The 54971-nt window shown below is 68.2% G+C and carries 58 protein-coding genes (2 of these 58 only partly in view); 31 read left to right on the top strand and 27 right to left on the bottom strand.

All coding sequences use genetic code 11. The features are described from left to right. The 6 genes in view from cobW to cobO are tightly spaced (each overlapping or abutting the next) and all read left to right on the top strand, a layout consistent with a single transcriptional unit that may run on beyond the window. Positions 1 to 967, top strand: the 3' portion of a protein-coding gene (gene cobW, locus H0I76_RS00540; protein ID WP_200605658.1) for a cobalamin biosynthesis protein CobW. 104 nt of this gene lie to the left of the window's left edge; 967 of the gene's 1071 nt are visible here — the last part of the coding sequence; the start codon falls outside the window, past its left edge; its stop codon occupies positions 965 to 967. Next, complete coding sequence (locus tag H0I76_RS00535) at positions 964 to 1425, top strand: GNAT family N-acetyltransferase (RefSeq protein ID WP_200605656.1); 462 nt, start codon at positions 964 to 966, stop codon at positions 1423 to 1425. Before cobW ends, H0I76_RS00535 begins: the two co-directional genes overlap by 4 nt. Further along, positions 1425 to 5201, top strand: coding sequence for a cobaltochelatase subunit CobN (gene cobN, locus H0I76_RS00530; RefSeq protein WP_200605654.1), 3777 nt, complete (start codon positions 1425 to 1427; stop codon positions 5199 to 5201). The genes H0I76_RS00535 and cobN overlap by 1 nt, the downstream gene beginning before the upstream one ends. Beyond that, positions 5198 to 5809, top strand: a complete 612-nt coding sequence (locus H0I76_RS00525; RefSeq protein WP_200605653.1) for a dimethylsulfonioproprionate lyase family protein — start codon at positions 5198 to 5200, stop codon at positions 5807 to 5809. Before cobN ends, H0I76_RS00525 begins: the two co-directional genes overlap by 4 nt. Then, positions 5806 to 6315, top strand: coding sequence for a GNAT family N-acetyltransferase (locus H0I76_RS00520; RefSeq protein WP_200605652.1), 510 nt, complete (start codon positions 5806 to 5808; stop codon positions 6313 to 6315). The genes H0I76_RS00525 and H0I76_RS00520 overlap by 4 nt, the downstream gene beginning before the upstream one ends. After that, positions 6312 to 6941 carry a cob(I)yrinic acid a,c-diamide adenosyltransferase gene (cobO, locus tag H0I76_RS00515; protein WP_200605651.1) on the top strand — a complete coding sequence of 210 codons (630 nt, stop codon included), beginning with the start codon at positions 6312 to 6314 and terminating at the stop codon, positions 6939 to 6941. Before H0I76_RS00520 ends, cobO begins: the two co-directional genes overlap by 4 nt. A gap of 10 nt (positions 6942 to 6951) precedes the next feature. Here the strand turns inward: cobO and cbiB are convergent, their stop codons facing one another. Beyond that, a complete protein-coding gene (gene cbiB, locus H0I76_RS00510; RefSeq protein WP_200605650.1) occupies positions 6952 to 7866 on the bottom strand; it encodes an adenosylcobinamide-phosphate synthase CbiB in 915 nt (304 codons plus the stop codon). After that, on the bottom strand, positions 7863 to 8828 hold the full coding sequence (cobD, locus tag H0I76_RS00505) for a threonine-phosphate decarboxylase CobD (protein WP_200605649.1): 966 nt from the start codon (positions 8826 to 8828) through the stop codon (positions 7863 to 7865). Before cobD ends, cbiB begins: the two co-directional genes overlap by 4 nt. 48 nt (positions 8829 to 8876) lie before the next feature. Between cobD and H0I76_RS00500 the strand changes: the two genes are divergently transcribed. Next, a complete protein-coding gene (locus H0I76_RS00500) occupies positions 8877 to 9728 on the top strand; it encodes a GHMP family kinase ATP-binding protein (protein ID WP_200605639.1) in 852 nt (283 codons plus the stop codon). Positions 9729 to 9739: 11 nt separating this feature from the next. Here H0I76_RS00500 and H0I76_RS19550 read toward each other — a convergent pair whose 3' ends face one another. The 9 genes from H0I76_RS19550 to H0I76_RS00460 all read right to left on the bottom strand — a co-directional run bounded on the left by H0I76_RS19550 (position 9740) and on the right by H0I76_RS00460 (position 18704). Then, positions 9740 to 9862 (bottom strand): hypothetical protein, encoded by a 123-nt coding sequence (locus H0I76_RS19550; protein WP_267913214.1) that lies wholly within the window; start codon positions 9860 to 9862, stop codon positions 9740 to 9742. After that, complete coding sequence (locus H0I76_RS00495; protein ID WP_200605637.1) at positions 9859 to 11187, bottom strand: c-type cytochrome; 1329 nt, start codon at positions 11185 to 11187, stop codon at positions 9859 to 9861. Before H0I76_RS00495 ends, H0I76_RS19550 begins: the two co-directional genes overlap by 4 nt. A gap of 118 nt (positions 11188 to 11305) precedes the next feature. Continuing rightward, on the bottom strand, positions 11306 to 12601 hold the full coding sequence (locus H0I76_RS00490) for a formate dehydrogenase subunit gamma (protein ID WP_200605635.1): 1296 nt from the start codon (positions 12599 to 12601) through the stop codon (positions 11306 to 11308). Between the two features lie 157 nt (positions 12602 to 12758). Further along, positions 12759 to 13352 (bottom strand): formate dehydrogenase FDH3 subunit beta, encoded by a 594-nt coding sequence (fdh3B, locus tag H0I76_RS00485; RefSeq protein ID WP_200605633.1) that lies wholly within the window; start codon positions 13350 to 13352, stop codon positions 12759 to 12761. A 15-nt stretch (positions 13353 to 13367) separates the two neighbouring features. Continuing rightward, positions 13368 to 16280, bottom strand: coding sequence for a formate dehydrogenase subunit alpha (locus tag H0I76_RS00480; RefSeq protein ID WP_200605631.1), 2913 nt, complete (start codon positions 16278 to 16280; stop codon positions 13368 to 13370). 94 nt (positions 16281 to 16374) lie between these two features. Then, on the bottom strand, positions 16375 to 16557 hold the full coding sequence (locus tag H0I76_RS00475; RefSeq protein ID WP_200605629.1) for a twin-arginine translocation signal domain-containing protein: 183 nt from the start codon (positions 16555 to 16557) through the stop codon (positions 16375 to 16377). A gap of 89 nt (positions 16558 to 16646) precedes the next feature. Beyond that, the gene (locus H0I76_RS00470; RefSeq protein WP_200605627.1) at positions 16647 to 17252 is read right to left on the bottom strand and encodes a TorD/DmsD family molecular chaperone; all 606 of its coding nucleotides are present in this window, start codon (positions 17250 to 17252) and stop codon (positions 16647 to 16649) included. Between the two features lie 157 nt (positions 17253 to 17409). Then, complete coding sequence (locus H0I76_RS00465; protein ID WP_234455034.1) at positions 17410 to 18141, bottom strand: DUF3306 domain-containing protein; 732 nt, start codon at positions 18139 to 18141, stop codon at positions 17410 to 17412. After that, positions 18138 to 18704, bottom strand: a complete 567-nt coding sequence (locus tag H0I76_RS00460) for a DUF3305 domain-containing protein (protein WP_325166020.1) — start codon at positions 18702 to 18704, stop codon at positions 18138 to 18140. Before H0I76_RS00460 ends, H0I76_RS00465 begins: the two co-directional genes overlap by 4 nt. Positions 18705 to 18896: 192 nt before the next feature. On the opposite strand from H0I76_RS00460, the gene H0I76_RS00455 reads away from it, so the two are divergent. From H0I76_RS00455 to H0I76_RS00420, 8 genes are all read left to right on the top strand, one after another. After that, complete coding sequence (locus H0I76_RS00455; protein ID WP_200605625.1) at positions 18897 to 20909, top strand: 4Fe-4S binding protein; 2013 nt, start codon at positions 18897 to 18899, stop codon at positions 20907 to 20909. Continuing rightward, complete coding sequence (locus tag H0I76_RS00450; protein WP_200605623.1) at positions 20906 to 21103, top strand: DUF6494 family protein; 198 nt, start codon at positions 20906 to 20908, stop codon at positions 21101 to 21103. The genes H0I76_RS00455 and H0I76_RS00450 overlap by 4 nt, the downstream gene beginning before the upstream one ends. After that, the gene (locus H0I76_RS00445) at positions 21100 to 22197 is read left to right on the top strand and encodes an Mrp/NBP35 family ATP-binding protein (RefSeq protein WP_200605621.1); all 1098 of its coding nucleotides are present in this window, start codon (positions 21100 to 21102) and stop codon (positions 22195 to 22197) included. The genes H0I76_RS00450 and H0I76_RS00445 overlap by 4 nt, the downstream gene beginning before the upstream one ends. Further along, complete coding sequence (locus H0I76_RS00440) at positions 22197 to 22913, top strand: biotin/lipoate--protein ligase family protein (RefSeq protein WP_200605619.1); 717 nt, start codon at positions 22197 to 22199, stop codon at positions 22911 to 22913. Before H0I76_RS00445 ends, H0I76_RS00440 begins: the two co-directional genes overlap by 1 nt. Further along, positions 22910 to 23389, top strand: a complete 480-nt coding sequence (locus H0I76_RS00435) for a DUF6505 family protein (protein ID WP_200605617.1) — start codon at positions 22910 to 22912, stop codon at positions 23387 to 23389. Before H0I76_RS00440 ends, H0I76_RS00435 begins: the two co-directional genes overlap by 4 nt. Positions 23390 to 23400: 11 nt before the next feature. Continuing rightward, positions 23401 to 24120 carry an SDR family oxidoreductase gene (locus H0I76_RS00430; RefSeq protein WP_200605615.1) on the top strand — a complete coding sequence of 240 codons (720 nt, stop codon included), beginning with the start codon at positions 23401 to 23403 and terminating at the stop codon, positions 24118 to 24120. Between the two features lie 25 nt (positions 24121 to 24145). Further along, on the top strand, positions 24146 to 24991 hold the full coding sequence (locus tag H0I76_RS00425; protein ID WP_200605613.1) for a fumarylacetoacetate hydrolase family protein: 846 nt from the start codon (positions 24146 to 24148) through the stop codon (positions 24989 to 24991). Between the two features lie 72 nt (positions 24992 to 25063). After that, positions 25064 to 25939: an NAD(P)-dependent oxidoreductase gene (locus tag H0I76_RS00420; RefSeq protein WP_234455032.1), complete on the top strand. Its 876-nt coding sequence runs from the start codon at positions 25064 to 25066 to the stop codon at positions 25937 to 25939. Between the two features lie 38 nt (positions 25940 to 25977). On the opposite strand, the gene H0I76_RS00415 is transcribed toward H0I76_RS00420, so the two are convergent. Next, positions 25978 to 27519, bottom strand: coding sequence for a CYTH and CHAD domain-containing protein (locus H0I76_RS00415; protein ID WP_200605611.1), 1542 nt, complete (start codon positions 27517 to 27519; stop codon positions 25978 to 25980). 106 nt (positions 27520 to 27625) lie between these two features. On the opposite strand from H0I76_RS00415, the gene cbbR reads away from it, so the two are divergent. Then, positions 27626 to 28555: a LysR family regulator CbbR gene (cbbR, locus tag H0I76_RS00410; protein WP_200605609.1), complete on the top strand. Its 930-nt coding sequence runs from the start codon at positions 27626 to 27628 to the stop codon at positions 28553 to 28555. A 223-nt stretch (positions 28556 to 28778) separates the two neighbouring features. Here cbbR and H0I76_RS00405 read toward each other — a convergent pair whose 3' ends face one another. The 4 genes from H0I76_RS00405 to dksA all read right to left on the bottom strand — a co-directional run bounded on the left by H0I76_RS00405 (position 28779) and on the right by dksA (position 33061). Beyond that, the gene (locus H0I76_RS00405) at positions 28779 to 29516 is read right to left on the bottom strand and encodes a DUF3047 domain-containing protein (RefSeq protein ID WP_200605607.1); all 738 of its coding nucleotides are present in this window, start codon (positions 29514 to 29516) and stop codon (positions 28779 to 28781) included. A gap of 104 nt (positions 29517 to 29620) precedes the next feature. Next, positions 29621 to 30049 carry a GlcG/HbpS family heme-binding protein gene (locus H0I76_RS00400; RefSeq protein ID WP_200605605.1) on the bottom strand — a complete coding sequence of 143 codons (429 nt, stop codon included), beginning with the start codon at positions 30047 to 30049 and terminating at the stop codon, positions 29621 to 29623. Between the two features lies 1 nt (position 30050). After that, positions 30051 to 32264: a malate synthase G gene (locus tag H0I76_RS00395; protein WP_200605603.1), complete on the bottom strand. Its 2214-nt coding sequence runs from the start codon at positions 32262 to 32264 to the stop codon at positions 30051 to 30053. A gap of 374 nt (positions 32265 to 32638) precedes the next feature. Then, positions 32639 to 33061, bottom strand: coding sequence for an RNA polymerase-binding protein DksA (gene dksA, locus H0I76_RS00390; protein WP_200605602.1), 423 nt, complete (start codon positions 33059 to 33061; stop codon positions 32639 to 32641). Between the two features lie 162 nt (positions 33062 to 33223). Here dksA and H0I76_RS00385 point away from each other — a divergent pair, with 162 nt between their 5' ends. From H0I76_RS00385 to H0I76_RS00355, 7 genes are all read left to right on the top strand, one after another. Continuing rightward, a complete protein-coding gene (locus H0I76_RS00385) occupies positions 33224 to 34063 on the top strand; it encodes an AAA family ATPase (protein ID WP_200605601.1) in 840 nt (279 codons plus the stop codon). A gap of 37 nt (positions 34064 to 34100) precedes the next feature. After that, the gene (locus tag H0I76_RS00380; protein ID WP_200605600.1) at positions 34101 to 34535 is read left to right on the top strand and encodes a GNAT family N-acetyltransferase; all 435 of its coding nucleotides are present in this window, start codon (positions 34101 to 34103) and stop codon (positions 34533 to 34535) included. Then, the gene (locus H0I76_RS00375; protein ID WP_200605599.1) at positions 34532 to 35680 is read left to right on the top strand and encodes a DUF2927 domain-containing protein; all 1149 of its coding nucleotides are present in this window, start codon (positions 34532 to 34534) and stop codon (positions 35678 to 35680) included. The genes H0I76_RS00380 and H0I76_RS00375 overlap by 4 nt, the downstream gene beginning before the upstream one ends. After that, a complete protein-coding gene (locus H0I76_RS00370; RefSeq protein WP_200605598.1) occupies positions 35637 to 35837 on the top strand; it encodes a hypothetical protein in 201 nt (66 codons plus the stop codon). The genes H0I76_RS00375 and H0I76_RS00370 overlap by 44 nt, the downstream gene beginning before the upstream one ends. A gap of 59 nt (positions 35838 to 35896) precedes the next feature. Continuing rightward, positions 35897 to 36067 carry a hypothetical protein gene (locus H0I76_RS00365; RefSeq protein WP_200605597.1) on the top strand — a complete coding sequence of 57 codons (171 nt, stop codon included), beginning with the start codon at positions 35897 to 35899 and terminating at the stop codon, positions 36065 to 36067. Between the two features lie 6 nt (positions 36068 to 36073). Then, positions 36074 to 37255, top strand: a complete 1182-nt coding sequence (locus tag H0I76_RS00360) for a vWA domain-containing protein (protein ID WP_200605595.1) — start codon at positions 36074 to 36076, stop codon at positions 37253 to 37255. Positions 37256 to 37449: 194 nt separating this feature from the next. After that, positions 37450 to 37938 (top strand): hypothetical protein, encoded by a 489-nt coding sequence (locus tag H0I76_RS00355; protein ID WP_200605594.1) that lies wholly within the window; start codon positions 37450 to 37452, stop codon positions 37936 to 37938. 146 nt (positions 37939 to 38084) lie between these two features. On the opposite strand, the gene H0I76_RS00350 is transcribed toward H0I76_RS00355, so the two are convergent. Beyond that, positions 38085 to 38681: a TetR/AcrR family transcriptional regulator gene (locus H0I76_RS00350; protein WP_200605593.1), complete on the bottom strand. Its 597-nt coding sequence runs from the start codon at positions 38679 to 38681 to the stop codon at positions 38085 to 38087. Positions 38682 to 38847: 166 nt separating this feature from the next. Between H0I76_RS00350 and H0I76_RS00345 the strand changes: the two genes are divergently transcribed. Then, the gene (locus H0I76_RS00345; RefSeq protein ID WP_200605592.1) at positions 38848 to 39411 is read left to right on the top strand and encodes a carboxymuconolactone decarboxylase family protein; all 564 of its coding nucleotides are present in this window, start codon (positions 38848 to 38850) and stop codon (positions 39409 to 39411) included. A gap of 72 nt (positions 39412 to 39483) precedes the next feature. Here the strand turns inward: H0I76_RS00345 and H0I76_RS00340 are convergent, their stop codons facing one another. Then, a complete protein-coding gene (locus H0I76_RS00340; RefSeq protein ID WP_200605591.1) occupies positions 39484 to 39987 on the bottom strand; it encodes a VOC family protein in 504 nt (167 codons plus the stop codon). Between the two features lie 190 nt (positions 39988 to 40177). On the opposite strand from H0I76_RS00340, the gene H0I76_RS00335 reads away from it, so the two are divergent. Continuing rightward, a complete protein-coding gene (locus H0I76_RS00335; protein WP_200605583.1) occupies positions 40178 to 40876 on the top strand; it encodes a M48 family metalloprotease in 699 nt (232 codons plus the stop codon). Further along, positions 40869 to 41192 carry a hypothetical protein gene (locus tag H0I76_RS00330; protein ID WP_200605575.1) on the top strand — a complete coding sequence of 108 codons (324 nt, stop codon included), beginning with the start codon at positions 40869 to 40871 and terminating at the stop codon, positions 41190 to 41192. Before H0I76_RS00335 ends, H0I76_RS00330 begins: the two co-directional genes overlap by 8 nt. Here H0I76_RS00330 and H0I76_RS00325 read toward each other — a convergent pair. Next, the gene (locus H0I76_RS00325) at positions 41149 to 41994 is read right to left on the bottom strand and encodes an EamA family transporter (protein ID WP_200605573.1); all 846 of its coding nucleotides are present in this window, start codon (positions 41992 to 41994) and stop codon (positions 41149 to 41151) included. The two genes, H0I76_RS00330 and H0I76_RS00325, sit on opposite strands and share 44 nt — an antisense overlap. A gap of 257 nt (positions 41995 to 42251) precedes the next feature. Between H0I76_RS00325 and H0I76_RS00320 the strand changes: the two genes are divergently transcribed. Beyond that, entirely contained in the window at positions 42252 to 42542 is a 291-nt protein-coding gene (locus H0I76_RS00320; protein WP_200605571.1) for a 4a-hydroxytetrahydrobiopterin dehydratase, read from the top strand. Between the two features lie 42 nt (positions 42543 to 42584). On the opposite strand, the gene H0I76_RS00315 is transcribed toward H0I76_RS00320, so the two are convergent. Beyond that, positions 42585 to 43139, bottom strand: coding sequence for an ATP-binding protein (locus tag H0I76_RS00315; protein WP_200605569.1), 555 nt, complete (start codon positions 43137 to 43139; stop codon positions 42585 to 42587). Beyond that, positions 43120 to 43440: an STAS domain-containing protein gene (locus H0I76_RS00310; RefSeq protein WP_200605567.1), complete on the bottom strand. Its 321-nt coding sequence runs from the start codon at positions 43438 to 43440 to the stop codon at positions 43120 to 43122. Before H0I76_RS00310 ends, H0I76_RS00315 begins: the two co-directional genes overlap by 20 nt. Before the next feature lie 140 nt (positions 43441 to 43580). Here H0I76_RS00310 and H0I76_RS00305 point away from each other — a divergent pair, with 140 nt between their 5' ends. Next, positions 43581 to 44894 (top strand): PP2C family protein-serine/threonine phosphatase, encoded by a 1314-nt coding sequence (locus H0I76_RS00305; RefSeq protein ID WP_325165991.1) that lies wholly within the window; start codon positions 43581 to 43583, stop codon positions 44892 to 44894. A gap of 57 nt (positions 44895 to 44951) precedes the next feature. On the opposite strand, the gene H0I76_RS00300 is transcribed toward H0I76_RS00305, so the two are convergent. After that, positions 44952 to 45377, bottom strand: a complete 426-nt coding sequence (locus tag H0I76_RS00300) for an Hpt domain-containing protein (RefSeq protein WP_200605563.1) — start codon at positions 45375 to 45377, stop codon at positions 44952 to 44954. Positions 45378 to 45580: 203 nt separating this feature from the next. Between H0I76_RS00300 and H0I76_RS00295 the strand changes: the two genes are divergently transcribed. Beyond that, positions 45581 to 46345 (top strand): class II aldolase and adducin N-terminal domain-containing protein, encoded by a 765-nt coding sequence (locus H0I76_RS00295; protein ID WP_200605561.1) that lies wholly within the window; start codon positions 45581 to 45583, stop codon positions 46343 to 46345. Positions 46346 to 46356: 11 nt separating this feature from the next. Here H0I76_RS00295 and H0I76_RS00290 read toward each other — a convergent pair whose 3' ends face one another. The 3 genes from H0I76_RS00290 to H0I76_RS00280 form a co-directional block, all read right to left on the bottom strand. Then, complete coding sequence (locus H0I76_RS00290) at positions 46357 to 47838, bottom strand: CAP domain-containing protein (RefSeq protein WP_200605559.1); 1482 nt, start codon at positions 47836 to 47838, stop codon at positions 46357 to 46359. Positions 47839 to 48088: 250 nt separating this feature from the next. Then, on the bottom strand, positions 48089 to 49213 hold the full coding sequence (locus H0I76_RS00285; protein ID WP_200605557.1) for a CaiB/BaiF CoA transferase family protein: 1125 nt from the start codon (positions 49211 to 49213) through the stop codon (positions 48089 to 48091). Positions 49214 to 49215: 2 nt separating this feature from the next. After that, complete coding sequence (locus H0I76_RS00280; protein WP_234455031.1) at positions 49216 to 49785, bottom strand: hypothetical protein; 570 nt, start codon at positions 49783 to 49785, stop codon at positions 49216 to 49218. A gap of 177 nt (positions 49786 to 49962) precedes the next feature. On the opposite strand from H0I76_RS00280, the gene H0I76_RS00275 reads away from it, so the two are divergent. Together H0I76_RS00275 and H0I76_RS00270 are read left to right on the top strand one after the other, a co-directional pair. Continuing rightward, a complete protein-coding gene (locus H0I76_RS00275) occupies positions 49963 to 51006 on the top strand; it encodes a radical SAM protein (protein ID WP_200605555.1) in 1044 nt (347 codons plus the stop codon). 19 nt (positions 51007 to 51025) lie between these two features. Beyond that, positions 51026 to 52627, top strand: coding sequence for a GMC family oxidoreductase (locus H0I76_RS00270; protein WP_200605554.1), 1602 nt, complete (start codon positions 51026 to 51028; stop codon positions 52625 to 52627). Between the two features lie 32 nt (positions 52628 to 52659). Here H0I76_RS00270 and H0I76_RS00265 read toward each other — a convergent pair whose 3' ends face one another. Further along, on the bottom strand, positions 52660 to 53856 hold the full coding sequence (locus H0I76_RS00265) for a trans-sulfuration enzyme family protein (RefSeq protein WP_200605553.1): 1197 nt from the start codon (positions 53854 to 53856) through the stop codon (positions 52660 to 52662). Positions 53857 to 53943: 87 nt separating this feature from the next. Next, positions 53944 to 54971, bottom strand: the 3' portion of a protein-coding gene (locus tag H0I76_RS19635; RefSeq protein WP_200605549.1) for an adenylate/guanylate cyclase domain-containing protein. 766 nt of this gene lie beyond the right edge of the window; the window shows 1028 of its 1794 coding nt (coding positions 767–1794); its start codon lies off the right edge, out of view; it ends in the stop codon at positions 53944 to 53946.

Raw genomic sequence — 54971 nt, 5'->3', positions numbered from 1 at the left:
GCTGATCATCAACGAGTTCGGTGATGTCGGCGTCGATGGCGAGGTGCTGAAGGGATGCGGCGATGCGCTCTGCTCGGACGACGACATCGTCGAGCTCTCGAACGGCTGCATCTGCTGCACGGTCGCGGATGATTTCATCCCGACGATGAAGAAGCTGATCGAGCGTGGGACGCCCCCTGACCACATCGTGATCGAGACGTCGGGCCTCGCCCTGCCCCAGCCTTTGGTCCGTGCCTTCAACTGGCCCGAGATCCGCACCCGCGTGACCGTCGACGGCGTCGTCACGGTGGTCGACGGACCCGCTCTGCGAGACGGTCGCTTCGCCCATGACGTGGCAGCGGTCGATCGCCAGCGCGAGGCGGACGAGGGGCTCGACCACGAGACGCCGCTTTCGGAGCTCTTCGAGGACCAGCTCGCCTGCGCCGACATGGTCGTGATTTCGAAGACGGACACGATGCTGGGCACGGAGGTCGATGCTCTGACCGCCGATCTCGCGGCGCAGACCCGCGAGGGCGTGCATTTCGTGCGCTCCACCGGCGACGGCCTCGGCGCCGACGTGCTGCTGGGGATGGGGATCGCCGCCGAGGACGATCTCGACGCCCGCGCCGAGCTGCATCATCACCACCACCATGACGACGACGATGATCATGATCACGAGCACGAACACGGCCACGACGAGTTCGAGAGCTTCGTGATCGAGATGGGCGAGATCGCGGATCCAGCAGTGCTGACCCGTCATCTGGCCGAGGCGATCCGGGCGCACGACATCCTGCGCCTCAAGGGGTTCGTGGCCGTCGCCGGAAAGCCCATGCGCATGGTGGTGCAGGCGGTCGGGCCGCGGATCGAAACCTATTACGACCGCCCCTTCGGCGCCGAAGGGCGTGCGACCCGGCTGGTCGTGATCGGCGAAGCCGGCCTCGACCATGTGGCGATCAAGGCAGCGATCCGCGAGCGCGTCGCGGCATGACATCCGCCGTCGTCGTGACCGAGGCCGATCCGCGCGCGCCCGAGGCACGGGCGCTGATCGACGCGCTGACGGCGGAACTGGCGCCCCACTACACGCCCGAGGAGACATTCGGCTACCCGGTCGAGAAGCTCGTCACGGAAGGCGTGTTCTTCGTCGTCGCCCGGCGCGACGGCGAAGCCGTCGCCTGCGGCGGACTGCAGGAATACCCGGGCTATGGCGAGCTCAAGCGGTTCTACGTCTCTCCGGATGCGCGCGGCACGGGCGCGGCCGGCGCCGTGATGCATGCAATCGAGGCCGAGGCCCGCAGGCGCGGACTGACCGTGCTGCGCCTCGAAACCGGCAAGTTCCAGGTTGCCGCGATCAGGTTCTACGGACGCCACGGCTTCGTGCCTTGCCCGCGGTTCGGCGATTACCCGGTGAACGAGAGTTCGGTCTACGTCGAGAAACGGATCGGCTGATGCACCTGCTATTGGCGCAGCCCGGACAGGCCGACGAGTCGGCTGCGGTGGACCTCGGCCAGAGCCCGGCGGAACTGATCGTGATCACCGCCGCCGACACCGAACTCGCCGCTCTCTCCGAGGCTCGGGCGGGACTTGCCGACCACGCCCCGGAGCTTCGATTGGCGTCGCTCCTTCATCTCGCGCACCCGCTGTCGGTCGACCTCTATCTCGACCAGACCGCGACGCGGGCAAAGCTGGTGATCGCGCGGGTGCTTGGAGGGGAAAGCTACTGGTCCTACGGCCTCGAGCAATTCGCGGCGCGGCTCGGCGAGGCCGGCATCCCCTTCGCAGCCTTGCCGGGCGACGACAAGGCGGATCTGGGCCTGTCGCGCGTCTCGACGGTCGGTGCCGAGGATTACGCGGCCCTCTGGGCCTATCTCGTCGAGGGCGGCCCCGAGAACTCCGCGAACTTCCTCCGCTACGCCCGCTGGATGATCGCGCGCGATTCCGACGCAGGCACCGCGGATGCCGACCCGCCACCCCCTGCCCGTCCGCTCCTCCGCGCCGGCGTCTACTGGCCGGGCGCCGGGATCTCGGATCTCGACACCGTGAGCGCCGCATGGCGCGACCATAGCGCCCCCGTGGTTCCGGTGGCGTTCTATCGGTCGCTCGTCGCTGGTGCCGGGCTCCACCCGATCAACCGCCTCGTCCGGGCCCTGATGACCGAGGGGCTGAACCCGCTTCCGGTCTTCGTCGCGTCGCTCAAGGACCCGGTCAGCCAGGGCACGATCGAGAGCCTGTTCGCCGAGGCACCGCCTTCCGTGGTCCTCAACGCCACCAGCTTCGCCGTCTCCTCGCCGCAGTCGGGTGACTGGCAGGCGACCGTCCTCGATCGTCCCGGCGTGCCGGTGCTGCAGGTCGTCCTTGCGGGTGGCTCCGAGGACGCGTGGGAGAAGGGAAAGGCAGGCCTCTCGGCCCGCGATATCGCCATGAACGTGGCCCTGCCCGAGGTCGATGGCCGCATCCTCGCCCGCGCCGTCAGCTTCAAGGGCGAGGCGTTCTTCGACGAATCGACCCAATGCCGGATCTCAGCCTACCGCGCGCGCGGTGACCGGATCAGCTTCACGGCGCGCCTGGCCGCAGCCTGGGCAAAGCTGGGGCGGAAGCCGCGCGCCGAAAGGCGCGTCGGGATCGTCCTCGCGAACTACCCCAACCGCGACGGGCGGCTTGCCAATGGCGTGGGCCTCGACACGCCCGAGAGTTGCGTCGGTGTGCTGCGGGAGCTCGAGTCGAACGGCTACACGCTCGGCAATGTCCCGCCGACCGCGGTCGACCTGATGTCACGCATCCTGGCGGGGCCGACGAACTGGCTCGCGGATCGCGTTTCGCGCAGCGGCGGTGAACGACTCGGGCTCGACGCCTACCGGCGCTGCTTCTCCGATCTTCCATGGGCCATCAAGGAAGCCGTGACCTCGCGCTGGGGCGAGCCAGAAGCCGATCCCTTCGTCGACGGCGGCGACTTCGTCCTGCCTGTGCTGAGCTTCGGCAATGTGGTGGTGGGCGTTCAGCCCGCGCGCGGCTACAACATCGATCCGGTCGAGAGCTACCACGCACCCGACCTGGTGCCGCCGCACAACTACATTGCCTTCTACGCCTGGCTTCGCGAGACGTTCGGCGCGGATGCGCTGGTCCATCTCGGCAAGCATGGCAACCTCGAATGGCTGCCGGGAAAGGCGGTCGCGCTGAGCGAGGAATGTTTCCCCGAGGCCGTTCTCGGGCCCATGCCGCATCTCTATCCCTTCATCGTCAACGACCCCGGCGAAGGCACCCAGGCAAAGCGCCGTGCCCAGGCAGTGATCGTCGATCACCTCACGCCCCCCCTGACGCGCGCTGAAACCTATGGGCCCCTGCGGCAGCTCGAGGCCCTCGTGGACGAGTATTACGAGGCCTCGGGCGTCGACCCTCGGCGCCTCGACCATCTGCGGCGCGAGATCCGCAGCCTCGTCTCCGCCGCGCGACTGGACCTCGACGCCGGCATCACGCCCGAAATGCCCGAGGACGAGGCGTTGCAGAAGCTCGACACCTATCTGTGCGAGCTCAAGGAGGCGCAGATCCGCGACGGGCTGCACGTCTTCGGCCGCGCACCCGAAGGACGGCTCGAGCGCGATCTCGCCATCGCGCTGGTGCGCGTGCCGCGCGGGGACGGCAAGGGCGGCAACGCCTCGCTGATCCGGGCGCTTGCGCGCGACTGCGGCATCGACCCTGAAGCCTTCGACCCGCTCGATTGCGACATGGGCCAGCCCTGGGACGGACCGCGCCACAAGTTCCTCTGGTCGGCGGGCGGCGTGACCGAGCCGTGGCGCACCAACGGCGACACGGTCGAACGCCTGGAAAAACTGGCCGAGCTGGCGCTGCAATGGCGCGAGACGCCCAAGCACTTCCATCACACCGCACCGGTGCTCGAGGCGCTGCACGCCGAGATCCTTCCCGCGATCCGGGCTTGCGGCGCCAGCGAAATGCGCGCGCTGCTCGACGGGCTCGACGGCCGCTTCGTGCCCCCTGGCCCCTCCGGCGCGCCGACGCGAGGGCGCCCCGACGTGCTGCCGACGGGCAGGAATTTCTTCTCGGTCGACAGCCGCGCGGTGCCGACGCCTGCCGCCTACACGCTTGGCTGGCATTCCGCCTCGCTTCTGGTCGAGCGGCATCTCCAGGAACATGGGGACTGGCTGCGCACGATTGTGCTCACGGCCTGGGGCACCGCGAACATGCGCACCGGCGGGGACGACATCGCACAGGGCCTGGCGCTGATGGGTGTCAGGCCAACCTGGGATCAGGCGAGCCGCCGCGTCACGGGCTTCGAGATCGTGCCGCTCGAGCATCTTGCGCGGCCGCGCGTGGATGTGACGTTGCGCGTCTCGGGCTTCTTCCGCGACGCCTTTCCCGCCCAGATCGCCCTTTTCGACGCCGCCGCCCGGGCCGTGATGGCACTGGACGAACCAGACGACCAGAACCCGCTCGCCGCCAGGTTCCGCACCGAGCGCGCCCGACTCGCGCAGGCAGGGATGGAGGACGACCAGGCAGCGCGCGAGGCGGGATACAGGGTCTTCGGCTCGAAGCCCGGCGCATATGGCGCGGGCCTGCAGGCGATGATCGACGAGCGGCTGTGGGAACGCCGTGGCGATCTCGCCGACTCCTACATCAACTGGGGCGGATACGCCTATGCGGCGGACACCGAAGGCGTCCGCGCGCGCGACGCGTTCGAGCGACGGCTTGGCGCCAGCCAGGCCGTGGTCCAGAACCAGGACAACCGCGAGCATGACCTGCTCGACTCGGACGACTACTACCAGTTCGAAGGCGGCGCGGCGGCGGCGATCGAGCATCTCTCGGGCCGCGCGCCCGAGATCTATCACAACGACCACTCGCGCCCCGAGCGCCCGGTCGTCCGCACGCTTGAAGACGAGATCGGCCGCGTCGTCCGCGCGCGCGTCGTCAACCCGAAGTGGATCGAGGGCGTGAGGCGCCACGGCTACAAGGGCGCGTTCGAGATCGCCGCAACCATCGACTATCTCTTCGCGTTCGCGGCGACCACGCACGCGGTCAAGAGCCATCACTTCGATCTAGTCCACGAGGCCGTGATCGAGGACGAGAGCGTTCGCGAGTTCATCGCCGAGGCGAATGCCGCCGCCCTGCGCGAAATCGCAAGCCGCCTTTCCGAGGCGGTCGACCGGGGCCTTTGGCAGCCGCGCTCGAATTCCGCGCGCGCGTTGCTTTCCCAGTTGCAGGAAACGACATGAGCAAATCGATCGACGCCGCGAACCTGCGGACGCTCTTTGACATGAGCCGGGACGCGCTTGCGGCGCTCGACGATCCCGTTGCCGCGCGCTTTGCCGCGGCCATCCCCGCCGACCCGGGCGAGGCGCTTCATCGGGCGCCGGCCTGGACCCCCGGCACCGACGCGCTTGCCAACGCGCGGCCCGGCGCGCGGTATGAAGACCTCGTGGCGACCTTGCAGGGTCTCGCCCCACAGCTGGAGTGGCGGCAGTCCTACAAGCGATCGCCCCAGATGGAGAGCTACCTCAAGGGCTACGGGTATATCGAGTTTCTGGGCCAGCGCGGCCATTACGCACCTGCGGGTGCCGCCTTCGGGATCGGCGTGATTGGGCCGGACTGCCTCTACCCGACACACCGGCACGGACCCGAGGAGATTTACCTCCCGATCGCCGGAAGCGCCGAATGGAGCTACGACCATGGCCCGTGGATCCGGCACGGCGCGGGATCAGTGGTCCACACCCGGCCATGGCAATGGCATGCGTTGCGCACGGGGACCGAGACGGTCGTGCTGCTTTACGCATGGCTCGGTGGCGATCCTGTCAACGTCTCGGAATTCGCACCGGTCGCATGACAGATCAGCCGACAGCTTCCCTATGCTCAAGCCCGGTCCGGCTCTCGCCCGACTGGCCGAATTGGGAGCACCTGAGACGCCTCATCCTCGATGCATTTGCGATCATGGAGGGACGGATCGATCCCCCCTCCTCCGCGCACCGGCTCACGACCGAGAGCATGGCCGAACAGGTCCGGGCCGGCGAGGTCTGGGCCATCATCGATGGCGGTGAGCCGGTCGCCTGCATCTTCCTCGCGCCCCGTGCAGACTGCCTCTATCTCGGAAAGCTCGCGGTTCGCCCCGACTGTCAGGGCCGCGGCCTCGGAAAGCGGCTCGCGGCGCTCGCCGAGGAGCGCGCGCGGGCCCTCGGGATGCCGCGTATCGAGCTTCAGTCGCGCATCGAGATGACCGAAAACCACGCGATCTTTACCCGGCTCGGGTTCGCCAGGGCTGGCGAGACCGCACACCCCGGCTATGATCGGCCCACGAGCGTCACCATGCGAAAGGAGCTTCGCGCCATCCCATGACCGACACCCCGTCACGCCCCGACGAACTCGCCCGCCACTCAGCCAAGATGGCGAAGAAGAAGGCTGCGCGCGACAAGATCATGGCCACGAAATCGGGCGAGAAAGGCCTGATCATCGTCCATACCGGCAAGGGCAAGGGCAAGTCGACGGCGGCGTTCGGAATGATCTTCCGATGCATCGCGCATGGCTTTCCTTGCGCCGTCGTGCAGTTCATCAAGGGCGGGATGGAGACGGGAGAGCGCAACCTGATCACCACGCGCTTCTCCGACCTGTGCCAGTTCCACACGATGGGAGAGGGCTTCACCTGGGAGACGCAGGACAAGGCTCGCGATATCGAGATGGCCCAGGCCGCGTGGGAGAAGGCGAAGGGACTGATCCTCGACCCGCGCAACCGCATGGTGCTCCTAGACGAGGTCAACATCGCGCTCCGCTACGACTACCTCGACACGGCCGAGGTCGTCGCCTTCCTCAAGGACCACAAACCCGCGATGACCCATGTCGTCCTGACCGGACGCAACGCGCCCGAGGCACTGAGCGAGGCCGCCGATCTCGTGACCGAGATGGAGCTCGTCAAGCACCCTTTCCGCGAGCAGGGGATAAAGGCACAGATTGGCGTCGAGTGGTGAGCGGCAGACTTCAACCGATCAGCCAGCCAAGGCCCCACCAGAAGCAGGCGAACGCCAGCAGAACGGCCCAGGCGCGCCATATGACGCGGATCGCGGCCCGGATGTCGTCCGGCCCGGCGCTGCGCCGCCCCTGCGGGTTCAGATAAGGGTCGTCGCAGATCTCGCCCGCATAGACGCGCGGCCCCGCCAATGCGAGGTCGAGCGACGCGGCCATCGCCGCCTCGGGCCAGCCGGCATTGGGGCTGCGGTGCAGGTCGGCGTCGCGGAGCATCACCTGCAGCGCCTCGCGCCCGCCGCCGACGAAGCAGATGATCCCACCGGCGAGGCGGGCGGGAACCCAGTTTAGGAGGTCATCGAGCCGCGCCGCCGCCCAGCCGAAGGCGCGATAGCGCTCCGACATGTGCCCGATCATCGAGTCGGCAGTGTTGATCGTCTTGTAGGCCAGCAACCCCGGCAGTCCGAGAAGCGCGAACCAGAACACCGGCGCAACCACGCCATCCGAGAAATTCTCGGCCGCGCTTTCGATCGCGGCGCGCGAAACCCCTGCCTTGTCGAGCGTTTGGGGATCGCGCCCGACGATCATCGAGACCTGCCTGCGGCCCTCGTCGAGCGAGATCTTCAACCCGTCAGCGACGCGGCCGACATGCTGCACGAGGCTCTTCTGCGCGATCAGGATCGCGCCCAGGGCGACCTCGATCACCCCGTGAAACAGATCCAGAGAAAGCAGATATCCAAGCCCGAGGCTCGCAAGCAGCAGGATGCACACGGCGACGACGCCCTTGGCACGCCGAGCGCTCCCGTTGTTCAGCCGCCGGTTCAGCGCGTCGATGGCGCGCCCCATCAGCACGGCGGGATGCGGCACCCTGCGCCACAGGACCGCAGGTTCGCCGAAGATGGCATCGAGGATCAGTGCAAGCGCGATCATCGAACCTCCAGTGCCTCGCCAAGACGGTCCCAGGCTGCCTCGTCGCCGGGCAGCCCCAGCCGAAGCCACCGATCCGAATAGGGAAACCGGCGGCTCCAGATCCGCGATCGTGCCAGCCGGGTCTGCGCTTCTTCGGCATCGGGCGTGTCGAAGGTCGCGAAGAGCCCCGCCTCGCCCACCAGGTTCCACCCAGCCATCTGACCCAGCTGAACCAAACGCCGGACATCGCGCGCCACACGCGCCCGCGTCGCGCGCTGCCATTCGCCATCCCGCAGCGCACGAGCGCCGATAGCCAGTGCTGGGCCCGAAACCGCCCAGGGCCCGAGAAGATCGCGCAGACGAGAGGCCGTGCGTGGGCCGGCAATGGCGAAGCCAAGGCGCAGGCCGGCAAGCCCGTAGAACTTGCCAAAGCTGCGCAGGATCACCAGCCCCTCGTCGCCGGCATCCCCCACCAGCGAGCGCTGGGGGGTCGCGTCCATGAAGCTCTCATCGACCACAAGCCTCGGCAGAGCCTCGGCCAGCGTCGCAAGCTCGTGCCGCTCCCAGCATCGGCCATCCGGGTTGTTCGGGTTCACGATCACGGCGGCCCGCGTCGCGGCACCGGGTCGCTCGCTCAGTTGCCAGCCCTCGGCACGATAGGCGGCTGCGTGTTCGTTGTAGGTCGGAGCCGGGATCGCCACAGCCGCGGCCCGGTCGAGGCGCGGCATAAGGCGGATGAGTGCCGACGCCCCCGGCGCGGGGACCAGCTCCGCTGCGTCCGGCACGTTCCAGGCATCGCGCGCCGCCGCAATCAGCCGGCCGAGCGCATCCTCGTCGGGAAGCCTCGACCAGTCCGCTTGCGCCAGATCGCCCACCGGGTATGCGACCGGATTGATGCCTGTCGAGAGGTCAAGCCACGCCCCCGCGTCGCCCCCAAAGCGCGCGCATGCATCCGCGAGGTTCCCGCCATGATCGCGCGCCATTCCACTTCCCGCTGTTCAACGGCCCCATGCCGCGTTAAGCCGCCCGCCATGAACCAGCGCCTTGCCACCTCCGTCAATCCGAAACCCGCGACGACGCGCGTCCGGGGGCATTTCGGAGAACTCGCCCAGGGGCTCGCGTCGCCGGGCGGGACCGTGGCGCTCGTCACTCTGCCCTGCCCGGCGCTGGTCACCGAGGTCACCTTCAGGCCGGCCCCTGGCCCGCCGACGTCGGGCGAGCCCGTCTCGCGCAAGGCGCTCGATGCGGCGCGCGCGACCCTCGCGCGGCTTGGGCGGGCCGACTGGGGAGGCGAGATCCTCATTCGCCGCGCCTGCCCTCCCGGCCTGGGCGCCGGCACATCGACCGCCGAAGCTTTGGGGACAGTCCGGGCGGTGGCTGCCGCGTTCGGACAGCAATTCTCGCCCGACGACGAGGCGGCCTTGTGCCTGGCGGCGGAGGGCGCGGTCGATCCCTTGATGCATGAATGCACAACGCTTTTCGCATCGCGCCAGGGCCGTGTCCTGAGGCGGCTGCCACCACTGCCGGGACTTGCGGTCGCTGGCGGGTTCGCGGGTGCGGCGCGTATCACGGATCCCGCCGACAAGGACTTCCCGCCAATGGGCGACGTCTTCGAGGCGATCGAAGCTGCGCTTTCGGATGGCGATCTTCGCGCCCTCGGCGTGGCCGCCACGCGGTCCGCGGCGGCCAATCAGACACGCAATCCGAACCCCGCCTGGGAAGCCGTTCAGGAAATCTCCCGGGACGTTGGCGCTCTGGGCGTCTGCGTCGCTCATACCGGGTCGGCCATCGCGTTGCTTCTCGATCCGGGCAACGACCCGACCGTGCTACTGCCGCGTCTATCGGATGCTGGACTTCAGCACATCATCGGGTGGACCCTCTGACGGGCCCGGGCTCAGAGCCGCACATTCTCGGTCGAATAGACGTCGGCGCTCGAGAAACCCATTCCGTTCAGAACGAACCAGGCGCCAACCGCAAGCCCGGCGCCTATGATGATGGCTGCAAGAAAGGCCTTCATTTCGTCTTGCTCCTACCCTCGTGTCCGGCGCGGTCGGTGCCGCCCGTGTTCTCTTTGAGATAGTGGATCAGATCACGCCTGTCCTGCGCTTTCGCAATACGCTGGACAGGCATCTTCGAACCCGGCGTGAACACATCCGGCCCTTCAGAAAAGAGGCGCGCAACGGTTTCGTCGCTCCAAACGATGTCGGAGCGCGCCAGCGCGTCCGAATAGCTGTATCCCTCGACCGTGCCCGCACGCCGGCCAAAGAGGCGCCACAGCGTCGGCCCCGCCTTGCGTCCGCCATCGGGCGACGTTGTATGGCAAACCGAGCATTTGCGCACGAACTGCCGCTCGCCATTCGTCATCTCGGACGGCGGCTTGTGGAACTCGCGTGGTCCCTTGGCAAACAGTGCATCGCCGTCCGCGTCGATCGGCCAGAGTGCAGCCTCATCGGCGATTCCACCGGCCAGAAGGCGCTTGCCCGACGGCTCCCACGCCAATGCCCAGATGGGCCCCGACAGCGCGGCACGGAAGTCGCGCACGACCGACCAGTCCGCCGTGTCGAGGATCATCACATAGCCCTCGCCGTCCCCGACAGCGAGAAACCGGCCGGTCGGATCGGCCGAGAGCGCGAGGATCGGCCGGCGATCGGCGGTGAGATCGGCAATCTGAGCCCCCGTCGCCAGATCGATCGCGCGCACCGCGCCATCGAGGGCGCCATAGGCCAGCCAGCCCGCGTCGCTGTTCAGCACCAGGTGATTGATGCCGAAACCGTGATTGACGAGCACGACCTCCTCGGCACCCGAGACGGTGTCCCAGCGCCGGATCGTCCCGTCATAGGAGGCGGTGTACAACTTCGCTCCATCGGGCGTGAACACCACATCGTTCACGTTCGCGCCGTGCCCCTTCAGGAAGCGCGCCGCCCCGCCGTCGAGCGGCCAGATGCCGACATTCCCATCCCAGCCGGCAGTGGCCGCGATCGTCGCGTCGGGCCCCGGCGTGACACCGATCAGCTTACCCTCATGGCCCTCGAAGCGGTGCAGCACGGCGCCGCTTTCGAGATCCCACATGATCATGTCGAAATCGTCGCCGACCGAGAGCGCACGTCCCCCTGGCAGGAATGCGACGGCATTCACCGCCGCCTCGTGCCCTTCGAGCCAACGGATCAGCTTGCCGGTCGAGGCCGACCAGAGGCCCACCGAGTAGTCGAAGCTCGCGGTCAGCATCTGCTGACCATCCGGCGAGATGGCAACGCCCTTGATGGGTCCGCCATGCCCTTCGAGCCGCTGATAACCGGTGCTCCCGTCGCTTTCTGCCCAGGAAAGCGACGCCGTCGCTTGCACGCCCAAGAACACCACCACGGTACAGGCGAATGCCAGCACCCGACGGAGCGGCGCATCCCCCCTCGCGCGGGGAGAAAGGCGTGGGCAGCCGGTCATCATCGCGCGCCCCGACGGAAGCTCACTCGGCCGGCGTTGTCGCCGCGCCGGAGCCTCCAGTTCCCTGGCGGCCCTCCATCTCCTCGACCCAGAGCCCATGATGCTCGATAGCCCAGTTCCGGTCGACCATGCCCGTGCCCATCGCGTCGAAGGCTCCCTCCATGCCCAGCGAGCCGATGTAGATATGGGCAATGATGATCACCATCATCGCGAGAGAGACGATCGTGTGCCAGACCTGCGCGTATTGCATCTCCTCGATCGCGGTCAGGTCGGTCCGAAGCTCGAAGCCGAAGAGCGAGGTGATGCCGATCTGATGCAATGCCTGGAACGTCTTCGCAAAGAGCGGCAGCTCGTATGGGAACAGCAGCGACAGCCCCGAGGCGGAGACAGACACTCCAAGCAGGATCGTCGCCCAGAAGATCAGCTTCTGACCGGCGTTGAACTTGCGGCTGGGCGGATGCACGCCCTTGGAGAACAGGCCGCCGCCCTTCGCCAGCCAGATCAGGTCGATGTAGCTGGGGATGTTGTGCCAGACCCACAGCACGAAGACGAGGACGAGGCCAAGCATGAACGGCCATGCCACGTTGTTGTGAACGAACTTCCCGGCTTCGGCGACGGCTGCGAAGGCGTCCTTGCCGATCAGGGGAAGCAGCAATTCCTTGCCGTAAAGAAGATTGAGCCCGGTGAGCGCCAGAAGGATGAACGAGACCGCGAGCAGCCAGTGGCCAAATCGCTCGATCGGCTTGAAACGCTCGATCATCACGCCGGACGGTCCGTGCTCGATGCGGATGCGCCCGCGCAGCAGGTAGAACACGGCAAGTAGTGCCACCATGCCGCCGAGCGCATAGCCGCCCCATTTGAAGAGCGGACCGTCCTGGGAGCGCAGCCACTCCCACGTGGTGCCAAAGCTCTGGATCAGCTGGCCCGCCTTCGCGTCCGGGATCGAGACCTGTCCCTCGACTCCGTGGCGCACGGCCGACCACACGCTCGCGTCGGAATTTGGTCCCAGGATCACAAGCGGCGTCTGCGCCTTTGCGGGGCTCATCTCGTCCACGAGATCGAGCTCTCGCGCGACCCCCGGCTCGGTCGGAGCATTCGTCTCGGCGTTCGCCGGCGGGCGGACCGAGCCGCCAGCCGAACGGATGATACCGGCCCCGGGTTCAGTGGTTTCGGCGTTCGCGCCGAGCTGCGGGTCGGACGACTGCGCCCCTGCCTCGCCGATCAGCACGCTCATCTGCAGAGCGGTGAAGAAGAAAATCGCCAAAGCGAGCGCCAGGGCAGACGCCCCGACAATCGTGCCACGCCGTCTCGCGCGCATGACCGAAACTCCCTGTGTGTCTTACCGACAGACGTTCCGCACCCCGGTGCCTTCCCGGACTGCCGACCGGCTCATCCCTCGTCAACCGAGGAGAACATGGATTTGGGGCGGCGCGCGTCTGCGCGCCCCGCCCCTATCCTGACAAGCGGACAGCGGATCAGCTGCCCTTGCGCTCGTAGGCCGTGCCCCAGCCCCACGCGCCCGTGCCGAAGCCCCGGGCCACGATGCGCTGGCGATAGATGTCGGAGACCTGGTCTCCGTCACCCGCCAGAAGCGCCTTGGTCGAGCACATCTCGGCGCAGAGCGGCAGCTTGCCCTCGGCCAGACGGTTGCGGCCGTACTTCTGGAACTCGGCCGAGGAGTGATCCTCCTCGGGACCGCCGTTACAGAAGGTGCACTTGTCCATCTTGCCGCGGCTGCCGAAGTTGCCCGCCTGCGGATACTGCGGCGCGCCGAAGGGGCACGCATAGAAGCAGTAGCCACAGCCGATGCACAGGTCCTTGGAGTGCAGCACCACACCATCATTGGTCTGGTAGAAGCAGTCCACCGGACATACGGCCATGCAAGGAGCGTCCGAGCAGTGCATGCAGGCGACCGAGATCGACCGCTCGCCCGGAACACCGTCATTGATCGTCACGACGCGCCTGCGGTTGATACCCCAGGGCACCTCATGCTCATTCTTGCACGCCGTCACGCAAGCGTTGCATTCGATGCAGCGCTCGGCGTCACAGAGGAACTTTACTCGTGCCATTCAGGTGTCCTCCCCTCAGGCCTTCATGATCTTGCAGAGCGTGGCCTTGGTCTCCTGCATCTGGGTGACCGAGTCGTAGCCATAGGTCTGCGCGGTGTTCGTGGACTCGCCGAGCACGTAGGGGTCTGCCCCCTTCGGATACTTGGACCGGCGATCCTCGCCCTGGAAGTGTCCACCGAAGTGGAAGGGCATGAAGGCAACGCCACGACCGACACGTTCGGTCACCATGGCGGCAACCTTCACCTTGCCGCCCTCGGGACCTTCGACCCAGACCTGCTCGCCGTTCCGGATGCCCAGGCCGTTCGCGTCGAACGGATTGATCTCGACGAACATCTCCTGCTGCAGCTCGGCGAGCCACGGGTTGGACCGCGTCTCGTCGCCGCCACCCTCGTACTCGACCAGACGGCCCGAGGTGAGGATGATCGGATAGTCCTTCGAGAAGTCCGTCTTCTGGATCGACTCGTACATCGTCGGCACACGCCAGAACTTCCGGTCCGAGTAGGTCGGATAGTCCGCCACGAGGTCGTAGCGCGGCGTGTAAAGCGGCTCGCGGTGGAGCGGCACCGGATCCGGGAAGTTCCAGACCACCGTCCGCGCCTTGGCGTTGCCGAAGGGCGCACACTCGTGCTTGATCGCCACGCGCTGGATGCCACCCGAGAGGTCGGTCTTCCAGTTCACGCCGCCGACCTTGTCCGGGGCGCCGGCCACCTTCTCGATGGAGGCACGCTCCTCGTCGGTCAGGTCGCCATCCCAGCCCAGGTCCATCAGCATCTGCATGGTGAACTCGGGATAGCCGTCCTTGATCTCGGAATTGGCCGAGTGGACCCCTTCCGCGAGCAGGTTCTGACCGTCACGCTCGACGCCGAAGCGGGCTCGGAAGGTGAGGCCACCCTCGCTGACCGGCTTCGACATGTCGTACAGGTTGGGCGTCCCCGGATGCCGCATCTCGGGGGTGCCCCACGACGGCCATGGCAGGCCGTAGAAGTCGCCATCCGCCGGACCGCCCAGCGCACGCAGCGACGTCTTGTCGAAGGTGTGCTGGTTCGCCATGTGGAGCTTGAGCCGCTCCGGCGACTGGCCGGTATAGCCGATGGTCCACATACCGCGGTTGAACTCCCGGGTGATGTCTTCGATGTTCGGCTCGTCGCCCTCGATCGCGATGTTGCGGAACATCTTGTCGGTGAAGCCGAACTTGTCCGCGAACAGCTTCATGATCTCGTGATCGGTCTTCGACTCGAAGAGAGGCTCGATCACCTTCTCACGCCACTGCAGCGAGCGGTTCGACGCCGTGACCGAACCAGAGGTCTCGAACTGCGTCGTCGCCGGCAGGAGATAAGCGCCGTCCTTGCGGTCGTGCAGGATCGCCGAGACGGTGGGGAACGGATCGACCACCACCAGGAGGTCGAGCTTCTCCATCGCCGTCTTCATTTCGACCATGCGGGTCTGCGAGTTCGGCGCGTGCCCCCACAGGACCATGGCACGCGTGTTGTCGGGCTGGTCGAGGTTCTCCTTCGCCTCGAGCACGCCGTCGATCCAGCGGCTGACCGGGATGCCCTTCTCGTTCATCATCATCCGGTCTTTGCCCTCGGCACCGGCACCCGGCATAACGGCAAAGCGGGCCTTGAGCCAGTCGAGGTCCTCTTCCCAGACGCGCGCCCAGTGGGCCCACGAGCCGGCCGTGAGGCCGTAGTAGCCGGGCAGCGTGTCAGCGAGCACGCCGAGGTCGGTCGCACCCTGCACGTTGTCATGGCCACGGAAGATATTGGTGCCGCCGCCGGCGACGCCCATGTTGCCCAGCGCAAGCTGAAGCACGCAGTAGGCGCGCGTGTTGTTGTTGCCGTTGGTGTGCTGGGTGCCGCCCATGCACCAGATCACGGTGCCCGGACGGTTGTTGGCCAGCGTCCGAGCGACGCGCTCGAGCTGACGCCCCGGCACGCCGGTCACGCGCTCGGTTTCCTCCGGTGTCCACTTTGCGACTTCGGCACGGATCTGGTCCATGCCCCAGACGCGGGTGCGGATGAACTCGGTATCCTCCCACTTGTTCTCGAAGATGTGCCAGAGGATGCCCCAGATCAGCGCGACGTCCGTGCCGGAACGGAACCGGACGAACTCGTCGGCATGGGCCGCCGTCCGCGTGAAGCGCGGATCGCAGACGATCAGCGGCGCGTTGTTCTCCTCCTTCGCCTTCAGCACGTGAAGCAGCGAAACCGGGTGCGCCTCGGCGGGGTTGCCGCCGATGATGAAGATCGCCTTCGAGTTGTGGATGTCGTTGTAGGAGTTCGTCATCGCACCGTAGCCCCAGGTGTTCGCGACACCTGCGACCGTGGTCGAGTGACAGATACGGGCCTGGTGGTCCACGTTGTTCGTACCCCAGTAGGCCGCGAACTTGCGGAACAGGTAGGCCTGTTCGTTGTTGTGCTTGGCCGAGCCCAGCCAGTAGACGCTGTCAGGTCCGCTTTCCTCGCGGATCGCCAGCATCTGGTCGCCGATCTCGTTGATGGCGGTTTCCCAGTCGATCCGGGTCCACTCGCCGTTCACCAGCTTCATCGGGTATTTCAGCCGGCGCTCGCCATGCGCGTGCTCGCGCACCGCCGCGCCCTTGGCGCAGTGCGCGCCGAGGTTGAACGGGCTGTCCCAGCCAGGCTCCTGCCCGGTCCAGACGCCGTTCTGCACCTCCGCAAGCACGGTGCAGCCGACCGAGCAGTGCGTGCAGACGGACTTCTTGATCTCGATGGCACCGGTCCCGGGCGACGCCGCTTCGGCTTTGCGCACGGTACCGCCGACGGCGCCAAGCGCCGCGAGCCCGCCGATGGCGAGACCCGAGCCGCGCAGGAAGGCGCGGCGGTCGACCGCGCTCTGCGCGATCTTGGACAGGACAGACTCTTCGCGGGGGCCTCTCGCTACCCCGTCGGTCTTCTTCCTGAGCATATTTCAACTCCCCTTGATCCGGGCCTTGGGCCCGCTACGAGCATCGCTTCGGGTTCTGGGCATCTCGCAACCGTCCCCCGCTTTTCGCTTCAAGTCAGAAGCGCGCGCTCTCGTAGAATTTCCGGACATGCTCCGTCTCGCGATACCCGTCGGACGCCGAGGGGACCGCTGCTTCGGCCGGCTTGCCGGTGACCACCGTCACCGCAGCCGCCGGAGCCGCGAGCCCCGCGAGCCGGAGGAAATCGCGGCGGCTGGCCGTGGCCTTGTCGTCGCTCATATGCTCCTCTCCCAGTTGGGACGAACCACGATCGGTCCGCCGGTTGATGGGTCACGGCGCGAGGCCGGGGCCCGTAACGGAGTGCGGGCTCACGCCCCCATCCGAAACGCTTCGCGCTCGATCTCCATGAAGGCGCGGCCAAGCGCCCCCACGGGAGCGTAGAGCACCGAGCCCTGCGCGCCCTCGAGATCCTTAAAGAAATGTCCGGCCCAGGGCCCGACATGCGCGTTGAAGAAGTCCTTCTGCGTCACGAGCGATGCGGGCGCGCCGAAGCGGCCGCGGATCAGACCAGCCATCATCTCGCAAAGCGAGGCGATGTTGTCTTCCGGCTCGTAGACATTCGGCGCCCTGGCGATCGAGAGCCGCGCCATGTCGTTGCGCAGCACCGCGAGCGGACGCTCATGCAGGAAACCCGTCATGTAATAGCTGGCGTAAGGAAGCAGCTCTCCGCGGCCCAACCCGATGAAAAGCGCATTGAATTCGCGTTCAGCGGCCTTCTGGGTCGTCGAGCGCGCAACCCTCGCCAGCGCGTTTACCGCGCGGCCCATTTCGCCGGTGTCGCCATCGAGTTCTGCCACCTGCGCGAGCAGGTCGGCCGATGGCGGCCGAGACAGCAATGCGCCAAGCAGGTCATAGAGATCGGCGCGCAGGCCGTCTTCCTCGGCCACCTCGAATTGTGGGGCTGCTTCTCCCAAGTCACCCTCCCAGCGGCATTCTCATGTGCCGTTGTTTTGCTTGCACGCCAAGCTGGCCGCCGCAGATGCGACGCCCAAGTTCTGCATGCTAAGCCCGATTCTGTGATGGGGTCAATCAGACTTACCAATCGGCCCTATTCAATTCGACGGCGGGAGATCACGAATCCGCCAGACGGAACCGCATCCGGCGGCGCTGGGTGGAACGCCGCCCCTCATCGTCTGCCGCGGACCGGGCGGCCGGACCATCCGTATCAGGCGCGACAGTATCCTTGGCTGCGCCTGACGCGCCGTCGTCGTCCTCGCTCTGATCCGGCAGCGCGTTCATCTCGGCGCGGTCGTCGATGGCAACCTGCTGGCCCTCCCCCGCGTCGTCGGCCTGCTCCACGCTCGCCTGAACTGGATCGGACGCCGGCGTATTCTCGGCCTCGTCACCGGCTACCGCCTGAGGTTGAGGCTGAGCCGCGGTCGTGTCGGAATCGTCGGCGAGGAACCCTCGCCCCACCCGATAGCCCGTGGACAGTTTTTCGACGGCAACCGCCGCGTCGGTATAGTCGTCGGCATAGTCGACCAGGTCGTCGAGGCATGCCAGGACCGGATTCGTCGTCCAGAGCTTGCGCAACGCAATTCGCCGCAGATGCTCGGGGACCGCCTTGACCATGAACGCCGAGAAGTCGTCCCCGGCCGAGAGCGTTTCCGGATGCGGCAAGCCAAGATCGGCCAGCACCTCGTCATCGGTCTTGTCGCTCTGCTCGGGCTCGGCCTTCTCCGCGTTCGCGTCTGTCGTGGGAGGAGTCTGCGCGGCCTCTGTCTCCTCCGCGGCGCGTGTGCGCTTGAGGCGCGACCACCGCCCCAGGAAATCAGCCTCGCGATCAGGGTCGCGCGTGCTCAATGCAGCTCTCCCTTCCGCCGGCTCGCGGGGCTGCGATAGACATCGGCGGCTTGGCGAATTCGGGCGTCACCTTTGCCGTCCTCGGACTGCATCTCGACCGCAGGGCCGCGCTTGCGCTTCATGAAAGTCTCGTCCGCGTGGTGACGATCGACGAAATCCGCAAGCCATGCATAGAGGGGGGGCGGCATCGGAACCGGCTCGACCAGTTCCTCGCCCGAGTCGAGGGCCTGTTGCGCCTCGTGCGCCGAGACGGTGACCGAATGGACAACGTATGGCCGATCCGGCGACGCCTCTTCCGACGGGTGGAGCACGACGAAGACCGACGGCGACTCTGCCGCCAGGACGATCCGGTATGCCTCGGTTTCCGACCTGTAGACCGTGAGGGGGAGCGTGGCAGCGTGGTATTCGACGGCCTCGCCCTCGCGGCGCAGTTCTTGCCAGTCGGCGGACGCCGCCCCGGGCAGAACCGCGACCGCCCGCCAGACCCATTTCGCCCAGCGGGTCACACCCGGCTGCCGACGGATCACCACGCCCAGCGGAATGCTCGCAGATCGCTCGTCCACGCGGACTCCCTTTCAAGGCCTCTCCAGATTGGGGGTAACACCCACGAACTGGTTTTGTGAAGTGACCAATTGCCAGCGCTCCTTCAAATCGCGGAAATCCGAGTGAAACACTTGCCGACCGGTCGATTTGGCTCTACGCACCGATCGGTAGGATGGTCGCGCACCCGCGGAAGACGGGTGTGGGGAGGAAAGATGGCAGGCACCAAGCCGCGCATTCTGCTGTGTGATTGCACGGGAACCTTCAAGCCGGACGCAGACGCAATCGCATCGGCATGCGATGTGGCCACGAGCCGAATCCACAGCCACCTTTGCGGCCCGGAGGCCGAGTCCGCGGTCGCGGCGCTGTCGTCGGGCGACGACGTGATCGTCGCCTGCGGCCAGATGGCCGGGTTCTTCAGCGAGATCGCCGACGAGCTTGGGGCACCGGACCGTCTTTCGTGCATCGACATCCGCGACCGCGCCGGCTGGTCGGACGAAAGATCCGGTCCCAAGCAGGCCGCTCTCATTGCGGGCGAGCGGCTGGCCCGGCCGCCCGTGCCCCTGATGGATGTGAGTTCCGATGGTCTCTGCCTCGTCTACGGATCGGCGGACGTGGCCCTGCCCGCCGCGCGACGGCTGGCGGAAACGCTCACCGTTACGGTGATGCTGACCGAGCCCGAGGACGTCTTAGAGGCGGGCACGGATGTCGACGTTGTCACCGGACGGATCCGCAACCTCTCCGGGGCGCTGGGCCAGTTCACTCTGACGGCGGACCGGTTCGCCGAACTCTCGGCCGCCGGACGCGGGGCTCTGACCTTCGAGGCGCCGAAAGACGGTGCACGAAGCGAGTGCGACGTCTTCGTCGACCTCAGTGGCGGCCAGCCACTCGTTCCCGCCCATCACAAGCGCGACGGGTATCTGCGTGCCGATCCCGGCGACCCGCTCGCGGTGGAGCGCGCGATCTTCGAGGCCAGTCACCTTCAAGGCTCCTTCGAGCGCGAACTGTTCATCCGCTTTGACGACAGCCTCTGTGCCCATTCACGCGCGCGGAAGATCGGCTGCACGCGGTGCCTCGACGTCTGTCCGACCGGCGCGATCGCCCCCGGCGAGGAAACGGTCGTCATCGACCCGATGGTGTGCGCGGGATGCGGCGCATGCCACGCGGTGTGCCCCTCCGGCGCCGCCTCGACCGACGATCCGCCGGTGCAGTTCCTCTTCCGCAAGATGCGGGTGATGGCCGAGGCCTACACCGCCGCCGGCGGCGCGTCGCCACGCCTGCTGATCCACGATGCCGAGCATGGCGCCGAAATGATCCGCCTCGCCGCCCGTTTCGGCCGCGGACTGCCCGGCGACGTGATCCCGCTCGAAACAACGTCACTCACCGCCATCGGCCATGCCGAGCAACTCGTCGCCCTGGCGATGGGCTACGCCGAGGTGATCGTGCTGGCAGGGCCAAAGACCGAGCGCTCGGTCATCGAGGCACAGATGGCTCTGGCCGACGCGATCGCCGAGGGCGCCGGCGTCGATGCGGGGCGCCTCCGCGTCATCGACCCGTCGGATCCCGACCAAATGTCGGATCTTCTCTACGGTGACCGCCCCACTGCGCTCGCGGTTGAGCCGATCCTTGCCGCCGGCGGCCGGCGCGAGAGCGTGCGCCTTGCAGCCAAGGCACTTGCGGGCGGCCAGCTTCCCGACGCACCCGTGCCGCTCCCCAAGGGCGCACCCTATGGCGCTGTGCTGGTCAACCAGGACGCCTGCACCCTCTGCCTCTCATGTGCGGGCCTCTGCCCCACCGGCGCGCTTCTCGACAACGAAGACCGGCCCGAACTGAGCTTCCGCGAGGAGGCCTGCATCCAGTGCGGGCTCTGTGCAAATGTCTGCCCCGAGGACGCGATCCGTCTCGAGCCTCGGCTCGACCTGTCGGACGCCGTTCTGGCGCCACGCGTCCTCAAGGAGGAAGAGCCCTTCGCCTGCATCGAATGCGGCAAGCTCTTCGGCGTGAAGTCGACGATCGAGAAGATCGTCGACAAGCTTCAGGGCAAGCACTGGATGTTCACCAACTCGGACAATACGCGCCTGATCCAGATGTGCGACGATTGCCGGGTCAAGGCGCAGTATCACAGCGAGCATTCGCCGATGCGGCTTGGCGAGCGGCCCAAGGTCCGCACGACCGACGACTATCTCGCCGAAGCCGCGGCGACCAAGCCGAATGGAGAGAAACAATGACTTCCGACGCCTTCAACATGTCGATGCGCAAGTTCCTCAAGCAGGTTGGCGTCACCTCGCAACAGGAAATCGAGAAGGCGATGCGCGCGGCGCATCCCGCGAACCCGGTGTCCGCAAAGGTCGTGCTCACGATTCCCGAGCTCGGGCTGGAGCACGTCGTCGAGGGCAAGATCGCGCCCGGAGGGGATGAATGACCGTAACGCGCGAGCAGGTCCTCGACGCGCTCTCCAAGATCGTCGATCCCGGCCTCGGGCAGGACATCGTTGCGGCGCAGATGGCGAAGGCCGTTTCGGTTTCGGGCGATCAGGTGAGCTTCGTCATCGAGGTCGACCCCGCCAAGGGCCCGGCCATGGAGCCCCTGAGGCAAGCCGCCGTTGCGGCGGTCGAGGCACTTCCCGGCGTGGCAAAGGTCTCGGCCGTGCTGACCGCGCACTCCACGACGCCCTCGGCCCCGCGCACGGCGCCGAAGGGCCCGCCGCCCGATCTCAACATCGGGCGCAAGAAACCGGCCGAGCCCGCGTCGAAGAAGATCCCGGGCGTTGATCACGTCGTCGCCATTGCCTCGGGCAAGGGTGGCGTGGGCAAGTCGACTGTTGCGGCGAACCTCGCCATCGCGCTCACGGCGATGGGCAAGCGCGTCGGGCTCCTCGACGCCGACGTCTACGGCCCGAGCCAGCCGCGCATGCTGGGGATTTCCGGCCGCCCGTCCAGCCCGGATGGCAAGATCATCCTTCCGCTGCGCAATCATGGCGTCACCGCGATGTCGATCGGGTTCATGGTGCCCGAGGGCGAGGCCGTCGTCTGGCGTGGCCCGATGCTGATGGGGGCGTTGCAGCAGATGCTCGGCCAGGTCCAGTGGGGCCGGCTCGACGTGCTGCTGATCGACCTCCCGCCCGGCACGGGCGACGTGCAGCTTACACTGAGCCAGAAGGCCGAGGTGACCGGCGCGATCATCGTCTCGACCCCGCAGGACATTGCCCTGCTCGATGCCCGCAAGGCGCTCGACATGTTCCGCAAGACGGACGTTCCGGTGCTTGGCATCATCGAGAACATGTCGGGCTACATCTGCCCGAATTGCGGCCACGAGGCGCATATCTTCGGGCATGGCGGCGCCCGGGCAGAGGCCGAGCGGTTGGGCATTCCCTTCCTCGGCGAGATCCCGCTCGATCTGGCGATCCGCGAAGCCGGCGATGGAGGCGCGCCGATCGTCGCGGCGCGCCCCTCCAGCCCACAGTCCCGCGCCTTCATCGACGCCGCCGAGCGGCTCATCGACACCGGAAAGATCTGATGCGCGGCGCCCCGGCACCGATGTTTCCGCCGTTGCTGCGAGGCGAGGAGGCACCCTTTGGCCTCGACCCGATGCGCCGGGCGGTTTCGGTTGCGTCCCTCGGCACTGATCCGGGGCTGGTGATCTGGCAGACCGACGCCGACGGATTGTCGGCGGCGGTGATCCTCGCCCCGGAACAGCCGCTCCAGCAGGCGATGGGGGCGACATTCGCCGTGGCGCTTGGCCTTGGCGATGCGCTCGGCGCGCTTGCCCCGCCCGAGGTCGCGGTGCACTACGACTGGCCCGACGGCTTTCGCGTGAACGGCGCGCGCTGCGGACGCATGCGGGCACAAGCCTCGACGACCGAGCCCGCCGCCGAGCCAGACTGGCTGGTGATCGGCGTCGAGATCCCCTTCATCCCCCCGGCGGAACGCGCCGAGGAGCCGGGCGCCTTCGCGGACGAGACCTGCCTTGCCGAGGAAGGCTGCATCGAGGTTACGCCCCTCCAGTTGCTTGAAAGTTGGTCGCGGCACATGCTGGTCTGGCTCAACCGGCTCGAGACCGAGGGATTCCCGCCGCTTCATGCAGCCTGGCGCGAACGCGGCTGGCGTATCGGCGAGGCGCTCGATGACGGCGGCACTTTTGTGGGGCTGGATGAACACGGCGGCCAGCTCGTGCGCCGCGGCGAAACGACCGAGCTGCGGCCGCTCAGCTCGATGCTCGAGGACGCAACATGAGGCTCGCCCGCACCCTGCGCTTCGACCAGTCGGACGAGAACGTGTTCGAGCGGGCCGCTCAGCCCGACGAATGGGCGGTATCGGGGGCGTTCGAATTCTCCAACTGGTCCGAAGACGACCTCAGCGGCAAGCGGCGCCAGGCTTTCGCCAATGGCTGGCTGGGCCTCGAGAGCTTCGGCCGGGCGACCTTCGTCGCCACCGCCAAGATCGAGGAGCAGGAATACCGCGCCCTTGTCGAGCGCCTGGCCGCACATTTCGTCGAGGCATGGGGGGCGCCCGACCTCGAAACCGCGCGCCCGGTCGCCGAGAAGGAGCTGGCATTCATGGCCGGCCTTTGCGACGAGCACGAGCCCAACACCCTGCTGATCGTCGAGCGCTCGCTTGTCACCTCAGGCGTGAGCGAGAGTTTTCGCGCCATCGCGCCGCAGGAGGCGACGCTCGATCTGGTAGCGGTTCACGTGACATCTGACGACTGAAGGGGAAGCCGATGCGGCTCAAGGGAAAACGCGTCCTCGTGACGGCGGCGGCGGGCATCGGCCGGGCCTGCGCTGAGGCCGCCGTGGCCGAGGGTGCGGAGGTCTTCGCGACCGATATCGACCTCGGCACGCTCTCGACGCTTGGCGGCGCCGAGCTGATGACGCTCGATGCGCGTGACCCGGTGGCGATCGCCGACGTGATGGCGCGCGCCGAGCCCGACGTGCTGGTGAACTGCGCGGGCGTCGTCCATCACGGCACGATTCTCGACGCGACCGAGGAGCAATGGGACGCGGCCTTCAATCTGAACGTCAAATCGGTGTTCCGCACGATCCGCGCGGCGTTGCCGGGCATGCTCGACCGCGGCGCGGGATCTATCGTCAACATCGCCTCGGTGGTGTCGTCGATCACGGGCGCGCCGAACCGCGCCGTGTATGGCGCCACCAAGGGCGCGGTCATCGGCCTGACCAAGCAGGTGGCGCGGGATTTCGTGACCCGGGGCATCCGGTGCAACGCGGTCTGCCCCGGCACGGTCGATACGCCGTCGCTGTCCGAGCGGATGCGCGCACAGGGCGACTATGAATCGGCGCGCGCGGCCTTCCTGGCGCGCCAGCCGATGGCACGCTTCGCGTCGGCGGCCGAGGTCGCGCATCTGGTGGTCTATCTTGCGTCGGACGAGAGCGCGTTCGTGACCGGCCAGACGCATGTGATCGACGGCGGCTGGACCGGTTGAAGCCGCAGGAGGACGAGGGGGTCAGATGAAACTCATGCGCGTGGGCGAGCCGGGGCGCGAGCGCCCTGCCCTGCTGGATGGCGACGGCGTCATCCGCGATCTCTCGGATATTGTCGACGACATCGCGGGTGACGTGCTGTCACCTGCCGGGCTCGCACGCCTCGCCGCGCTCGACACCGCCTCACTTCCGGCCATCGACCCCGCCATCCGCATCGGCGCCTGCGTGGGCGGCGTCCAGAAGTTCGCCTGCGTGGGCCTGAACTACGCCGACCACGCCGCCGAGGCCGGGATGCCGGTGCCGGACGAGCCGGTGCTGTTCGGCAAGGCGATCTCGGCGCTTTGCGGGCCGAACGACGAGATCGAGCAGCCAGTGGGCTCGACCAAACTCGACTACGAGGTGGAACTGGCCGTCATCATCGGCACCCGCGCGAAGAACGTCACCGAGGCCGAGGCGATGGACCATGTCGCTGGATTTGCCGTGTTCAACGATGTCTCGGAACGCGAATTCCAGATCCATCGCGGCGGCCAGTGGATCAAGGGCAAGAGCCACGACACCTTCGGCCCTCTCGGACCCTGGCTCGTCACCCGCGACGAGGCGGGAGACATCGGCAATCTGGGAATGTTCCTCGACGTGAACGGAGGGCGCCGTCAGACCGGCTCGACCAGGACGATGATCTTCGGCGTGGCGCATCTGGTCAGCTACATCTCGCGCTTCATGACGCTCGAGCCTGGTGACGTGATCCCCACCGGGACCCCCCCCGGCGTGGCCCTCGGCATGAAGGAGCCCGCCTGGCTCAAGCCCGGCGACGTGGTCGAGCTGGGCATCGACGGGCTGGGCCGCCAGCGTCAGGTGGTGGTGCCGGCAGCCTGACACAGCGTGCATCCCTGCGCTCCCACGGCTTCAGCCGCGGGAGCGAAATCAAGAAATCGAGGGGACAGGATCATGGCCATTCGCAGCATTGCGGTGCTCGGCACCGGCATCATGGGGGCACCGATGGCGCGCAACCTTGCGCGCGCGGGGTTCGCCGTGAGGGTCTGGAACCGGACACGGGCGAAAGCCGAGGCGCTGGCCGACGTCGCCGAGGTCGCGGGCACGCCGCAACTCGCCGTCGCGGGCGCCGATGCGGTCATCACGATGCTCGAGAGCGGCGCTGTGGTAACCGAGATCGTCCTCGGCGAGCAGCTGTTCCAGCATTCCGAAGGCGTGCTCTTCATCGACATGTCCTCGATCGAGCCCCACCTCGCGCGCGATCATGCCCAGGCGCTCGAGGCCGCCGGCTGCCGCCATCTCGACGCGCCGGTCTCAGGCGGCGAGGTCGGCGCCGTCGAGGGACGGCTCGCGATCATGGTTGGCGGACGCGACGAGGACTTTGCCAGTGCGGCCGCGGTCTTCGCGGCGATGGGCAAAGCCACGCATGTCGGGCCACACGGTGCGGGGCAGACGGCGAAGCTCGCGAACCAGGTGATCGTCGGCATCACGATCGGCGCGGTGTCCGAGGCACTGACCCTGGCCGTCGCCGGCGGCTGCGACCCCAAGCAGGTGCAGACCGCGCTGATGGGGGGCTTCGCGACGTCCCGGATCCTCGAGCTGCATGGCAGCCGGATGATCGCCGACGACTTCCGCCCCGGCGCCATGGCGCGCGTGCAGCTCAAGGACATGGACAACGCGATCGAAGCCGCGCGCAGGGCCGGCATCCGCCTGCCGCTGACCGAGGCCGCGCGGCAGGCCTACGCCGATCTCACGCACAAGCTGGGCATGGCCGAGAAGGATCACAGCGCCTATCACCTGTGGCTGAGGGCGCTGAACTCGGGCACCTGAGAACTCATGGCGGTGGGGGGCATCCCCGGCGCGTGGGGTCAGCGCCAGAACGGCTTGACCGACTTCAGGGCATGCCACCGATCGCGCGCAGTCTGCCAGTCCTCCTCGGCCAGGGCGGCGCGCGCGCCGATCACCCGCCCGGCAGCCCGTGCCGCCGCCGGGTTGCCGCCCGCAAACGCGTCCTCGGTCATGAACATGGCCTCGGCCATGGCCAGATCGTTGAGATTGCCGAAGAGGTCCTGCAGGGCCCGTAACGGCTTGACGACGGCCGCGACCTTCTTGCCCGAGGCGAGCGGCGCAAAGAATTCGACCGCGTAGCGCAACGTCTTGAGCGCCTTGCGCAACTCGTGGCGCGCTTCGATGTCGAGATGATCGATCCCCTTGGCGCGCCGCGCGGCGCGGTGCCAGACAGCGTCGAGCTCGCGCGCGGCCAGTACCGAGATCGGCTCGGCCAGGCGCCCGGTCTGCTCGTGGTCCGACGGATCTAGCCAGCGCCGCAGGGCGATGAACTCGGAAAGATCGAACAGGAAGCCCTGGACGCGCGGGCCGCGCAGCGTCTCGCGCAGATGGGCGCGCTCGATACCGGCGCGTGCCTCCACCGCGGCCGCCAGGGGTGCGAAACCCGGCTCGTCGGGTGCAGCCCGCGCCGCCGGAGCGACAAGGTCGTGCAGGGTCACGTCGAGGTCGCGGAGCCGCCCCACCTCGGCGCCCAGCCATCTCGCCTCGCCCTCGAGGTCCGCGAGCCAGCCGCCGCCGAGCGGTCCGCGCCAGAGCTTGAGCGCGCTGCGCAGCCGGCGGAGCCCGATCCGCAGCTGGTGCGGCCCCTCGGGGTCGTCCCCTGCCCTGACGGCTTCGGCATTCGCGGCGACTTGGTCGAGGCACTCGGCCAGCACGGCCTGCGCCGCGGCCTCGGCGGTCATGTCGGGATCGAGCGGCGTCACCCTGGACTTGCGTGGCTCCGTGGGATCACCGATCCGGCCCTCGGCGGCGAGCAGCGCGCCACGCTCGGCCTTCGAGCGCGTCGAGAACACGAGCCCGCCCTCGGGGATGAGGCCGCGGGCCGCGGTGAACAGGGCGCCGGGATCGCCGGAGATCAGCTCGAACTCGGCCTCGCGGTGCAGGGCCGAACGGTCGCCCGCGCGGATCTCGCCAAGATCGATCGCAAGCTCGACCTGGCTTGTGCCGTCGGGCGAGAGGCGGAAACGCGCGCGCTTGATGTCGGTCTCGAACACGGGAGCAAGGTCGTGGCCGTTGACGGCGTCCTCGACCGCGAGGCGCAGGTCCTCCTCGGGGATCCGGGCGATATCGATGCGCCCGCCGGGAGCCGGTGCATCCGCCTCGCGCGCCGAGCTGAGGCCGCCGGTGTGGCGCTCGCGGACCTTCACCGTCTGGGTCCAGCGCCGCTTCTCGCGCCGCATCCGCAAGGCAATGCCGGCGCGGCCGAGCGCTTTCTCGGCGGTGTCGAAATAGCGCGTGAGCAGGGTGGAGTTCTCGGGTCTCGCGCCGCGGGCGGTGGCCGCCTTGCGAAGTTTCTCGGCACCCGCATCGTCGAGCAACAGCTTGAGTTCCATCTCGATCATTGAGCGAACCTACCTGCGAGACCGTGAGGTGCAAGATGCAAAGAACACGACCGCTGCGTCAAAAGCAAAATTTACTTCACCGCAAATCTCGCTTAACTCAGGGCACATGCTGCATCCCAAGGCCCTCACCCTGAAACAGCTTCGTGCGCTGGCCGCGATCGTCGATGCGGGTTCGATCACCGCCGCGGCGGCAATCTTGCACGTGACGCCGCCAGCGGTTTCGACCCAGCTGCGCGGGCTCGAGGAGATCGTCGGTGCGCAGGTCATCCATCGCGGACCCGACGGGAAAGTCTCGCTCACTCCGGTGGGCGCCGAACTCCTGGCCACGGTGCGCCAGATCGACACCGCGCTGGAGCAGTGCTTCGAGCGGGTGACGGCGCTGCGCAAGGGCTATGCCGGGCATGTCTCGATCGGGGTGGTCTCGACCGGCAAGTATTTCGCGCCCGCGCTGGTGGCGCGGATGAAGACCCTCAACCCGCGCATCGAGATCGGGCTGAAGGTCGGCAACCGCGACCGGATCATCGAGATGCTGACCCGGGGCGAGATCGAGCTTGCCATCATGGGCCGCCCGCCGCAGCACCCGGCCAATGTCGCCGACGTGCTGGGCGACCACCCCTATGTCCTGATCGCCCCGGCCGGCCACCCGCTGGCCGAGAAGGAGAGCGTGACGGCCGAGGAACTGCTGTCCGAGACCTTCCTCACCCGCGAGGAAGGATCGGGCACGCGGATCCTCACGACCCGCTATCTCGACCGGATCGGCGAGGGGCGGCCCTATCGCTCGATCGAGATGGGAACGAACGAGACGATCAAGCAGGCGGTGATCGCGGGGCTGGGGATCGCGATGATCTCGGCCCACACCGTGGTGCCGGAGCTCGAGGCCGGGCGGCTGGTGACGCTCAAGCTCGCGGGCATGCCGATCGTGCGGCAGTGGTACATGATCCGGCTGGAGGACCATGAACTGTCGCCCGCCGCCGCCGCGTTCCGAACCTTCGTGCTGGAGCAGAAAGGGACCTTTCTGCCGAAACTGCCAGCCTAGGGCCGCGCGGCTTTCACGCGTGAAAGCATCATCAAGTTTCTGATATATTTATAGATTTTAAGAACGACGCTGCGCCGCGGCGCGTGAACCTGCTCCGAAATCCGGCACCGCATCCAAGCAGGCGCTCTCTTGACCACGGACATCGCGCCGGCGGCAAGGACGCTGTGGCTGCCATCGGCCGGGACCCGAAATCCGTGCGTGCCAGCCGTCTTGGTAGCCGCCCTCAGGACGGCCAGAAGCCATCGGGCTCCTCGGTGCACCAGCCGGTGGCCGTGCGATAAAGGCTGCGCAGCGGCTGGCCGAGGTGGTCGTTGTCGGTGAAGAGCGCGATGACCTGCACCGGCTGGTCCGGGCTCGCGCCGAAGGCGGCACGATAGTCGTCGATCAGGTTGCGCCGCTCGGTCTGCCAGCTGCCGAGCCCCTCGGGCCCGCTGCGCACGACGATGCTGCGCAGGGTCTCGGGGAAATAGGGGCTGTCGACGATGCTGCCCTGAGTGTTGGCTTCGGCCGACCAGACATAACGCAAGGTGGGCACCGGGCGCGGGTTCGAGAGCGTGCCAGGATTGCCGAAGACGAAGAACAACGATGCAGCGACGTCCTCGCTCTTCCGGCTGGCGAGATCGGCGCCCTCGGGCAGATGGTCGACGCGCCATGACCATTCCGCCACCGGGCAGGTCGCGGTGTCGAACTCGACCCAGCGTGCAAGCGCGGTCGAGGAGCGGTCGACCGCGGGCTCGATCGCGACCCCGTCACCATCGGGCACGATCGTCCACTGCGACTTGCCCCAGACCTGCACCATGCGCCAACGCTTCATCAGCGCGTCGGCGGCGGCGAAAAGCGGAAAGGGAACCGTCGCGGCGTCCTCGCCGGCGGGCGTCGGGCGTCCGCCCTGGGCGCAGCCGGCCAGCGCCGCCGCGACAAGCACGGCGAACATGCGGCTCAGGCCGCGTGCTGCATGCATGCCCTCGTCTCCCTCGCCCGGCTCATCGCTGTCGCAGATTGTGCCGGATACGGCGATGCGCCGCCAGCCAAGGCGACGCGATCACGACAGGCGGCGGCGAGGGATCAGCCGGGATCGCCGGTGAAGCCAGCCGCCTCGATCCCCGCCATGGCTGCGATCTCGTCATTGTCCGAGGTGTCGCCGGTCACGCCCACGGCCCCGATGATCGCGCCCTTGCGGTCCCTGACCAGCACGCCGCCCGGAACAGGCAGGATGTTGCCGAAGACAGTGCCGAGCCCGGCGGTGAAGTAGGGCTGCTTCTCGGCCCGGTTCATCAGGTAGCGCGAGCCCTGCCCCACCCCGAGCGCGCCATAGGCCTTGCCGTGCGCCATCTGGAAGCGCAGGTTCGAGGCGCCGTCCTCGCGCTCGAACGCCTTCACGTTGCCGCCGGCGTCGAGGATGATAACCGAGAGGGGCTTGAGCCCCATGTCGCGGCCCTTGGCCAGCGTCTTGGCGATGATCGTGCGCGCCTTGCGCAGCGTGATTTCGGCCATCTCAGGCAGCCTCTCCCTTGAGTTCCGCTTTCTTCTTGAGACGGCGCGCGTGCAGCACCGGCTCGGTGTAGCCGTTCGGCAGATCGGTGCCCATGAATATCAGGTCGGCCGCCGCCTGGAAGGCCTGCCCGTCGCAGCGCGGGGCCATCGGCGTGTAGGCCGGATCGCCCGCGTTCTGCCGGTCGACCACCTCGGCCATGCGGCGCAGGGTGGCAGTGACCTGGTCGGCAGTGACGATACCGTGCAGCAGCCAGTTGGCGATGTGCTGCGACGAGATGCGCAGCGTGGCGCGGTCCTCCATCAGGCCGATGTCGTTGATGTCGGGCACCTTCGAGCAGCCCACCCCCTGGTCGATCCAGCGCACGACATAGCCGAGGATGCCCTGGCAGTTGTTGTCGAGTTCGGCCTGGACCTCGGCAGCCGACCAGTTGGGGCGGTCGGCAAGCGGGATGGTAAGGATGTCGTCCAGAGACGCGCGGGGGCGGCCGCCGATCTCGGCCTGGCGCGCGGCGACATCGACGCGGTGATAATGCAGCGCATGCAGGGTGGCGGCGGTCGGCGACGGCACCCAGGCGGTATTGGCGCCGGCCATGGGATGCACGACCTTCTGGTCGAGCATGGCCTGCATCAGGTCGGGCATCGCCCACATGCCCTTGCCGATCTGGGCCACGCCCTTCAGACCGCACTCCAGCCCGACATCGACGTTCCAGTCCTCGTAGGCGGCGATCCAGGGCGTCTTCTTCATGTCCGCCTTGCGGATCATCGGACCCGCCTGCATCGAGGTGTGGATCTCGTCGCCGGTGCGGTCGAGGAAGCCGGTGTTGATGAAGCACACGCGCGAGCGGGCGGCGCGGATGCATTCCTTGAGGTTGACGGTGGTGCGCCGCTCCTCGTCCATGATGCCGAGCTTGATGGTGTTGCGCGCCATGCCCAGCAGGTCCTCGACCGCCGCCATCATGGCGTCGGTGTTCGCGGCCTCCTCGGGGCCGTGCATCTTGGGCTTGACGATATAGACCGAGCCCGTGCGCGAATTGCGCGCGCCCTCGGACTTGCCGATGTCGTGCAGCGCGATCAGCGAAGTGCACACGGCATCCATGATCTCCTCGGGGATCTCGGTCCCGTCGGCCAGCAGGATCGCCGGGTTGGTCATCAGCGGCCCGACATTGCGCACCAGCATCAGCGAGCGGCCCGGCAGGGTGAACGGCGTGCCGTCGGGCGCCAGGTACTCGCGGTCGGGGTTGAGCGCGCGGGTGATGACCTCGCCGCCCTTCTCGACGCGCTCGGTCAGGTCGCCCTTCATCAGGCCGAGCCAGTTGGCATAGGTGAGCGTCTTGTCCTCGGCATCGACCGCGGCGACCGAATCCTCGCAGTCGCAGATGGTGGTGATCGCGGCCTCGACGACCACGTCCGCGAGGCCGAGGCTGTCGTGCCGGCCGATCGTGCTGTCGAGGTCGATCGTCAGCTCGACATGCAGGTTGTGGCGGCGCAGGAGGATCGCGGTGGGGTTCGCCGGATCGCCGCGGTAGCCCACGAACTGGGCGGGGTCGGCCAGGCCTGCGGTCGCGGCGCGCACGCCGGTGCCGTCGCGCGCCGTGAGCCCCGGGATCAGCCGGACCCGGAGCTGGCCGTCGACGACCGACACGCCCTCGACATGCCCCCAGGCGAGGCCCCTGACCGAGAGCGGCGCGATGCCCGTGAGATGCGCCTTGGTCCAAGTGACCACGCGCCCGCCGCGGCGGCGGTCGTACTTGCCCTTGGGCGCAGGGCTGCCCAGCGCATCGGTGCCATAGAGCGCGTCGTAGAGCGAGCCCCAGCGCGCGTTCGCGGCGTTGAGCGCATAGCGCGCGTTCATGACCGGCACGACCAGCTGCGGGCCCGCGATGGTCGCGAACTCGTCGTCCACGCCGGGCGTGTCGATCGTGAAGTCGGGCCCCTCGGGCACGAGGTAGCCGATCTCGGCAAGGAAGGCGCGATAGGCCGCCGGGTCATGCGACTGGCCGCGTCGGGCGATGTGCCACGCGTCGATCTTTTCCTGCAGCACCGCGCGCCGGGCCACCAGGGCGCGGTTCTTCGGCGCAAAATCCGCAGCGATCCGGCCGAACCCCTCCCAGAAGGCCGCGGCATCGATGCCGGTGCCGGGGATCGCCTGGTCGTTGATGAAGTCGTAGAGCTCGCGCGCGACCTGAAGGCCGCCGGCGCTGACGCGCTGGGTCATAATCGGATGTCCTGAGTTGTCCCCATTTTCGCCGTGCATATGTGCGGTGCACGTAGGCGGCAAGGCGACAAAAACGTACTTCCGCCTAGTGGAAGCCACCGGCCCGGGGCCGATGCGCCGGCAAGATCCCGGGGAGGCCGGCTGAGGCCTGCGCGGCGCGGAACGTGATCCGTGTCTGACGGTTAGCGCGGCCCGCACCATGAGGGCCAAAAGAGCCGCTCATCGGGCCGGGGAAAATGCACCCAAGACAATGGAATAAGAGAATATGTTCGCGAATGCCTGAAGCGTCCTGACATCAGGACGCGGTCACGCGCGCGGGCGCGACAGGGGCCGCGCATGTCGCGGCCTCGTTCGTGGCACCGGCTCGCTGAGCCTCAGGTGTCGCGGTGCACCTTTTCGCGGCGCTCGTGCTTTTCCTGGGCTTCGAGCGAGAGGGTCGCGATCGGCCTGGCGTCGAGGCGCTTGAGCGAGATCGGCTCGCCCGTCTCCTCGCAATAGCCGTAGGTGCCATCCTCGATCCGCCGCAGCGCCGCGTCGATCTTCGAGATCAGCTTGCGCTGCCGGTCGCGCGTCCGCAGCTCCAGCGCGCGATCCGTCTCGGCCGACGCACGATCGGCTAGATCAGGGATGTTTTGCGTGTCCTCCTGCATGCTGAGGACAGTTTCGCGACTTTCCTCGAGGATCGAATCACGCCATGCAAGCAGCTTGCGCCGGAAGTACTCTTTCTGCCTGTCACACATGAACGGCTCGTCATCCGAGGGCCGATACTTATGGTCAATCGGAGCTTCGATATTCATTCTGGACTGCTCTCCCACCCGGAACCTCCGCAGAACGGTTGGGCTGCATATAGATGGTCGGGGCGGGATTGTCACGTCTTAAAACAGCGCGGACATTGGGCTATATGCCTCAATCGTTTGTAGAAAATCCCGCGCATGGATGCGCATTCGAGGAGGGCCACCATGCGGTTTGAGGGAACGGCCGATTACGTGGCGACCGAGGATCTGATGATCGCGGTCAACGCCGCGATTCGGCTCGAGCGCCCGCTTCTGGTCAAGGGAGAGCCGGGCACCGGCAAGACCGAGCTGGCGCGGCAGGTGGCCGATGCGCTGGGGTTGCGGCTGATCGAATGGCACGTCAAATCCACGACGCGGGCGCAGCAGGGCCTCTATGAATACGACGCCGTGAGCCGCCTTCGCGACAGCCAGCTTGGCGACGAGCGGGTCGCGGACGTGTGCAACTACATCCGGCGCGGCAAGCTGTGGGACGCCTTCGAGGCGCCCGAAAAGGTCGTGCTGCTGATCGACGAGATCGACAAGGCGGATATCGAGTTTCCGAACGACCTGCTGCAGGAACTCGACCGCATGGAGTTCCACGTCTACGAGACCGGCGAAACGGTGGCCGCACGCCAGCGCCCCATCGTCATCATCACCTCGAACAACGAGAAGGAGCTGCCGGACGCCTTCCTGCGCCGCTGCTTCTTCCACTTCATCGCCTTCCCCGACGCCGAGACCATGGCGCGGATCATCGACGTGCACTTCCCCGACGTGAAGCACGAGCTGGTCCGCGCGGCCCTCACGCGCTTCTACGAGCTGCGCGAGACGCCGGGGCTGAAGAAGAAGCCCTCGACGTCCGAGGCGCTGGACTGGATCCGCTTGCTGATGGCCGACGATGTCGATCCCGCGACATTGCGGGCCGATGCCAAGCACGCGATCCCGCCGCTGCACGGGGCGCTTCTGAAGAACGAGCAGGACGTGCATCTTTTCGAACGGCTGGCATTCATGGCGCGGCGGCAAGGCTGAGGCCCCGAGGCCGCGCGACGCAATTGGAGGTTCGACCATGCTGATCCGCCCCCTCGCCCCCGCCGACGAGGATGAATGGCGCGCGCTCTGGACCGGCTATCTCGAATTCTACCATTCGAGCGTGTCGGAGGAGGTGTACCGCACGACCTTTGCGCGGCTCCTGGGCGACGATCCGCATGATTTCCACGGATTGGTGGCCGAGCGCGACGGGCGGCTGATCGGCCTCACGCATTACCTGTTCCACCGCCACTGCTGGCGGATCGAGAACGTGGTCTACCTGCAGGACCTGTTCGTCTCGCCCGAGGCGCGCGGCACGGGCGCGGGGCGCGCGCTGATCGAGGCCGTCTACGCCGCCGCCGACGCGGCGGGCTGCCCCACGGTCTACTGGCTGACGCAGGACTTCAACGCCACGGCGCGCGCGCTCTATGACCGCGTTGCGACGAAGACGCCATTCATCAAGTACCAGCGGTGAGCCGCCGGGCGGCCCTGGCCCTTGCGCTGTGGGCCGCCCTGGCAAGTTGCGCCGCGCAACCGCCCTACCGCGCCGTGCCGGCGCCTCAGGTGCCGGTGCTGGGTGCCGACATTCCGGCGGGCACGACAGCATGGTCGAACGCCTCGCTCGCGCGCGTATTCACGGCACTTGCCTTCGACATGGAAACGGGCGCCACGCGGCCCGGGCTGATGCGGCTCGAGCAACCCGTCGAGGTCGCGCTGGAAGGACCTGGTTCGGGGCAATACGCGGAGTTCCTCGACGACTATCTTCACGGCCTCGGATCGCAGACGGGGATCGCGATCGGGCGCGGCGTGGAAGGGGCGCGCTCGCGGATCCGCCTTCGCCTGGTCGAGGCCAGGAGCTTCGCGCGCAGCGAGCCGTCGGCGGCCTGCGTGCTGACGCCCGGCGCATCGAGCTGGGGCGCCTTCCGACGCGGAGGACCCGCCGGCGGCAGCGAGGCCGTCACCGTGTTCATCCCCGCGAGCGCGCCCCCGCACGTCATCCGCGGCTGCATTGCCGAGGAGGTCGCGCAGGCGCTGGGCCTTGCCAACGACATCTATGGGCTGGGCCCCTCGATCTTCAACGACGACGCCGCGCATGTGCGGCCCACGGCGCTGGACCTGCTGATGCTGCGGGTTCTTTATGCGCCCGAGCTTGCGCCGGGCATGGACCGGGACGCGGCCGAGGCGGCGGCGGAGCGGGCGCTGGACCGGCTCAACCCGGCGGGGCGGGATGCGCCCGCCCTTGTCTTCATGCCCGACACTGCACTGGGCGAATGGCGCGGGATCGCGGTGCGCGTGACCAGCCGCGACGCGACACCCGTAACGCGCGCCGAGCGCGCGCGCCGCCGTGACCCTGGCCGAGCGCCGCGCACCGCGAACGCCCCAGCACTGCCAGAGCCTGACGGCGCTGGGACAGGCGAAGATCCCGCTTGCGCCCGGCGCGGCGGCCGAGACGCTGTCCGAGGCCCGGCAACTCTGCGCCCAGGTGCATGGGCAAGCCGATATCCGTCTCGCCCGGCTGCGGCTGGACGAGGCCGCAGCACTTCTGGCCGCAGGCCGGCCCGACGCTGCGCTGACGGTGAGCGAGGGGATCGAAGCCCCGCTGGCCGGGCATGCGCATGACGCCCGCCTTGCAACCCTTTACGCCCTGCGTGCGCGTGCCTATCGTGCGCTCGGGCAAGACGGGGCTGGGGATGCAGCGCAGCGCCTCGCCGCCGAGTGGGGCGCCTTTGCCTACGGCGCCAACCATCCGGGGCTTGCGCGGGCGCTGGCACCCTGAAACACAGGCCGCCCCGGGACGCTGGCACGCCCGAGACAGGAACGATCACCGAGGGACCGATGACAATCGCCGCCGCCTTCTTCGTTGTCGCCTTCGCCATCGGCTGGTTCCGTGCCACCCGGCGCGAGGGCACCCTGGCCGACAAGCTGCAATGGGGCGCCGCGCACGGCATCCCCGCGGGGCTGGTGGGCCTGGCGATCGCGGTCCTGCTGGTGCGGTCCGGAGGCTGAGGCGCGGTGTTCCTCAAACTGTTCTTCGGGCTCAAGGCCGCGCGCGTGCCGGTGAGCCTGCGCGAGCACCTGACGCTGGTGGAAGCCGTGCGCGCCGACCTCGTGAGCTATGACATCGAGGGCTTCTATTATCTCGCCCGCGCAGCGCTGGTGAAGGACGAGCGCCACCTCGACCGCTTCGACCGGGTCTTCGCCGAGGTCTTCAAGGGGGTCGAGAGCGTCGGCGGCGAGGGCGTCGAGACCGTCGACCTGCCCGAGGAGTGGCTGCGGCGCCTGGCCGAGAAGCACCTCAGCGAGGAGGAGAAGGCGCTGGTCGAGTCGCTCGGCGGCTTCGAGAAGCTGATGGAGACCCTGCGACAGCGGCTGGAGGAGCAGCAAGGGCGCCACCAGGGGGGCTCGAAGTGGATCGGCACCGCCGGGACCTCGCCCTTCGGCGCGTTCGGCTACAACCCCGAGGGCGTGCGCATCGGGCAGGACCGCTCGCGTCACCGCCGCGCGGTGAAGGTCTGGGACCGGCGCGACTTCCGCAACCTGGACGGCGACGTCGAGATCGGCACGCGCACGATCAAGGTGGCGCTGCGCCGCCTGCGGCGCTGGGCGCGCGAGGGCGCACACGAGGAGTTGGACCTCGACGGCACGATCCGCTCGACCGCCGAGCACGGCTATCTCGACGTGAAGATGCGGCCCGAGCGGCACAACGCCGTGAAGGTGCTGATGCTGTTCGACGTGGGCGGCTCGATGGATGATCACGTGCGGGTGGCCGAGGAGCTGTTCTCGGCCGCGCGCTCGGAGTTCAAGCATCTCGAGTACCGCTATTTCCACAACTGCCTCTACGAGGGGGTCTGGCGCGACAACCGGCGACGCTGGACCGAGCAGACCCCCACATACGAGTTGATCAACACCTATGGCCCGGACTGGAAGCTGGTCATCGTGGGCGACGCGTCGATGAGCCCCTACGAGGTTCTCTATCCCGGCGGCGCCAACGAGCACTGGAACCCGGAGTCGGGCGAGACATGGCTGCGTCGCGTCCTGGCGCATTGGACATCGGCCGCCTGGATCAATCCCGTGCCCGAGCGGCACTGGGGCTACACCCAGTCGATCGGCATCCTGCGCGAGATCATGGACGGGCGGATGTTCCCGATGACGCTGGCGGGCCTCGAGGCCGCGACGCGCGAACTGGGGCGCTGAGGCGCGCATCACCAGCGAGCCGGGCGAAACGGGCCGATTGCGGCCAGTTTGCGGCACTTTGAGTCCGCACCCCCCTCAGATACCCCAGAAATGCCCAACTCGGGGGTTTTCGGACCCGAATTTCGCCGGATCCCATGGTTAATCTTCAATCATCAACAGGCAGTAACCTGTAGCGTGAATGGGGAGACCCCGAGATGTTCGACGTTGTTGCTTCCGAATACGACGAGGCGAGTTTCTTCACCCGTAATGAGCCGACGGCGGTGCGCCGCACTTCGCCGGCCACGAGTTTCCTGACGCAGTCGGTCGTCGACCCGCGGATGTCGCTGGCGCTGACCTCGCTGGCGCTGGGCCTGGCGGCGACGGGTGTCGGCTCGCTGATCTCGATCGGTGCCGCGGCCGCCCTGATCCTGAGCATGATCGTGCGGCCCCTGAGCGTTCGGCACGACGACAAGTACGGCGCCTTCGACGCGGTTGAACTGGGCTTCCTTCTGTGGTCCTGCGACCGCCACAGCCCCTTCGCCTCGGCGGCCTCGGCGATGTTCGCCACCGCGTCCTTCGCGACGCTGTGCGCCGGCATCACCGGCACGCCCGAGCAGGTGGTGCTGTGCGGCGCGATCAGCTTCATGGGGCTGATCGTCGCGCGGCTGTCGCTGGCCAGCATGGTGCGCGGCGCGAAGGGCTGAGGCCCCTCCGCGACCACGACCCTTCGAGACCCCACTGTGCCGGGCGGATGATCCGCCCGGCTTTGTTTTTTTAAGAACCGCCGCCGCGCGCCCGTTCTGGTCAATCGGCGCATCGGCCAGGCCCCCGCCCTGCCCGACCAATTCCGTCACTTCGCGCGCAGGTCTTCCACTTCCCTGGCCATGTCCTCGGCGAGGGCCGCGAGCGCGCAGGCATCGGTGCCGCGTTGCGCCTCGATCCTCAGCGCGGACATGTTGGTCTGGTAGCGTGCGGCCAAGCGTGACGTGTCGGCGTCGGCGGGCAATTCGCCCACGGACTTCGCCTGGTCGAACAGGCCCGCGATTTCGGCCTTCAGGGCGTCGAGATATTCCCGCGCGCGCTCGCCGATCAGGCGCTCGTCGGCAGTGGTGTCGAGCAACGTCTTGACCAGCATGCAGGCCCGGCGGTCCGCGTCGTCGGCCGCCGGCCCGCCGAAACGCCGCAGGGCATCCGCCAGCGCCTGAAGCGGCGAGCCGTCATCGCCCGCGAGGCCGCGCAGGCCCAGCCGGCTGCGGTCGAAATACCGCTCGAGCGCCGCGAGGTAGAGCGACTCCTTGCTCTTGAACGCGGCGTAGATGCTGCCGGGCTTCATGTTCAATGCGCCCTCGAGATCCTTGAGCGATGTCGCGTGATAGCCCTTCTGCCAGAACAGGTTCAGTGCCGCGTCCAGCGCGGCATCGCGGTCATATGGGCGTGCACGTTTCATCCCCGCAAAGATAGAGACCTTCCGGAGTTTTGTCCCGGCTCGCCCGGACGCGCGCGACCTCACGTTTGAGTGAATGCTAAAACCCGCTATTGAGTGATCGCTCAAAAGAATTAGGTCTTGCCTCGCAACGGGTCGCCATGGCCCCCACCCGAGACCGGAGCAAGCAATGACCGAGTTCACCCATTACGACCAGACCACCGCGCCCGAGGCCAGCAAGCCCCTGCTGGCCAAGTCGCAGGCCGCATTCGGGATGATCCCGGGCCTGCATGCGGTGATGGCCGAAGCGCCCGAACTGCTGGAGGCCTATCAGCGCGTGCACGAGCTGTTCCAGAACACAAGTTTCGACAAGGACGAGCTGACCGTGGTCTGGCAGAGCGTGAACGTCGAGAACGCCTGCCATTACTGCGTGCCGGCCCATACCAGCATCGCCAAGCGCATGGGCGTGGACGACGCGATCACCGAGGCGCTGCGCAACGGCACGCCGCTGCCGAGCCCGCGGCTCCAGGCGCTGCGCGACTTCACGCTCAAGCTGGTGCGCCAGCACGGCAACCTGTCGGACGAGGACGTGCAGACCTTCCTCGACGCGGGCTTTACCCGGCGCAACATCCTCGAGGTGATCCTGGGCTACGCGCAGAAGGTAATGTCGAACTACACCAACCACCTGGCCAGGACGCCGGTCGACAAGGTGTTCCAGAAGTTCGCGTGGTCGCCGGCCGACAAGGCGGCGTGAGGCTGAGGGCGGCCCGGGACTGCCGGGCCGCCAAGCCGCCGAAGCGGCGCGCAACCACCCGCCCCGCCGCAGCTATCTCGTGGCGAGCAGATCCCTCAGATCGAGCCGCGCATTGTCCATCGCGAGCTTGCCGTCGGCATCCACCGGCCATTGCTCGCGCGGGCGGTCCCAGTAGAGCTCGACCCCGTTGCCGTCCGGGTCGCGCAGGTAGACCGCTTCCGACACGCCATGATCCGCGGCGCCATCGATGCGGTAGCCGGCCTCGATCACACGGCGCACGGCATCGGCCAGGTCCGCCCGCGTCGGATAGAGAAACGCGGTGTGATAGAGCCCGGTATGGCCCGGCGGCGGCGGCGTGCCGCCACGGCTTTCCCAGACATTGAGGCCGATATGGTGGTGATAGCCGCCCGCCCCGAGAAAGGCCGCATCGCCCGACGGAAAGACCTGCATGACATCGAAGCCCAGAACGCCGGAGTAGAAGCCGATCGCGCGGTCGAGGTCTGCCACGCGCAGATGCACGTGTCCGATGCGCGCGGCTGGCGCGACGGGGCTTGGGGCGGGTTTGAGCGGCGTCATGGCGGTGCCTCGGGCTGTGTCTGATCCGCTCCAAAGCTATTCTTGCTCGCGGGCCAGTTCGAGCATCCGATTGGCAAGAAACTCTTGCCGTTCGGGCAACGGCGGATGGCCGGCCGGAGCGCGCAAGATCGCGGGAAACCTGCGCGCGGACCGGTGACCGGGCCGCCGGGCGCGCCTATATGTTTTGTCCATGATCAAGCTGCTGCCGCTCCTCCTGCTTATCATCGCGGGGCTCGCGATCTTCCGCTACAACGTGTGGCGGATGGGCCGTTCGCTGCGCCGGCAGTCGCGCCCGCTGCATCACGACCAGCTCGACCAGATCCTGGGACAGCTGGCGAGCGCCGCGGGGATCGACGACATCAAGGTGCGGCTTCTCGACAACCCGATGCCGAACGGCATGGCAACGCCCGAGGGCGAGATCTACCTCACGCGCGGCCTGTTCCGGCATTTCCAGTCCGGCAAGATCAGCGTGCACGAGCTGGGATCGGTGGTCGCGCACGAGCTCGGCCACCTGGCGCTGGGGCACACGCGCAGGCGGATCATCGACATGGCCGGCGCTCAGACCGCGCAGATCGTTCTGGGAGGAATCCTCGCGCGCTTTGTCGGCATCCTGGGCTGGTACGCGTCGCAGTTCCTGGTCTCGCTCTTCATCGCGCGGATCAGCCGGGGCGACGAGTTCGAGGCGGACGCCTATGCCACGGCCCTGATGATGCGCGCGGGGCTGGGCGCCGAGCCGCAGGCACAGATGCTCGAGAAGCTCGAGCAGATCCTGCCGCACAATCTGCTGGCGCAGCAGACCAGTTGGCTCGCATCGCACCCGCCCGTGGCCGATCGCACGGCGGCGATCCGCGCCAACGCGGCACGCTGGGGTGGGCGGCTCCATGCCTGAGAGCGTCGGCGACGCGGCCGTGGTTCTCGAGGCCGGGCACAGCCATCTCTACCCCGGCGCGAAACTGGGCGGCGCCGCGCCGCCCGCCACGGAGACCGATTGCCTGGTGCTTTTCGCCGACGGCGCGCAGGCTGGTGGGCGGGTCGCACCCGCCGATGGCGGTTGGCGGCTCGCGATCGGGGCCTACCGCACCGCCCGGGGCACGGCGATCGCGGCGAAGGGCTGGCTGATCGCCACGACACCCGAGGGCAGGCTGCGAGTGGCCGGTCGCATCAGCCCTTGGCAAGCCGAAGCAGGGCCGCCCCGGCAATCGTGATGGTGGTCGCTGCCACCTTTGCGAGGTCAAGGCGCTCGCGCAGCACGACCACGCCGATCACCAGGGCAAAGACGACGCTCGTCTCGCGCAGCGCGGTCACGAGTGCCAGCGGCGCCTGGGTGAAGGCGTAGACGACCATGGCATAAGCCACGAAGGACGCGCCGCCGCCGACCAGGAAGACGCGGCGCGCCCGACCCAACCCGCGCAGTTGGCCGGGCCGCAGCCAGGCCAGAAAGAGCGCGAATACCACCGCGTTGCCGATCGCGACGACGCTGTAGAACCCGAGCGCGGTGCCGGCCACGCGCGCGCCAAGGCCGTCGACCAGCGAGTATGCGGCGATGAAGCAACCGGTCACGACTGCAAAGAGAGCGGCGCGGCCGTTCCTGAGACCGTCGCGCTGGCGCACGAGGCCGAGGCTCATGATGCCCGCGCCGATGATCACGACGGCCGCGATCTCGACCGGGCCCAGCGCCACGCCGAGACAGCCGACCGATACCACGGCGACGATCAGCGGCGCGGTGCCGCGCGCGATCGGGTAGACCTGCGTCAGATCGCCGATCCGGTAGGCCTGCAGAAGAAACAGCTGATAGCCTTGATGCAGCAGGATCGAGGCGAGGATGTAGCCCCAACTCTCCGCGGCGGGGATCTGGGCCGCAGGTATGGCGAGCAGGGCGAAGAACCCCTGCCCCAGCACGACCGCACTCATGCCCTGGGTCTTGTCGCGGCCGCCCTTGACCAACGCATTCCAGATTGCATGAAGCAGCGCCGCGCCAAGCACGGTGAAGAAGATCGCAGCACTCACGGCCGATTCTCCGATCCACGCGCGTGGCAGCACCCGGACCTGTCATTGAAATGAGACGACGGGACACCTCATGCCGCATTGCGGAGGCAGATGCAAACGCGATGGCGGCAGCAGTGGCGATCGTCGCCCGCCCGTCCGGCGCGCGCGTGGCCGGGCTCGGCGCTTTGCGGTTGCGCGGGGCCCGGTTCGGTCCGGTCTTGGAGCCGCCCTGCCCCCGTGAGAGGATGGCACGACGCAGGCAACCGAGGAGACACGCGATGACCACGCCAGACGTCCCGGGCGAGCTCACGGATGCCGGATGGTCGTTGTCCGACGACGGCACCGCGCTGCGCAAGACGTTCCGCTTCAAGGGGTTTCGCGACGCGATGGCCTGGATGACGCGCGCGGCCTTCGAGGCCGAGCAGATCAACCACCACCCCGAATGGTCGAATGTCTACAACCGCGTCGATGTGCGGCTGACGACCCATGACACCGGCGGGCTGACCGAACGCGACATCAGCCTTGCGAGACGGATGGAGCGGATCGCCGTCCTACCCAAGGGCGGCTGAGGCGCCGAGGCTCGGGCGGCACGTCGCGGGCATGCGTGGCGATCAGGTCGCACGGATGGTCTCGGGGAGCCGTTTCTCAAGAAACAGCAGGTTGCATCCCGCGCCCCGGTGACGGTGAACCCGGTCGACCGAGGCTGCGATCAGCATGAGGCCCCATCCGCCCTCGGGCAGAGAGTCGAGATCGCAAGACGCGAAATCCACGGCGGCGCGCTCGGGGCCATGCGGCTCGAGACGCTCGGCCGGGACGGGCGGCCCATCGTCCTCGATGCAAATGGTGAGCCTTTCCGCCTCGCGCCACAGCCGCAACCGGATCACCGTGACGCTTGCCGGGCCGCCGCCGTGCTCGACCACGTTGTTGAGCGCCTCGGCCAGCGCGAGCCTGAGATCGGCGGCGATGTCTTCCGCCCCTGAGCCCGCCGCGAGGCCACCGCCCGGCACCGCGCCGCCCCCGAGCGAGAGCGCATCGCAAAACCCGGCCGCCGAGATTGTCCGGTCGACTGCGCCTGGCACGGCGCGGATATCGTTTGCGATGGCCAGCTCGAAATCCGGCGCGCGCGCGACGACCGCGGGCACGGCGTCAGGGTGCTGGCACGGCATCGTGGATCGTGAAGACGCGGTCCATCCGGGTCAACGCGAAGACCTTGCGGACCGCGGGGCTGAGGCAGGCGATCTCGAGTTTTCCGCGCGGTCCGAGATGCTTGTACGCGCCGACGACCGCGCCCAGCCCCGAGGAGTCGATGAACCCGACCGCGCCGAAGTCGAGCACGATGGCGTCGGCGCCCGTGTCGATCAGCTCGACGATCCCGCGCTTGAACTCTGCCGCGACGGCCGCGTCGAGGCGCGGCCCGGGAAGGCCGACCACGCAGCGCCCGCCGCTGCGTTCCACCGATAGCTGCATGGCGCTCTCCCCCGCATCCGTCACTCTCGGCGACAGCCTTACCCGCAAGGCATTAACGAAGCCCGAAGCGTGTCGCGCGGCACCCCGCGCGGCGGGCATTCAGCCTCGCTTAACCAAGATGCGCGAGGCTGCGAAATCGTGTGCCCAGCGACGCGGTGCGGCGAAAAGGGAGAAGCGCCATATCGGCCCCGGGGGAACACCAGGAGACGACGCGCCCTGACGCGCGGGATGGGGGGGCGGAACGCCTGCTCCTGGTCGACGACAGCCGGACGCAGCGATTGCTGCTCGCCTCGCGCCTGCGGGGTTGGGGCTACGATGTCACCGAGGCGGCCGACGGCGCGCAGGCGCTGGCCATGATCGAGCGCGAGGGCTTCCGGCTGGTCCTGAGCGACTGGGTGATGCCCGGCCTGAGCGGTCCGGAACTGTGCCGCGAGGTGCGGCGGCGCGAGACCGACCACCGGGCCTACGTCATCCTGCTCACCTCGCGACGCGAGAAGGCGGACGTTGCCGAGGGGCTGGGCGCGGGCGCCGACGATTTCCTCTCGAAACCCGTGGACGAAGGCGAGCTTGCCGCGCGACTGACCGCCGGAAAGCGGGTCATCGAGCTGCAGGAGCGCCTGATCGGCCAGCGCGAGGAAATGGCGCAAGCCTATCGCGAGCTGCGGACACTGCATGACCGGCTCGACCGCGACCTCGCCGCCGCGGCCGAGCTTCAGCGCGCCGTCCTGCCACCGCCCTTCGCGTGCGTCGCAGGCTTTGGCGTCGGCACGCTGTTTCGCGCGAAGGGGCATGTGGGGGGTGACCATGTCGGCTATTTCGCAGCGGGCGATGGCCTGCTTGGCGCCTTTTCGATCGACGTGTCGGGCCATGGCATCGCATCGGCGCTGCTCGCCATCCAGCTCGCGCAGCATTTCGATCCGGGGAATCCCCGCGGGAACATCGCGTTCGATGCCCGCCACCCGCGCGCGTTGCGGCTGCGCCCGCCCGCCGAGGTCGTGGCCGAGCTGAATGCACGCTACCTCTCGGGCGCGCGGCACGACTTCTATTTCACCATGACCTATGCGGTGCTGGCGCGCGAGACGGGCTGCGTGCGCCTGTGCCAGGCAGGGCATCCGCCGGCAGCCGTGATCGGGTGCGATGGCGCGGTCCGGTTCGCCGGCGACGGCGGGCCGCCCGTGGGCCTGCTGCCGGACATGCATTATCACGAGACGGCGCTGACGCTCTTGCCTGGCGAGCGGCTGGTGCTGCATTCGGACGGCATCGTCGAGGCGCGCGACGCCGCGAGCGGGGCGCTTCTCGATACCGAGGGCCTGGCGCGGATGCTGACGGCATCGGCAGCACTGCCGACCGAGGAGATCCTGCCCGAGCTAGTGTCCCGCGTCGAACGCTTCTGCGGCGCGTCCGGCTTCGAGGATGACGTCTCGGCCGTGCTGATCGAGCAGCCGGCCGCGTGACGCGAAGTCGCCCTCCCGGTCGGTCCCCGTCATGGTGGCCTGGCCGGGCGCGCGCTTCTAGCGATCCGTGAGTAGTCCCAGCGCGATCAGGGCATCGAGGCCATGGATCACCTCGGCCCGCAGCGAGGCGGCCGCGTCGGGGCCGGGGCATTCGCCCGAGCGGGCCTCGCCCTCGAGCCGTTCGCACAGGCCCGAGAGGCGGCCGAGCGCGAGATAGAGTGCGCTGCCCTTGATGAAATGGCACTGCTGCCCGGCCGCGACCGCGTCCCGCGCGGCGACCGCGGTATCGAGCGCGTCCAGTGCGCCCTGCGCCTCGGCGCGGAAGCTCGCCGCGACCCGGGACAGCAGATCCGGCCCGAACTCGGCCAGGATGGTCTCGAAAGCCATGACATCGAGCGTGCCGTCATCCGGGCCGATGCCCGCCCGTTGCAACGCCCCCGCGATCCCGCCCGGCAACATCCGCACCCCGCCCGTCATCCGCATCGCGCGATCCTGCCGACGCGGGGTTAAGGCGAGGTGTCGAGACCGGCAAATGTTCAGTTCGGAGCCCCAGAAAACGGCATCAAAGTCGGCCTGCGGGATTGGCCTGCCCTCGTTTCGCGGCAGGATCACGGAACCGTTTGTCAAGCGCACGCGGATGCGCGAGGATCGCGCCGACCCCTGCCCCCCCGATCACGGAGACGATGATGAGCGCCACCCCGATGCCCCGCCGCGAGACGAACATCGCCCATTGGGCCGAGCGCTGCGATCTGGCTGCAGCCTTTCGCTGGACCGCGCGGCTGGGCCTGCATGAGGCGGTTGCCAACCATTTCTCGCTGGCGGTCGATGACGCCGGCACGCGCTTTCTGATGAACCCCAACCAGCGTCATTTCAGCCTGATCACCGCCTCGTCGCTGCTCGAGATCGACGCGAACGACCCCGAGACGATGAACCGGCCCGACGCGCCGGACGCGACCGCTTGGGGCCTGCACGGCGCGCTGCACCGGCTGTGCCCCCATGCGCGCTGCGCGATGCATGTGCACTCGGTCCACGCCACGGTCCTGGCCTGTCTCGAGGATCCGCGCCTGCCCCCGCTCGACCAGAACTCGGCGATGTTCCACGGCAAGGTCGCGATCGACCAGCATTACGGCGGGCTGGCGCTGGACGAGGAAGCCGAGCGCGCCTGCTCGGCGCTGGCCGACCCGTCGAAATGCGTGCTGGTGATGGGCAATCACGGCGTGATGGTCGTGGGCGAGACCGTGGCGCAGACCTTCAACCGGCTCTACTACTTCGAGCGCGCGGCCGAGACCTACATCAAGGCCCTGTGGACCGGTCGCCCGCTGCGCTACCTGTCGGACGAGATTGCGGCCCGCACGGCGGCCGAGATCGACGAGTATGGCGGTTTCGCCGAGCGGCACCTTGGGGAGCTGCGCGCCATCCTCGACCGCGAGGAGCCCGAATACGCGCGCTGACCGCGTCCCGCTCAGACGATGAGCGCGCCGGGCTCCAGCAGATCGGGGCTCACGCCGATCAGGATGATACGCCCGCCATCGGGCAGATCGATGATCGTGTCGGCGCCGGCCTGCGTCAGCGCTAGGTCACCAAGCCCGCTCACGCCGGTGGCAGAGGTGAAGTCGAGCGTGTCGGCATCGGAATCGAAGTCCCAGACCCGGTCCATGCCGATCGACGGGCCGAACACGAAGCGGTCGTCGCCGATGCCGCCCCAGAGGTCATCGGTGCCGGCTCCGCCCTCGAGCACGTCATTGCCGGCGTCGCCCGCGAGGTAATCGTCGCCGTCGCCGCCCGAAAGAAGGTCGTCGCCCAGCCCGCCGGACAGCGTGTCGTCGCCACCCTCGCCGTAGAGGACATCGTCGCCGAAGCCGCCGCCGATGCTGTCGGCACCCGCACCGCCCCACAGCGTGTCGTGCCAGAACCCGCCCTCGAGCCGATCGTCGCCGTCACCGCCCCAGATCAGGTCGGCACCGGCTCCGCCAAGGATGTAGTCGCTGCCGGCATCGCCCCAGACCTGGTCCCAGCCGATGCCGCCGCGCAGAATGTCGTCGCCACCAGCCCCGGTGATCACGTCGTGGCCCGCGAAACCGTCGATCTCGTCGGCCACCTCGGTGCCCGCGAGCACGTCGTCGCCCTGTGTGCCCTGCGGCATCGCCGCAAGGACCGCGTCGGCCTGCTCGGCGTCGATCTTGACGTTGTGGCCGGCCATCACCGCGCTGAGGGTGACGCTGCCGCTGAGGTCGCCGCCCGAGAAGGTGACGGTATAGCTGCCGTCCGGAACCGCAAGAGAATAGCCGCCCGAGGCGAAAGTGAGCGTGCTGAAGCTTCCTGCCGCGCCCGTGGCGGTCACCGTCACGCCGCCAAGCCCCTCGCCGATGTCGTAGAAATCGTCGCCGTCGAGATCGTCGATGACCACGCCGGTGAAGAACCGCGCGCCGCTGGATGGCGAGGCGAACATCTCGCTCAGCATCGAGGCGTTGAACACGGTCCCGTTCAACGTGAACTTGCCCAGCGCCTGTCCGACGCCGAGCTCGACATAGGCTTCGTTCAGCATGTTGGCGCGGTGGCCCGACGAGAGGAACAGGTTGCGATGGTGCTGCTCGATCAGCGCGGCCGAGTTCACGAGCGGCCCCGTGGTGCCGATCCAGGACAGGTTCTCACCGAGCTGCCGCCACGAGTAGTCGACCGCGGCGGCACGGTCCGAGATCCTGCTTCCGCCCTCGCCGACATGCGAGAAGACATCGGCCTCGAGCATCCAGACGCTGTGCTGGTAGGCCGCGTCGTTGAGGGCCAGGCTGACCGCGAGCGGGTCCTTGGGGGTCAGGCTGATCGTGCCGGGGTCGAGGCCGTCATCGAGCGAGATGCCGTAGCGCTCCGCCTCGGCGACCGGGTCGAGGCGCGCGCGGTTGATCAGCTCGATGAGCAGCTGTTCCTCGGCCGTCGGCTCGCGCATTGCCCCCTCGTCCCTTTCCCCCGCCCGCAAAACGGCCCCCCGCGCGGAAACGCGACGCGTGGCCGGCGCGCAGGCACTCTGCGGCCCGATGGTGAACGACTCGTTGAAACGCGATCCGCATTACCGCCGCAGATCGATGGCGACGCCGGTGGCCTTGCGGCCGGCGATCACACCCAAAACGCTGAAAGCGCACCACTCCCATAGACTTGATAGCTCAAGTTGGAGTGATTTGCAAAGGTTTGCGAATCGCTCAGTCGCCAGCGAACTCCGCACGGATCGCCGCGCCGTGCTGATCGAGGGCGGGCACGGACGCCTCGGCGATCCAGTCGGCACGGGCGGCTGGCATCGGGAGCGACACCGTTCCCGCCTCGTGCGTGGCCGTCCAGCGGTCGAGCTGGGCGTGCTGCGAAAGCCCCGGCACGTCGTTGAGCGCGCCGAAGGCGACGCGCGCCGCGCTCAGGCGGGCCTCGGCTTCGGCGCGCGTGACGGTCACGAACCAGGCGGCGACCTCGCCATCGGTGCGGGCGCGCTCGGCCACGCGCTGGTTGTTGGTGGCCAGCGCCGGGTCGGCTGCCAGCGCGGCGTTCCCCATAACCTCGCCCGCGAGGACGCGCCACTCGCGATCCGACTGGATCGAGATCAGGATCGTCCCGCCGTCCTTGGTCGCGAAGGCCCCATAGGGCGCGATCGATGGATGCGCGAGACCCGCCTGCCCCGGTGCGCGCCCGAGGTAGTCGTGATGCAGCAGCGGCACGGTCATCCACTCGGCCATCGAGTCGAAGAGCGACACCTCGAGCGAAGCCCCCTCGCCGGTGCGAAAACGGCGCACCAGCGCGGTGGCGATGGCCCCGGCCGCGTTGATGCCCGTGCCGATGTCGGCAAGCGAGACGCCGATGCGCCCATAGGCCCCCGGCGCGCCCGACACCGCGATGATGCCCGATTCTGCCTGGATCAGAAGGTCATAGGCCTTGGCGGTGGCATAGGGCCCGTCGGGGCCGTAGCCCGACATGTCGCAGACCACCATCTCGGGCCGCGCGGCGCGCAGCGTCGCGGCGTCGAGCCCCATGCGGCCCGTCGCGCCATGGGCAAGGTTCTGGATGAAGACATCGGCGCGGGCCAGCATCGCGCGCATCACGGCCATGTCGGCAGGGTTCTTGAGGTCGAGGGCGACCGACTCTTTGCCCCGGTTGAGCCAGGCGAAATAGCTCGATATCCCGCCGGCCGCGCGGTCATAGCCGCGCGCGAAGTCGCCCTCGGGGCGCTCGACCTTGATCACGCGTGCGCCCGCCTCGGCAAGGCGCTGCGAGGCCATGGGTGCCGCCACCGCCTGTTCGAGCGAGACGACGAGAACCCCTTCGAGCGGACGCTGCGTCATGGTCAGAAGTCTTTGAGGCCCTTGAGATCGATCGCGCGGAAGAAGTCGAGCTTGGTCTCGGCCGGCGCCGAGCCCGAGATCTGCACCAGCACGCGGTTGTCGACCAGCGACTGCACCTCGCCATCATTGGTGACGACCACCATCTGCCGGTTGATGCGCTCGACCTTGCCCATCTGCGCCATCATCGCGGGATTGGTGAGCATCCCGCCCATCGCGGCCACGAGCTGGTTCTCGGCCATCAGCTGCACCGACACCGACTGGGTGCCGTTCGAGTAGTCGGCGCTCGCCATCAGCCCGCCGCCGAACATGCCGGCCGCCCCGGCGTTCGAGCTGGCCTCGGCCCGCGTCCAGCCCTCGAGCGGCTCGGGCAGGAAGGCCTCGAGCCCCGCGGCCTTCTGCTGCGCAAGCAGGGTCGCGGCGTAGTCGGTTTCCTCCTTCGCGGTGTCGACGTCGCCGGCCTTGTAGGCCTCGAGCGCCGCATTGAGCGTGTCCTCGATCTCGTCCGCCGCCGCCGGTGCCGCCATGGCCAGGCCCCAGAGTAAGAAAGCGCCTGCGAAATGCAGTCCCTTCATCAAATTCCTCCGTCAATCGCTGCGTGCTGGCGCCGCTGCCGGTCCTGCGCGGCGCGCGCCCCGCACTAGTTGCATACCCGCGCGGTGCGGGGCGATCAATCTCGGCGATCGATCCGCCCATGGCCTCTGGCGGCGCGGCGCGTTGCGCCTTAGGTTGGCACCAAACGAGGAGCAGCCATGTTCACGTCCGAGCGGCCCTACATCTTCCACGTCGAGCTGACCGACAAGTGCAATGCCGGCTGCCCGATGTGTCCGCGCACCGATGCGATGAACTTCTGCAAGCCGGACCGGACCAAGGTGTTCAATGTCGAGCTGGGCCTCGAGGATTTCCGGACGCATTTTACCGACGAATTCTGCGCGCGGACCGAGGAGATCGTCTTCGGCGGCGCCTATGGCGACCCGCTGGCCGCCTCGCAGCTGCTGGAGATCGTCGAGCACCTCACCGAGCGCGGCGTGCGGCTCGCGGTGTCGACCAATGGCGGCCTGCGCCCGCCGAAATGGTGGACGCGGCTGGGCGAGGCGATGAAGCGCACCGGCTCGCGACTTGAACTGCATCTCGACGGGCTGGCGGACACCAACCACCTCTACCGCGTCAACACGCGCTGGGAACGGATCATGGAGAACGCGCGCGCCTATATCGCGACCGGCGCGCGGGCCGAGTGGCACTTCATCATCTTCAAGCACAACCAGCACCAGATCGAGGAGGCCAATCGGCTGTCGAAGGAGATGGGCTTCGCCGAGTTCACCCTGATCGACACGATCCGCTTCTCGGGCGGGCCGACCTACGACTACGTGATGCCCACCGGCGAGCGTTGCGCGCTGGAGTTACCGGACGTGAAGGCAGCACAGTTTCGCGCGTCGGACGACGGCGGCGTCGCGCTGCTGGAGAAGCCCGCCGCGGCCACGGATGGGCCGCGCCTCGGCGTCAACGGGATCGACTGCAAGTCGGCCGCCTTCAACCGGCCCTACATCTCGGCCCATGGCCAGGTCTCGGCCTGCTGCTGGGTCACCGGCTCGGACGAGGAGGCCGCCTTCTTCGCGGACCACGGCCTCGGGCCTGAGCGCTACAACATCCGCAACCGACCGCTCGAGGACATCCTGCTCGACGAGCCCTTCGCGAGCCTCTATGCCCGGGCCTGGGCGCAAGACAGCCTCAAGAACTGCCGCCACAAGTGCGGAAGGATGCTGCGCAACAAGCGCAACACGCTGTGGTCTGCGTAAGCCGGCTTTGGGGGGACGGATGGCCGAGGAGTGGGACTACGTCATCGTCGGCGCAGGCACGGCTGGCTGCCTCCTGGCAAACCGCCTGAGCGCCGACCCGGCCAACCGGGTCCTGCTGCTCGAAGCCGGTGGCGATGACAGCTACATCTGGGTCAACATTCCCGTCGGCTATCTCTACTGCATCGGCAACCCGCGCACCGACTGGGGGTTCAAGACCCAGGCCGAGCCGGGGCTGGGCGGACGATCGATCCTCTACCCGCGCGGGCGCGTGCTGGGCGGATGCTCGTCGATCAATGGCATGATCTACATGCGTGGTCAGGCGCGCGACTACGACCAGTGGCGCCAGCTGGGCAACACCGGCTGGGGCTGGGACGACGTGCTGCCCTACTTCCGGCAGCACGAAGACTATTACGCCGGCGCCGACGAGATGCATGGCGCGGGCGGCGAATGGCGGGTCGAGAAGCAGCGCCTGCGCTGGGAAATCCTCGACGCCTTCGCCGAGGCCTGCGTTGCCGCCGGCATCCCGCGCACCGACGACTTCAACCGCGGCGACAATCTCGGCGTCAGTTATTTCCGCGTGAACCAGAAGTCGGGCTGGCGCTGGAACACGGCCCGAGGCTTCCTGCGCCCGGCGCAGAACCGCCCCAACCTGCACGTCGAGACCGGAGCGCAGGCCGAGAGGATCCTGCTTGGCGAGGGGCGCGCCACCGGCATCGCCTACCGCAAGGGGGGCGAGGCGCGCGAGGCGCTGGCGAGGGGCGAGGTGATTCTGGCCGCAGGCGCCATCGGCTCTCCGCATCTTATGCAGCTTTCCGGCATCGGGCCGGGTGACGTGCTGCGCGATAACGGAATCGAGGTGGTGCACGAATTGCCGGGCGTGGGCGAGAACCTGCAGGACCATCTGCAGCTGCGCTGCATCTTCCGCGTCGAGGGAGTGCGGACGCTGAACCAGCGCGCCCGCAGCCTGATCGGCAAGGCCGGCATCGCGCTGGAATACGCGCTGACACGCTCGGGGCCGATGTCGATGGCGCCCTCGCAGCTTGGCGTTTTCGCGAAATCCTCGGACACGGTCGAGACCGCCGATCTCGAATATCACGTCCAGCCGCTGTCGCTGGAGAAGTTCGGCGAGGACCTGCACCCCTTCCCCGCCTTTACCGCCAGCGTGTGCAACCTGCGACCCACCAGCCGCGGCAGCGTGCGGCTTGACGGGCCGGTCCCCACGTCGCATCCCCTGATCGCACCCGGCTACCTGTCGACCGAGGGCGACCGGCAGGTTGCTGCGAACGCCATCCGACTGACCCGGCGCATCGCCGCGCAGGCACCGCTCGCGCGCTACAAGCCGCAGGAATACAAGCCCGGTCCGGATTACGGCGACGACGACGAGGCGCTGGCCCGCGCGGCCGGTCAGATCGGGACCACCATCTTCCACCCCGTCGGCACCGCGAAGATGGGCGCCGACCCGATGGCTGTGGTCGACGACCGCCTGAGGGTCCATGGCATTGCCGGGCTCAGGGTCATCGACGCCTCGGTGATGCCGACGATCACCTCGGGCAACACCAACGCCCCCGCCCTGATGATCGCCGAGAAGGGCGCCGAGATGGTGCTGGCCGACGCGCGCTAGGGCCTGCCGCGCCGCGTGCCGCCGCCCCGCTCTCAGGCCCGGGCGGCGGCGGCCACGGCCTCGGTGATCTCGCGCGTCAGAAGGCCGATATCCTCGACCCCGACCGAGACGCGGATGAACCCCTCGGTGATGCCAAGCGCCGCGCGCCCCTCGGGCGTCAGCCCGCGATGCGAGGAGCTGGCCGGATGGGACAGCGTCGTGCCCACGTCGCCCAGCGTCGGCGCGAAGGCGATGTTTTCCGCCGCGCGCAGGAACGCGTTGACCTGTGCGCGCCCGCCCTTCAGCCGGAACGACAGCATGTTGCCGCCGCGCCCGCCCAGGACCGCCTGCGCGCGGTTGTGGTCGGGATGATCGGCGCGGCCGGGATAGAGGACGGCCTCGACCCCGTCGAGCCCGGCCAGAACGCCGGCCAGTGCCGCAGCGTTCGCCTCGGCGCGGTCGTAGCGCAGGTCGAAGGTCGTGAGGCCGCGCTCGGCCAGCCAGCAGTCGAACGGGCTGGGCGTCAGCCCCCAGGTGACGATCGCATCGTAGATGGCCTTGCTGCGCTCGGGCGTGTCGGCCGCGATCCAGCCCAGCGTCACGTCGGAATGCCCCGCCAGCAGCTTGGTCAGCGAGTGGATCACCACGTTGGCCCCGTGTGCAAAGGGCCGATAGGCGCGCGGCGTGGTGAAGGTGTTGTCGACCGCCAGCAGCACCCCGCGGCGGCGGGCGATCTCGGCGATCGCCTCCATGTCGGCGACGCGCAGGGTCGGGTTGGACACGACCTCGACCAGGATGAGCCTGGTCTCGGGCCGGATCGCCGCCTCGATGGCGGCGGCGTCGGTGGGATCGGCCAGGGTCGCCTCGATGCCGAGACGCGGCAGGTCTTGCGTGAGCAGCCTCAGCGACCGCCCGTATAGCTGGTCGCCCGCAACGATGTGGTCGCCCGCGCGGCACAGGCCCAGGAACAGCGCCGAGACCGCGCCCATGCCCGACCCTGTCACCACGCCTTGCCCCATCTCCGGCGTCACGCCCTCGAGCCAGTCGATCTTCTGGCCAATGATGGTGGCGTTCGGGTGCCCTTCGCGCGCATAGGTGTAGCCCTTGAGCTGCCCCATGTACTGGGCGTCAAGCTCATCCGCGTCGGCCGACCGGTAGACCACGGACGGGAAGATCGGGCTCACCACCGGGCGCGAGACCGAGGGCGGCACCGGGGTGCGGCGAACGAGCGAACGGGGATCGTGGGTCATGGCGGCAGATTCCGGCTGAGGAAGGGGACCGCCACAACCATCACAGACAAGCGCCGCGCGCAACGCCCCTCATGCGCGGCCGCGTGTTCAGTTCCCGACACCGGATGCGGCACCCTCGGCCTCGCGCAGGGCCTCGGGCGGCAGGCCGCCCTTCCGCAGCCCGTCCAGGAAATGCGCGCGGTGGCGCGGATCGGCATAGGGGAACACCACGGGCCAGTAATGCGCGGCATCGGCCGGGGCGGTCGCCGCGATCTCGGGCAGAAGAGCCGCCGCCTCGTCCTCTGCGCCGACCTGACCGAGGCAGGCGAGCAGCGTCACGAGGGTCGGATGAACACGGCGACTGGCGAGTGCGGCGCGCGCGCAGTCGACGGCCTCGGCATAGTGCCCGAGGCCGTAATGCGCCAGGGCCATGCGGCCCATGAAGTGGAAGGTCAGCGGTTCGTGAGGGCTCAGCCGCATCCCGGTCCGCAGGGGCTCGATCGCCTCGGCGAACCGGCCCATGGCGACCCGCAGCCAGCCGAGCCCGAAATGGCCGAAAGCGAAGTTCGGGTTGAGATCGATCGCCTTCTGCGCCGCCGCCAGCGCCTCGTCGAACCTGAGCGCGACGAACCGCGCGGTGAACAGGGCGTAGTGGCAATAGGGGTCTCGATCATCGAGCACCAACGCCCGCTCGGCGGCCGCGGTCAACTCGGCGACATCCTCCTCGACCGCGGGGCTGAATCCGAACGCGATCCGCGAGGCAAGCGCCCGCGCCAGCGCCATGTGCGCCCGGCTGAACCCCGGATCGAGTGCGATCGCGCGGCGCTGCCAGCGGATGCCCTCGGAGATCTGAGCGTCCTCGATCTGGTAGTGGTGCCACATCCCGCGCATGCAGCATTCATAGGCGTCGAGCCGCTCGGTCGGCCGGTGCACGGCACGGCGGCCCTCGCCCATCAGGATCTCGGGCTCGATGGCCGCGACCACCGCCTGCGTCAGCTCGTCCTGAATCGCGAATATGTCCGAGTAGTCGCGGTCGTGGCGCTGCGCCCAGAGATGCACGCCGCTGCCGGCCTCGATCAGCTGGCCCGTGACCCGCACGCGCCCGCCGGCCTTGCGGACGCTGCCCTCGAGGACGT

Origin of the sequence: Thermohalobaculum xanthum, assembly GCF_016623495.1 — a bacterium.
Lineage (GTDB): Bacteria > Pseudomonadota > Alphaproteobacteria > Rhodobacterales > Rhodobacteraceae > Thermohalobaculum > Thermohalobaculum xanthum.
This window is presented reverse-complemented; position numbering and strand designations above follow the sequence as displayed.

Bases quoted from the DNA above. Each gene is read 5' to 3' on its own strand.
- H0I76_RS00535 (WP_200605656.1), top strand. From the start codon at position 964: ATGACATCCGCCGTCGTCGTGACCGAGGCCGATCCGCGCGCGCCCGAG.
- cobN (WP_200605654.1), top strand. From the start codon at position 1,425: ATGCACCTGCTATTGGCGCAGCCCGGACAGGCCGACGAGTCGGCTGCG.
- H0I76_RS00525 (WP_200605653.1), top strand. From the start codon at position 5,198: ATGAGCAAATCGATCGACGCCGCGAACCTGCGGACGCTCTTTGACATG.
- H0I76_RS00520 (WP_200605652.1), top strand. From the start codon at position 5,806: ATGACAGATCAGCCGACAGCTTCCCTATGCTCAAGCCCGGTCCGGCTC.
- cobO (WP_200605651.1), top strand. From the start codon at position 6,312: ATGACCGACACCCCGTCACGCCCCGACGAACTCGCCCGCCACTCAGCC.
- cbiB (WP_200605650.1), bottom strand. From the start codon at position 7,866: ATGATCGCGCTTGCACTGATCCTCGATGCCATCTTCGGCGAACCTGCG.
- cobD (WP_200605649.1), bottom strand. From the start codon at position 8,828: ATGGCGCGCGATCATGGCGGGAACCTCGCGGATGCATGCGCGCGCTTT.
- H0I76_RS00500 (WP_200605639.1), top strand. From the start codon at position 8,877: ATGAACCAGCGCCTTGCCACCTCCGTCAATCCGAAACCCGCGACGACG.
- H0I76_RS19550 (WP_267913214.1), bottom strand. From the start codon at position 9,862: ATGAAGGCCTTTCTTGCAGCCATCATCATAGGCGCCGGGCTTGCGGTT.
- H0I76_RS00490 (WP_200605635.1), bottom strand. From the start codon at position 12,601: ATGCGCGCGAGACGGCGTGGCACGATTGTCGGGGCGTCTGCCCTGGCG.
- fdh3B (WP_200605633.1), bottom strand. From the start codon at position 13,352: ATGGCACGAGTAAAGTTCCTCTGTGACGCCGAGCGCTGCATCGAATGC.
- H0I76_RS00480 (WP_200605631.1), bottom strand. From the start codon at position 16,280: ATGCTCAGGAAGAAGACCGACGGGGTAGCGAGAGGCCCCCGCGAAGAG.
- H0I76_RS00475 (WP_200605629.1), bottom strand. From the start codon at position 16,557: ATGAGCGACGACAAGGCCACGGCCAGCCGCCGCGATTTCCTCCGGCTC.
- H0I76_RS00455 (WP_200605625.1), top strand. From the start codon at position 18,897: ATGGCAGGCACCAAGCCGCGCATTCTGCTGTGTGATTGCACGGGAACC.
- H0I76_RS00450 (WP_200605623.1), top strand. From the start codon at position 20,906: ATGACTTCCGACGCCTTCAACATGTCGATGCGCAAGTTCCTCAAGCAG.
- H0I76_RS00445 (WP_200605621.1), top strand. From the start codon at position 21,100: ATGACCGTAACGCGCGAGCAGGTCCTCGACGCGCTCTCCAAGATCGTC.
- H0I76_RS00440 (WP_200605619.1), top strand. From the start codon at position 22,197: ATGCGCGGCGCCCCGGCACCGATGTTTCCGCCGTTGCTGCGAGGCGAG.
- H0I76_RS00435 (WP_200605617.1), top strand. From the start codon at position 22,910: ATGAGGCTCGCCCGCACCCTGCGCTTCGACCAGTCGGACGAGAACGTG.
- H0I76_RS00430 (WP_200605615.1), top strand. From the start codon at position 23,401: ATGCGGCTCAAGGGAAAACGCGTCCTCGTGACGGCGGCGGCGGGCATC.
- H0I76_RS00425 (WP_200605613.1), top strand. From the start codon at position 24,146: ATGAAACTCATGCGCGTGGGCGAGCCGGGGCGCGAGCGCCCTGCCCTG.
- H0I76_RS00420 (WP_234455032.1), top strand. From the start codon at position 25,064: ATGGCCATTCGCAGCATTGCGGTGCTCGGCACCGGCATCATGGGGGCA.
- H0I76_RS00415 (WP_200605611.1), bottom strand. From the start codon at position 27,519: ATGATCGAGATGGAACTCAAGCTGTTGCTCGACGATGCGGGTGCCGAG.
- cbbR (WP_200605609.1), top strand. From the start codon at position 27,626: ATGCTGCATCCCAAGGCCCTCACCCTGAAACAGCTTCGTGCGCTGGCC.
- H0I76_RS00405 (WP_200605607.1), bottom strand. From the start codon at position 29,516: ATGCATGCAGCACGCGGCCTGAGCCGCATGTTCGCCGTGCTTGTCGCG.
- H0I76_RS00400 (WP_200605605.1), bottom strand. From the start codon at position 30,049: ATGGCCGAAATCACGCTGCGCAAGGCGCGCACGATCATCGCCAAGACG.
- H0I76_RS00395 (WP_200605603.1), bottom strand. From the start codon at position 32,264: ATGACCCAGCGCGTCAGCGCCGGCGGCCTTCAGGTCGCGCGCGAGCTC.
- dksA (WP_200605602.1), bottom strand. From the start codon at position 33,061: ATGAATATCGAAGCTCCGATTGACCATAAGTATCGGCCCTCGGATGAC.
- H0I76_RS00385 (WP_200605601.1), top strand. From the start codon at position 33,224: ATGCGGTTTGAGGGAACGGCCGATTACGTGGCGACCGAGGATCTGATG.
- H0I76_RS00380 (WP_200605600.1), top strand. From the start codon at position 34,101: ATGCTGATCCGCCCCCTCGCCCCCGCCGACGAGGATGAATGGCGCGCG.
- H0I76_RS00365 (WP_200605597.1), top strand. From the start codon at position 35,897: ATGACAATCGCCGCCGCCTTCTTCGTTGTCGCCTTCGCCATCGGCTGG.
- H0I76_RS00355 (WP_200605594.1), top strand. From the start codon at position 37,450: ATGTTCGACGTTGTTGCTTCCGAATACGACGAGGCGAGTTTCTTCACC.
- H0I76_RS00350 (WP_200605593.1), bottom strand. From the start codon at position 38,681: ATGAAACGTGCACGCCCATATGACCGCGATGCCGCGCTGGACGCGGCA.
- H0I76_RS00345 (WP_200605592.1), top strand. From the start codon at position 38,848: ATGACCGAGTTCACCCATTACGACCAGACCACCGCGCCCGAGGCCAGC.
- H0I76_RS00340 (WP_200605591.1), bottom strand. From the start codon at position 39,987: ATGACGCCGCTCAAACCCGCCCCAAGCCCCGTCGCGCCAGCCGCGCGC.
- H0I76_RS00335 (WP_200605583.1), top strand. From the start codon at position 40,178: ATGATCAAGCTGCTGCCGCTCCTCCTGCTTATCATCGCGGGGCTCGCG.
- H0I76_RS00330 (WP_200605575.1), top strand. From the start codon at position 40,869: ATGCCTGAGAGCGTCGGCGACGCGGCCGTGGTTCTCGAGGCCGGGCAC.
- H0I76_RS00320 (WP_200605571.1), top strand. From the start codon at position 42,252: ATGACCACGCCAGACGTCCCGGGCGAGCTCACGGATGCCGGATGGTCG.
- H0I76_RS00315 (WP_200605569.1), bottom strand. From the start codon at position 43,139: ATGCCGTGCCAGCACCCTGACGCCGTGCCCGCGGTCGTCGCGCGCGCG.
- H0I76_RS00310 (WP_200605567.1), bottom strand. From the start codon at position 43,440: ATGCAGCTATCGGTGGAACGCAGCGGCGGGCGCTGCGTGGTCGGCCTT.
- H0I76_RS00300 (WP_200605563.1), bottom strand. From the start codon at position 45,377: ATGCGGATGACGGGCGGGGTGCGGATGTTGCCGGGCGGGATCGCGGGG.
- H0I76_RS00295 (WP_200605561.1), top strand. From the start codon at position 45,581: ATGAGCGCCACCCCGATGCCCCGCCGCGAGACGAACATCGCCCATTGG.
- H0I76_RS00290 (WP_200605559.1), bottom strand. From the start codon at position 47,838: ATGCGCGAGCCGACGGCCGAGGAACAGCTGCTCATCGAGCTGATCAAC.
- H0I76_RS00285 (WP_200605557.1), bottom strand. From the start codon at position 49,213: ATGACGCAGCGTCCGCTCGAAGGGGTTCTCGTCGTCTCGCTCGAACAG.
- H0I76_RS00280 (WP_234455031.1), bottom strand. From the start codon at position 49,785: ATGAAGGGACTGCATTTCGCAGGCGCTTTCTTACTCTGGGGCCTGGCC.
- H0I76_RS00275 (WP_200605555.1), top strand. From the start codon at position 49,963: ATGTTCACGTCCGAGCGGCCCTACATCTTCCACGTCGAGCTGACCGAC.
- H0I76_RS00270 (WP_200605554.1), top strand. From the start codon at position 51,026: ATGGCCGAGGAGTGGGACTACGTCATCGTCGGCGCAGGCACGGCTGGC.
- H0I76_RS00265 (WP_200605553.1), bottom strand. From the start codon at position 53,856: ATGACCCACGATCCCCGTTCGCTCGTTCGCCGCACCCCGGTGCCGCCC.